The sequence below is a fragment of the Candidatus Allofournierella merdavium genome, from assembly GCF_944382735.1.
Lineage (GTDB): Bacteria > Bacillota > Clostridia > Oscillospirales > Ruminococcaceae > Allofournierella_A > Allofournierella_A merdavium.
The window spans coordinates 168396-209179 of record NZ_CALWND010000007.1 but is presented as its reverse complement, the minus strand read 5'-3'; the positions used below and the strand labels follow the sequence as shown (position 1 = coordinate 209179).

Below are 40784 nucleotides of genomic sequence, written 5' to 3'. Positions count from 1 at the left end.
GCGGATGGGCAGATGAGTCAGGAGATCCAATGGGTCTGCCGGTATGAGGACGCTTTGATCCAGCCGCCCCGGGCGGTCCTGGATATCAACATGGGGGAATACGCCTCCGGCAATCGCTAATCATCTTCCCGGGCGATGTGCGGCCGTGTCACCGGCCGTGGTGGTCATTGGTTTACGCTGTAATAACAAATCACATGAAAGGTATTGTAAATGGATGTCAGAGGTCTGTCTTCAACGTATCAGGTCAGGAGGCTGACGGCACAGGATGCGGATTCCGTTTACGAACTTTCCATCGGAAATCCTCTGTTTTATGAATACTGCCCTCCGCATGCAACCAGGGAGGGCATCATGGAAGACATGCGTGCGCTGCCGCCCGGCAAAAGCGCCTGCGACAAGTTTTATGTGGGCTATTTTTGCGAAAACGAGCTGATTGCCATTATGGATCTGATCTTTTCTTATCCGGCTAAAAACACCGCATGGATAGGGCTGTTTATGATGAATCAAGGCCATCAGCACAGGGGGATCGGATCTGAAATCATCCGGGAATGCGCAATGTGTTTGAAGGATCTGGGGGTCGAATTTATCCAGTTGGCCATTGCCAAGGGTAACCCTCAGAGCGAACACTTTTGGCGGAAAAATAAATTTCATAAAACAGGAAGAGAGGTCCGGAAAGAGGGATACACGGCTGTTGTCATGCAGCGAGCGCTGTAAGCCGTTTCAACGCCGTAAAATGTCAGGCTGACATTTTACGCGGGTCATGATCCCATGAATATGGACCAGGAGATTATAAAGAAAAGAGGGATACTGATGGAAAAGGAGAATACCGTCTGCCCCTTCTGCGGCCCGCTGGCGGTGCAGACGAAAGAGTCTCTCAACGGTTCCTACCGCCAATATGACCAAATTCTTCGCAAACTCATGGAACTGGAGCGGCAAGGCCGCATGGAACTGTTCGCCGGTGACTGCCCGCTGGAGAATACCGATGCGGTGCTGGATGCCGAGCAGCATTATACCGTTTGCCACTATGTGCGCTGCCGCAGATGCGGCGCCCTCTATTTTTTGGGCGCCTGCATTCGGGGCGCGCCCGTGTTTCGGCGGGTCCCAGACATCCGGAAGGAAAACCTGGGCACCCGGCTGTGGGGCCGGTGCGGGACCTGCTTTTTGCAGGGAAAAAGCTGAAGCAGGCGTCAACGCGGACGTCACAAAACTTTCCAGGAAAGTCCCCCTGGTTTGCCATGCGTTCGTGAAAGAGACTTGGAGAATCAGCTTTTTACTAACGCACGAGGCCACGGCAAAACCCGCGGCCTTTCATTGCTTTGGGATATAGAAAAGATATTTTATTCTCTATGCTCTTGGTTTCTGATCTTGGTTTTCCGGGGATGGTCGTTGCAAGCTTTTTCAGCAATCAGGAAGGACTGAACATGTGTTGCGACTCAAACATACACAGCGCCATGGTATTTGACGACTGTTCTCCCTCCCTGCCATTCCTGGTATTGATAGAATAGAATTTCTCGGCGCAGCTGCGTTTTACCCAATCAGCGATGAAGATGGTGATCGCCTCACCAAAAAAGACATTCAACGAAGGTGAGCCCGGGTCTGTGCATTTTGATTTACAGGAGAAAACAGCTATGACAATCCAACAAATCATCGACGACAAATCCATTAAGCGCTTGGAAAAGAGGAATGCCATCGTTGAAGGCATCCTCAACAGGAGTTTCGATTTTTCCGCAGTTTCTGCGGCCTGTTCATTTTTGCCCGAAAAAAAGATTGCCCTTTTGCTGGAAGCCATTGAAGAAGTTAGCCGTTCCAAAGAATTTTCCTTGGAAGAAGATTATCTGAATCTGTCAGAAAGATATATTTTGTCTTCTGATCCTTCCTGCAAAAGGGAAGCTTCCAGAATCGTTGGAAATCTTGCGGCTGCTTTTCCGGCGAAGCTTGATCACGCCATAGCCGCTTTGTTGCAAAACGCGAATGATGACGGAACGGTGACCCGATGGGCAAGCGCTTATGCTTTATCCCGCATCGTGATACTCCCGCAATACGCAAAGGGACCTCTGTTTGAACAAATCTGCGATTTGTGCGAAAAAGAAACGGAAAGCGGCGTAAGGAACCAATATGGGAAAGCGTTAAAAAAAGCGGAAAGAATCAGATAGATTCACGGCCTGCCCCGCCCATGCGCTGCAGAGATTCACACCGCTTTCCGCCATCTGCTGTATAAATAAACATCCACCGGCCAAGCCGGTGGTTTTTCACATGCGGGCATAGCCCTATGTTCTTCGCCACGCGTAGAACGCGTAATACGGTCTGCCAGCTGCGTGGGATTGTTACTTGCCGCCCGTGAACGGGCCGACCTGACTCATCGTGAGTTGTTCGCCCAGCTCATCCTGTTTCAGTTGGTTCTTTATGTACTCCGCAATTCGGCTCTCGTTCTTTCCCACCGTATCCACATAGTACCCTTTGCACCAGAATTCCCGGTTTCGATATTTGTACTTCAGTTCGCCGAATTGCTCATACAGCATTGTGCTGCTCTTCCCTTTCAGGTAGCCCATGAAACTTGACACTGAAATCTTTGGCGGTATCTCTACCAGCATATGAATGTGATCCGGGCACACTTCCGCCTCCACTATCTTTACGCCTTTCCATTCACACAGCTGCCGCAATATTTTTCCTATTGCCGCCCTCTTTTCTTTATAGAACATCTTCCGACGGTACTTTGCCGCAAAGACTATATGGTATTTGCAAATCCACTTCGTATGCGATAAACTGTTTATGTCGTTCATGCTCATTTGAATGACCTCCTTGTGGTTCTTTTGATGCAGTTGGCAGACCGCATCTCTATCCTACCACAAGGAGTTTTTTTATGCCCTTTTTCTGTTCAACTATTTAATTCTTACCGAACCACACGTCTAACGTGTGGTTTTGGGATACAAAAAACTGACAGATCCCATTCGGGATCTGTCAGCTTATCATGGCAAGCCTTAACAAAAAAGATATTTTAGGAAAATTATGCTTGTTTTATCGAACTCTGAAAAACCTTCTCTTGACGTCCACAATATCTTGACGCAAAAGATTATACTTCTTTACAAAACAGAACAGTCACAAAATCTTGTCACTAAGAATATCTCACCGGTATCACAAATGTAAATGATTTTTAAAATCTTTTGCAGACATTACTTCAATATCATCATAAAAGTATGCGTTCCCATTTACATCGGAGCAATTTTTTACACGCTGCAATGATTGTCTAATTGATGAAAAGGGATTATTAGAGACGTTAGAAACACCCGCCAAATCTGCAAGCGTATCTTCCATGCTATCAATACCATTATCATCTATCACTACTATAAGCTTTAACCGCTTATGTGCGTCAGAAGGGTTACAACGGGGAAATATATGTTTTTCCAGCGTAATATAGCTTTCGACTGCTTTATCTCGAATTGATGCGATAAGCGCATTAATATTACTTTTCTGGTTTTTAAAGAACAAATCCCAATAATCTTGGCAGACTTCTTTTGAATGTGGACACTTCGCTTTTTCCTCATCAAAATTTTGCTTTGTGATTCGTTGCTTAAATCCGGATTTGAATTCAATCATTTCTACATTCTTTTTAGAGAACATCACCCCATCCACAGATGTTGGTTTCCGTTTTTCTTCAAAAAGATTGCTACAAATATCATCAAAGCAATACATTGTTGTATCGTCATCAATCAAGGGGTGCCCCGCATTATAGGATTGCGATATCGCTGAAACTGATTTTTCATACCCGCTCCAATTAGCCTGGGCATATGCTTGCAAATCAACTCCTATCATAATTATTCCTCGTTATTTGTGAGATACTTGTTTCGCAACATCTTGACCTCAGATAAATATTGCAAAAAATCTTCATAGATTTTGCCCATGTCGTTATTTACACAATGATACTGCACAAATCCATTTTCAAGCATATCGGTTTGATAGAAATTAGTTATTTCCGAAATATCATACTTTCGCATGAACGCATCTATTGCCAACATGAAGTTAGGGCTATGCGTTGTCAGTAGAATATTCACATTAAGTTCTTTAACTAACAACACGATAATTTCTGCAAACGCATTCTGCCACTTAGGATGAAGATGAGCTTCTGGCTCATCTAAGATGAGCATAGTTGTATTATCGATTTCTCCTTTGTTGAGAAGCATTTTAATAATAGAAAACGTTTTTGAGCCGGTTGCCAAATTAGATATTCTCAGTTTAAGTCCATCTTGAATATAGTACTCACCCTCTGATGAAAACTCAAAAGTTCCAGGAATTATACTATCAATTTTTGTTTTGGTCTCTTTAAGCATTTCACTCAAAACGGTTTGTTCAAACACCGTTAAAGACTTACTGCTTCTGAGAACAAACCTTAATTTATCCTTATGAGTGCCTATCCTTACTGGATTTAAAAAAGTCTCATGTCTCTCAGTAGTGCGCGCCCTGAAATATCCTGGCATAATTCCGTCGTCCAGAATGAATGGATCATCCACAAGATAAACTTTTTTGTATGGAGAGATAGTGAATACGGGTGAACCGTCATTCACTACCGAATTATCTTCCATTGATAAATGAAAGTAAACCTTATCTCTATCCGAAAGTTCTATCTCTGATATTCTCCCTTGCCTTTTGACAGGTTGTATCTGATTAGAAAACTCAATTCCTAGTGTTTGGTTAATACTCTCGCGAGTATAGTTTATTAGATCCGGATCGTTGTTGATTTCAGAAATCAATCTTTCCAATCCGGAAATGGCTTCCTCTTTTTGTTTGTCTAATGAATCTTTTAAAGCTTCTTTTGAAACACCTTCCGCTTTTACTCTAAAAAACCTCGAAATTCTACTACTTTCAATTTGCTCGACAAAAAAAGAAGTATCTAAATCATGCAATTCGTCGATTAATTTGTGCACCAATTCCTCCATTGTTTCTGGAGAAATTTCTTGACGATATTCGCCCGTAACCAATGATCTTAAAATGGGATACGATTCAAAAACATCTAATTCATCCTTGCGAATTGAATTTCTCGAATAGCGCAAGAATTCCAATGTATCATCTAGATTTCTTAGGTGTTTTATCACATAAACACACTTGTCATTTTCTGCCTTGCGCTGAATATTAGCAACTGCATCTAACAATGAATATAAGGTTTTTCCAACCGTCGTTTTTCCAGAATTGTTTTTTCCAGTAATGACAGTCAGCCCACTCAATGTGATTGTCGAATCCTCGACTATTCCAATGTTTTTTAATCTAATTTGCATAAGGCACCCCCTTCTGAAGGCAACGGTTTGCTTTCATCATATCAAAAAGGCGTTACGGTTTCAATTAGAACGGCTTTAATCATTTTATATTTCATACCATCTTTAAGATTATTATAATTTCATCTAAGATTATACTTATCTGGGGCGTTGTTTGTTGAGGTTTGCTTTTTAACAGTATTTCATAGATGATTGCAGGGTGTACATACCGGTACAATAAAATAAAGATAAGCAAGAAGCTACTTACAGTATAGTATAAATAACTCCATCCCACAAGGTAATCGAAGGTGTTTCACCATATGTGTTCATCCAAATGTCACCGCAAGGTTAGGTTGATTTTTTCTTTATATAATGGTATTCTAAAATTAGAAAAGGAGCATAAGATTCCCTGATTTAAGGGGGGATTCGAATGAAACCAAAAGCAGTCCGGCTTATTCCTTTGCCACCAACCAATATCAATATACTATGTCGTATGAACCGTCTTGATTTTTTCAAGGCGGTTTTTTGTTGCCATGTTTCAGAAAGGAGGATTCGTATGAAAAAAGCAAAGGCTTCGTCTGTCGATAGGCAGAACACCAATCGCTCGTCCCTTTCCATTAATCAGCATAAGGAGGAAACACTTATGAAGACAAATGAACATCCCATTGAACTGGTCCAGAAGTGCTGCGCCGAGTATTATGACGGCAAGCCTGTAACAGAAATCAGCAAAGAAAATCAAGTGGCCCGCTGCACCATTTACCGGTGGCTGAAGCAATACAAAAATCTGGCGCCGGACTTGATTCCCACTCAAAGAGCCCTCAACAGCCTGCAACAAAAACAACAGCGAACGGAGCAGATCTGCCAGATCCTGAAAGCGGTCAATTGTACGGCTTCCGATCCAGTTTCGGTAAAGCTCTTTGAGTTGGAAAAACTTGTAGAGCAGTATCCTATCCGGGTCCTCTGCGATGCATTGGAAGTAAACCGGGGAACGTTCTACAATCACATGAAAAGCAAACAGAAACCGTCCCTTCGTGCTCAGCGAAGGAAGGAGCTCTCTGTAGCTGTCAAAGAGGTCTTTGAGGAAAACCATGGGTTGTTTGGCTCCGATAAAATTCTTGCTGTACTGCAAAGTCGGGGATACAAAACCAGCAAAAAGACCGTCCTCGGCATCATGCATGAACTGGGGCTTTATAGTTTCCGAACCACGGCTAAGGCGGATTACAAAAAGTGGGTGAAGCTCCAGGGGACCCCCAATGTCCTGAACCGCCAGTTCAATGTCAGTGCGCCCAACACGGCATGGGTAGGAGACTGCACCCAGTTTGCGGTGTGCGGCAAGAAATACCACATCTGCGCCATCCTGGATCTGTATGCCAGAAAGGTGATCGCCTACAAAATCTCTCCTCGGGCAAGCACCCAGTTGGTGACCGCCACCTTCAAGCGGGCATTTGAGGAAAGGAATCCCGGCGAAGATCTGATCTTCCACTCTGACCGGGGATGTCAGTATACATCCCAGGCCTTCCGAACTCTTCTGCGCGATTGCCATGTGACGCAATCCTTCTCCAAAGGGGGCACGCCCTACGACAACGGTGTGATGGAGTCCTTCTTCTCCTCTCTGAAGCAGGAAGAACTGTACCGGAGCTCCTACCGGTCTGAAAACGAATTCAAGAAAAGGGTTTCCGAATATATGAAGTTCTACAACAAAAGGCGCCCTCATCGCGCCAACCAGTACAAAACACCAGATGAAGCGGAGAACGCCTTTTATGAAAAGAATGCCGGCTGAATCCGTTGCGGCAGCCGGTTCAAATAAGGGGGCTTAAAGCTGTTTGGGATCAAAAATGAGAAAGTTTGAATATTTGTGTCGCAGGAGGCCAAATGCCGGAAAACCTTGATATGACAATAAAAAATGGGAGTCAAGCTTCATTCGATCTCACCGGATCGTTCAGAACTTGACTCCCATTCATGTGGTTGCGGGAGGCGGATTTGAACCACCGACCTTCGGGTTATGAGCCCGACGAGCTACCAGGCTGCTCCATCCCGCGATATCCAGCGTCCTCTCTTGAGGGCGCTTTATTAATATATCACGCCGCACGCTGCTTGTCAAGACTTTTTTGTGCGGTGTGCGCCGTCTCCCAGCGGCAGTGTTATCCCAGATACTTTTTCAGATAAGCGCCGGCGCCGGTTCCATCGCTCGCCGTCAGCCGCCAGCCGCCCCGGGCGGCCTCGTCACGGGTGAGCACCGCCACCCGGCAGTTATCCAGATTCACCGCCCAAAACTGATCCAGCGGATTGCCCAGCGCCGCGGTGAGCATCGCGTGAAGCGCCGCGCCGTGCCCCGCTACCAGCAAGGTCTGCCCCGGGTGATTTTTCGCGGCAAAGGCGAGAAAATCCCCGGTGCGCTCCAGCGCGCTTTCCAAACTCTCCGCGCCCTCCGGCGGGCGGTAGGCGGGCGGGTCGGTGAAGAACGCGGCAAACCCCGGGCCCAGGGCGTGAGGGTCCTTACCCTCATACGGCCCGAAGGCGATCTCGATGAGACGCCGGTCCGGGCTTATCCTCTCCTTCGGCCAGCCGGTCACCAGACTGGCGGTGTCCATTGCCCGCTGCAAGGGGCTGGAATACACCACGTCAAAGTGCACCCCGGCCAGCCGCTGCCGGGCCTCCATCGCCTGCTGCCGGCCGGTATCGTTCAGCGGAATATCGGTGCGTCCCTGCAGCATCGCCCGCACGTTCCAATCAGTCTGGCCGTGCCGGATCAGGTACAGCTGTGTTTCTGCCATGGGAAAAGGCCCTCTTTCGTTTTGAAGACCGGATTATCGGCCTTTTGTTTTGATATGCTGTTGTTGCGGCCGAAAATCACCACTTGGCCTTGGTCTCCACCACCTTGCCGGCGATGAACAGCTTGTCCAGTTCCTCGCCCCGCAGCACCTTGGGTTCATAGGCAGGGTTGAAGGGCTGCAGGATCACGGCGTTGCCCCGCAGCACATACTTCTTTAAGGTGCCCTCGCCCTCGTCGCCGTAGACCATCACACCCAGATCGCCATTTTCCAGCGTGGGCTGCCGGTGTACCAGCGCAAGATCGCCGTCACTGATGCGGGGTTCCATGCTGTCGCCCTTGACGACCAGGTAGAAATAACTGCCGGGATCCTTTACCCGGGCATACTCCACGCCATAGTCTTCCTCAAAGGCAAGCGCGCCATAGCCCGCCCGCACCGTGCCCACCACCGGGATGGGGCTCTCCTCATAGCCGCCGAAAAACCGCCGGGACGCCGCGGAATCCACCGCGGCCAGGCCCAGAAGATCGTCGGTAGAGGTGTTCAGCAGCGCCGCCAGCTGCACCAGGGTCTCCGGGTCCGGCGAGGAACGGCCGGTCTCCCACTTGCCCACCGCCTGCTGGCTTACCCCCAGCCGGGCCGACAGGCTTTTCTGGCTGAAGCCGCTGCGCTTTCTCAGTTCCTTTAAACGCTGTGGAAACATGGCCGTTTCGCTCCTTTCCTGTTGGTCTTATTATACAACCGTAAGCTGTTTTTGTAAAGAAAATCATAAAAAAAGTTGTTAAATTGTCTTGACAACAACCATTAGTTGTTATAGAATGAGGGCACAGAGACGATCCTTCGCGCTGTGCGGCAAGATGGAGGGAATCAATATGAAAGATTTGTTGTGCATGATGCTGGCGATTTTTGCGGGGCTGGGCGTTGTGATGCTGGCCGGCGCGCTGATCGAAGGGGGCCTGTCCGCGCCGCTTCTGCTGGGGCTTGCGGCGTGCATGCTGGCGACACGGGGATTCTATCGGCTGAGCAGCCGCCCTGCCGGCAAACCAAGGCGCCGGGCTCCCTGCGCGGCGCGGGCTGCCCGCAAGGCAATCGGCCTGCGGGCCGCCTGAGCCCCCGGCACAATACACTATATAGAATATAAGGCGGGCGGAGGCATTCTCCGCCCGCCTTCCCCATGGTTTTTGCAGCGGTGAGCCTTAAAATCCCTTGACAGCCGTGCCAAAGTATGTTAGTATATGTAACGCGCTATCAAAACGCGCACGGCGGCCACTGGGGAGAGGTGTCCGAGTGGTTTAAGGAGCCGGTCTTGAAAACCGGTGACCCGCAAGGGCCGTGGGTTCGAATCCCACCCTCTCCGCCATTTACAACCGAATCAACATCACACACTTTGCTCTGGAGAAGTACTCAAGAGGTCGAAGAGGCGCCCCTGCTAAGGGCGTAGGTCGGGAAACCGGCGCGAGGGTTCAAATCCCTCCTTCTCCGCCAGGAAAGGCCCGCACGAATGTGCGGGCCTTTTGTTTTACCATCTTGCGCCCGGCCCGCCCTTCGGACACGGGCCATGGGGCGTTTACCGCCGCGGGACCGGCCTTTGCTCCCGGCGGGGACCAATGCCCCGGCGAGCCGGGCCGCAGGAGCGCCGCGCCCTGCCCTCACGGCTCTGCGGCCGGGTTTTGCCGCAGGAAGGTGCGTGCGGCGGCGCGAATGTCTTCCACCAGCTGCCGCACCACCGGATAACGGTCGTATGCCTGCCGGGAGTAACACAGCATGAACTGTCCCCTCGCGCACTCATCCGCAATGGGCACGCACACCAGCCGCCCCTCCTGCACGCCTTTGTAGCGTTTGGCGGCGGGCCAGAAGGAGAGCGCGTAACTCTCGTCGTCCTTTTCCACCAGCGGGATCACGTTGGCCACCGTTTCCACCCCAACCTTTTTCTGCTCGGGGCTTTGGCACAACAGGCCGTCCAAAAAGCCTTCCGGCATCTCCGATGCGCGCTCCTCCTCCTTCATATCCGGCAGGATGAGATAAAAATTTTTCAGTTCCTCCAGCGTGACGCTGGAATGGCTTGCCAGGGCATGCCGCGCATTCACCAGACAGCGATACTCTCCGCTCATCAACAGGACCGGCGGGTTGCCCTGGATTTGGGTCAAGCGTGCCAGCTGTTCGTTCTGATGGCACATCACCAGAGACAACACCGGCTTGTTGGCGCTGCGGGAGATGAAAGCCTCTGGTTTTTCGCTCACGTTGAAGCCGATGGACAATTCCGGGTATTTTTTCCGGTAGCGCAGCACAATGTCCGGCAGCAGAAAGTCGGGAAACGATATATATGTATACAACTCGATCTGGCGCAGATCGTCCTTGCGGCCCATCTCTTTCCAGCCGTCGTAAAACTCCAGGATCTGCCGGGCCTCCGCAAACACCCTGCTCCCCTTTTCGGTGAGCCGCACCCCGCTGGCGGATCGCTCTACCAGGGTGAACCCCAGTTCTTCCTCCATCAGCTTCAGAGATTTGGTCAGGCTTGGCTGTGCCACATAAAGCTGTTGTGCCGCACGGGTGATCGACCCAGTCTCCGCCAGCGTTACAAAATACTGCAAAGACTGTATCTTCATCTTGCTCCCTCCTCCCCAACGGGGGCATGCCTTTTTTTCATGCCCCCTTCTTTTTTCTGTATTACCCATAATGTTTTCAACATGATAAGCTAATTATAGCAGAACGACCAAACCAGTCAAGTTTCCGCATGGTTTCGGTCACAAGACTATTATAACTCAAATAAAGGAGTGTGCATCATGACTAAGCGCGAACGTTTCGAAAAATTCCTGGCGAACGAACCGGTGGACCGGGTACCTGTGGCCTTCTTCCACCACTTCACCACCGAGCAGGAATGGCTCACCGGCCTGACCAATGAGGCCGCCTTTGAGAAAAACATCGAGGGCCACCGCATCGCCCGTGAGAAGTTTGACCCGGACGTGATCAAGATCATGAACGACACCCTTATGATCATGCCGGTGGATACCTCCTTTGTCAAGACCGCCGCGGACCTGCGCAAGATCGAGCCTCCCATGCCCGGTTCCCCCTTCTTTGAAAAGAGCAAGGAGCTGACCAAGCGGGTGGTGGACATCTACAAGGACTCCGACGCCCCCATTTACGTCACCGCGTTCAGCCCCAGCATCACCCTGCGCAACAGCATCAGCGGCATGGACATCGGCACCGAAGTGGCCCACTCCAAGCTGTACAGCTTCCTGGAGGAGGATCCCGAATCCGTGATGGCCGCGCTGGACAAGATCGCCGACAGCATCATCGCCCTGAACAAGATCCTGCTCACCGAGTGCGGCGCCGAGGCGGTGTATCTGAGCGTGAACAACCAGGCCCACTATGTGCCCGACGAGTTCTACACCAAGTACATCACCCCCTCCGACAAGAAGGTGCTGGCCGGACTGAACCAGCTGAGCCGGTTCAACATGCTGCACATCTGCGGCTACCACGGCAAGAGCAACAATCTGGAGCTGTTCAAGGATTACGATGTGCCCGTGTTCAACTGGGCGGTGCACGCCGAGGGCGTGGGCCTGGCCGAGGGCAAGAAGCTGTTCGGCGGCAAGCCGGTGTGCGGCGGCTTTGCCCAGGCCGAGACCATCTACACCGGCACCCGTGAGGAGATCACCGCGGAGGTGGCCAAGTATCTGGACGAGGCCGGCCAGGTGGGCGTGATGCTGGGCGCGGACTGCACCGTTCCCACCGACATCGACGACGAGCGCCTGGAGTGGGTGCGGCAGGCCGCCATCCAGTACGCCGCCAATCCCCGCGTGAAGCTGTAAGCCGAAAGCACATTCACCTTTGGTCGTAAGGAGGGAAATCGTTTTGGAAAAGCAAACTCGCAGCGGTTGGGACACCTTTAAAGCCTGGTTCGGCATCGGCGCGCTGATGTTCGGTACATACTGCGGCGCCAACATGGCCTCCGGCGTGTACGCCTCGGCCTACATCGTCACCCTGGGCGGCGGCTGGGCCTTCCTGTGGCTGGCCATCTTCTGCTTCGCCATGTCCTTCTTCTGCGCCATCGGCCTGGACTTCATCCGCGCTTACAAAACCAGCAACTACAACGCCTACTATCTGGCGCTGTACGGCGTTGACAAGCCCAATTCCAATCCGGTTCTGAAGGGCATCGTCACCATCTTCTTCGACATCTACACCATCCTGATGGGCGTGGTAACGGTGGCCGCCACCGTGGCGCTTTTTGCCGAGTTGTTCAACTCGCTGCTGGGCGTGCCGGTGTTCCTGGGCAGCGTGATCGCCGTGCTGCTGTTCACGGTGCTCACCATCTACGGCGCTTCCTTCCTGCGCAAGTTCAACACCGTGATGACCATCTCGCTGATCCTGTCGCTGGTGGCCATTCTGATCGCGGTGATCGTTGTGAGGGGCGACGTGCTGGCCGAGCGCATCGGCAACTTCAGCATCGGGCCGGACTGGGGCCTCACCACGGTGAGCGCGCACATGTCCATGTTTATCTCCTACTGCTTCACCACCTCCAACTGGGGCTCCTCGCTGAGCAACTACGCCGACCAGATCCACACCAAGAAGGACGCCATCGGCTCCGGTATCACCATCGGCGTGCTGGTCACCCTGCTCTTTGTCATGACCGGCGCCATCGTGCTGCCCTTCATGCCGGAAGTTTACGAAGGCACCCCCATCCTGATGATCTGCCAGCAGTACCTCAGCCCCGTGCTGACCATCGTCTACTGGATCGTGGTCATTTTCTCGGTGGTGTCCACCGCCCCCACCTTCACCTTCAATGTGGCGAACCGCTGGTCTATCGTCTGGAAGAGCGAAAAGGTTCCGCAGAGGGTCAAGTTCTTTGTCATCGCCCTGGCCTTCCTGCTGGCCTGCTGGTTCATCTCCGGCGTGGGCCTGATGGCCATCGTCCAGAAGGGCTATGTGCTGCTGGGCAACCTGGCGCTGTTCGCCATCGCCATCCCGCTGCTCATTTCCATCGTGCGGGTCGCCAAACTGGATAAGGCAAACAAGAAGCAGGCCGCCAACAACGGGTAACACCGCTTCACGCCCCGGTGGGGCGTTCGGGCTTTGCTGCTGACCCGATGCCCGGCGATACAGGCTTGTATTGTCGGGCATCGTTTTGTGTGTGTGTGGTTCATCGGGCCCGAGCGGCCCTCTGAAAGGAGAAACGTCATGGATTCCAAATGCTACCAGAACTATCTGAAGATCCTGCACAAGGAGCTGATCCCCGCCATGGGCTGTACCGAGCCCATTGCCATCGCCTTTGCCGCGGCAAAGGCGCGGCAGGTGCTGGGTGCCATGCCCGAGGAGATGGTGGCCCTGTGCAGCGGCAACATCATCAAGAACGTGAAGGGCGTGAACGTGCCCAACGCCGGCGGGCAGAAGGGCATCGAGGTGGCCGCCGTGCTGGGCGCTCTGGCCGGCGACGCCGACCTGGAACTGGAGGTCATCAGCCGGGTGCCCCCCGAGGCCGCCGACCAGGTGCGCCGGCTGGTGGCGCAGGGCGTGTGCCGCTGCGAACTGGCGGAGGGCGTGGAAAACCTGTACATCCGCATTGAGGCCAAAGCCGGCGCCGACACCGCCGTGGTGGAGGTAAAGACCAAGCACAACCACATCGCCCGCATCGAGAAAAACGGCCAGGTGCTGCTGGAGGCGGACGACATCCCCACCGAGGACGCCGGCGACAAGAGCCAGCTGAACCTGAAGGACATCCTGGAATTTGCCGACACAGTGGAGATCGGGGATGTGAAGGAACTGCTGGATCAGCAGATCAACTGCAACAGCGCCATCGCCCGGGAGGGCCTGGGGGGCAACTGGGGCGCCGGCGTGGGCCGCACCCTGCTGGAGGTGAACGGCGACGGGGTGCGCACCCGTGCCATGGCCAACGCCGCCGCCGGTTCCGACGCCCGGATGAACGGCTGCGCCTTGCCGGTGGTGATCAACGCGGGCAGCGGCAACCAGGGCATCACCTGCACCATGCCGGTGGTGACCTACGCCCGGGAGATGGGCGTCAGCGACGAAAAGCTCTACCGCGCCCTGACCCTGACCAACCTCATCGCCCTGCACCAGAAGCGGTACATCGGCAACCTGTCCGCCTACTGCGGCGCGGTGTCCGCCGGCACCGCCGCGGCCTGCGGCGTTGCCTACCTCCACGGCGAGGGCTACGATGTGATCGGTCGCACCATCATCAATTCCCTGGGCAACGTGGGCGGCATCGTGTGCGACGGCGCCAAAGCCTCCTGCGCGGCCAAGATCGCCAGCGCGGTGAACAGCGGTCTGCTGGGCTATGAGATGGCAAAGCGCGGCCGGGTGTTCCCCTTCGGCGAGGGCCTGGTGGAAGAGGACTACGAGCACACCATCCGCAACTTCGGCCGCCTGGGCAAGGACGGCATGAAGGCCACCGATGTGGAGATCCTGAACATGATGATCGGCAAATAACGCCGCTGCCGCCAGCCGGCGCGGCGGGCATTGCCTGTCCTCTCTCCCGGCGCTGCCCCCCCTGCCGGGAGGACAGGAGCGGGGCCGTCTTCGGACGGCCCCGCCTTTTTTCATTTCGGCGGGTCTTACCGTTGAACCGGCTGCCCCGATGGAGTAAAATAAAGGGAGCATCTGCTACTCACAAACGAAAGGTCGCAAGCGATATGAACTACGATTTCACCTCCATTCTGGACCGCCGCGGCAGGGACGCCGTGGCCGTGGACGGCCTGGGCGCGGGGCCCTTTGCCCCCGCGGCCCCCAAAGAGGGGTTTGACGCCATCCCCATGTGGATCGCGGACATGAATTTCCCCACCGTGCCCACGGTGCCCGCGGCGCTGGCGGAGCGGGCGCGGCACCCCGCCTATGGCTACTTCTCCCCCACCGACGAATATTTCAACGGGATCAGGGGATGGCAGGAAACCCGCAACGGCGTGACCGGCCTGACCCGGGAGTGCATCGGCTACGAGAACGGCGTGCTGGGCGGTGTGATCAGCGCGCTGAACGTGGTGTGCTCCCGGGGAGGCAAGGTGCTGCTTCACTCCCCCACCTATGTGGGTTTCACCTCGGCGCTCTCCAACAACGGCTACGACATGGTGCTCAGCCCCATGACCCGGGACGAAAAGGGCGTTTGGCGGATGGACTTTGCGGACATGGAGGAGAAGCTGCGCACCCAGAACATCCACGCCGCCGTCTTCTGCTCGCCCCACAACCCCTGCGGCCGGGTGTGGGAACGGTGGGAACTGGAACAGGCCATGGCCCTGTTTGAAAAATACGATGTGACCGTGATCTCCGACGAGATCTGGAGCGACCTGATCCTGCCCGGGCACAAGCACATCCCCACCCAGATGGTGAGCGAGTGGGCCCGGCAGAACACGGTGGCGATGTACGCCCCCAGCAAGACCTTCAACCTGGCGGGGCTGGTGGGCAGCTACCACATCATCTACAACAAGCGCCTGCGGGACCGGGTGCTGAAGGAATCCAGCCTGTGCCACTACAACGAGATGAACGTGCTGAGCATGCACGCGCTGATCGCCGCCTACAAGCCGGAGGGCCGCGCGTGGCTGGAGGAACTGCTGGAAGTGCTGGGCGGCAATGTGGACTACGCCTGCGACTACATCCGGCAGCACTTCAAGGGTGTGGAGACCTTCCATCCCCAGGGCACCTACATGCTGTTCGTGGACTGCACCGAATGGTGCGCCGCCCACGGCAGGACCATCGACCAGCTGGAGAAGGCCTGCTGGGACGTGGGGGTGGCGGTGCAGGACGGCCGGGCCTTCCACGGCCCCTGCCATCTGCGGATGAACCTGGCGCTGCCCCTTTCCCGGGTGCGGGAGGCATTCCGCCGGCTGGACAGATACGTCTTCAACGCCTGACGCGGGGCCCGGCCATCCTGTTTATTTGCAGCAAAGCGCCCCCGGGGCGGCACAACGGCCGCCCCGGGGGCGCTGTTTGTGTGGGATTCAGTCGATGACGGTGCGGGTGCGCCCGATGCCCACCACGCTGGCGGTGAGCTTTTTCCAGGTGTTGCAGCCGCAGACGCCGTCCGCCGACAGGCCCACCGCCCGCTGGTAGGCCCGCAGGGCGCTCTCGGTGTTGGCGCCGAACTTGCCGTCCAGGGTGCGGGTGGAGTAGCCCAGGGCGTTCAGCGCGTCCTGCAGGATGAGCACATAGGTGTTCACACAGCCCCGGCGCAGGGTGGGGTAGCCGGAGGTGGTGCCGGAGCAGGCGGGGGTGCCGTAGCGCCGGTCGAAGTGCACCCAGGTGGGGGTCATGCTCTGGGGCTCCACATAGCCCCAGGCGCCGGTGTTCTTGGCCGCCCGCCAGATGGCGTTGCGGGCGGTGGAACCCTGGCCCTGGCCCACGTCAAAGGCCACCCCGGCGTAGTGCTGGCTGGCGGTGCCGTGGCCGCCCTCCCAGATGCGCTTGAAGGCGTAGCCCACATGGATGCCGCTGCCGTAGCTGCGGCGGGTGAGGTTCCAGGCCTCCATGGCGGCGGTGGTGGTCCAGAGGGTAGGGCTGGAGGAGCTGCCCCGGAACTCCCGCACCCGCAGGGTGGTGCCGGTGGAGTAGGGCATGGGGTCGCTCTCGTTGAGGTTGTAGGTCATCATTCGGTTGGTGTAGGAATCGTAGACGAACACTTTTGCCATAAGACATTCTCTCCTTTCAGTTCTGGCCGCAGGGGCAACTGCCGGGTACGGGATCGTTCAGCAGCTGGTAGATGCGCTGCCAGGTCTGGCGGTCCACCACGCCGGTGACCGGCAGGCCCAGCCCCTCCTGGAACAGCCGCACCGCCTGCTCGGTGGCTGTGCCGTAGACGCCGTCCACCGGCACGAACTCCGCCGCGCAGTAGAGCGCCGCCACCTGGTTCATCAGCAGCTGCAGCTGCATCACCGCGTTGCCCGCGCTGCCCAGGGCCATCACATAACCGGGGTACTCCGGCCCCGCCGCGGCGGCGGCCTCCTCGCTGCCCGACGCCGCCAGGCTGATGAAGGTGGCGGACAGGGCGTTCCAGACCGTCTCATCGGCCACGCCGGTGACCGGCAGGCCGAACTCCTGCTGGAAGGACTCCAGCGAGGCCCTGGTCAGCGGGCCGAACTCGCCGTCGATGCCGCCGGGAGACTGGACCTCGTCGTAAAAGTAGCCGATGTACTCCAGCAAAAACTGCAGCCAGGCCACATTGTCCCCTTGGGCGCCCTCGACCAGATCGAACCCCGGCCAGGGCTGGAGGTTGTAGGCCAGCAGCAGGCCGTCCTGGCCGCGGAGCACCTGGCTCTGCTGGTAGAGCTTTGCCCAGGTGGCGGGGCCGATGACCCCGTCCTGGGTGAGGCCGAACAGCTTCTGGAAGGCCTTCACCGCCGTTTGGGTGGCGGTGCCGAACTCGCCGTCGATGGCGATGCGGGGGATGGAGGAGTAGTAGGCGCTCATCAGCACCAGATAATACTGGGCCTCCCGCACGGCGCGGCCGCTGCTGCCCAGCCGCAGGGGGCTGCCGGGGTAGGTGCCGGGGCGCTGGTCAGGGGCCAGCAGCTGGTTGGTGACGTCGGCGTAGACCTGGTAGAGTTTGCGCCAGGTGGCGGGGCCCACCACGCCGTCCGCCGTGAGGCCGAACTCCCGCTGGAAGGCTTTCACCGCCGCCTCGGTGCCGGAACCGAAGATGCCGTCCACCGCCGGGGCGGGGATGGAGGAATAGTTGCTGGCGGCGATGCGCAGCCAGAACTGCACCTTGCGCACGTCGTCGCCCCGGCTGCCCACCCGCAGCGCGGTGCCGGGATAGCCGTCGTCCGAGGAGTTGATGTCGTTTTCCAGGCTCTGATACTCGGCCCAGATGGCGTCCCAGGTCATGCGGCCCACCACGCCGTCCACCGTGAGGCCGTACTTTTGCTGGAAGGCTTTCACCGCCGCCTCGGTGCCGGCGCCGAAGATGCCGTCCACCGCGAGGTCCGGCAGGCCGGTCTCGAACTCCGACAGCTGCTGCAGCCAGAACTGCACCTGCTCCACGCTGTTGCCGGTGTCGCCCCGGCGCAGGGCGGTGCCGGGGTAGCCGCTGCCGGTGATGGTGTCCTGGCTGCCGGTGGGTTTTTCGCCCTCGCTGGTCAGTTCCGCCAGCTTCTTCACGCTGACGTAGATGTAGCTGATCTTGTACCAGGTGGAGCGGCCCACCACCCCGTCGGCGGTGAGGTTGAACTGCTTCTGGAAGGCCTTCACCGACGCCTCGGTGGCCGCGCCGAACACCCCGTCGGTGCCGGGATCGCCGAAGGCGGGGTAGTTCTTGGCGATGCGGGTGAGCTGGCGCTGGATGGTGCGCACCGCCTCGCCGGAATCGCCCCGGCGCAGCGCCGTGCCGGGGTAGCTCTGGGGGATGCCCTGGATGTTGTTTGTGCGCACGATCTCGATGTTGTTGCCGTAGTAGTAGCGCAGGATCTGCAGGGCGTTCAGCCCCTCGCCCGCCCGGTCCACCGTGCCCCACTGCTTCATGCCCGGGCAGGTGACGGATTTGCCGTCGCAGTACTCGGTGTAGTAGGGCTCGATGGTGCCGGTGCGGCGCACGTAGGTGTTGAAGATGTCGTCGGTGATGCGCTCCATCGGCTCGAAGATGTCCCGTCCGTGGACGTAGTACTGGTCGTAGCTGGTGGAGTTGGTGATGTTGAAGTTGTAGCCCTTGCTGGGGTACCACTCGGTGAAGATGCGGTTGAGGGCCAGGCTGATCTGGGCGTGGATGTTGGCCCGCAGGGCCTGCTCCGGCCAGGCGGGGCGCACCCATGCCCGCGGCCCCGCGCACAGAAAGCCCCCGGGGCCGAACGTGAACGGCCCCGGGGGCTTTGGCTCCTCTTTTGTTCTTCGCGCCTCAGCCCAGGCGCTCCAGCAGGCGGCGGCGGGCGGCCAGCAGCACTTCGCCGCTGGCCGTGTAGCGGGTGGAGGAGGCGCAGACCTCCTGTGCCAGGGCGTCGGCCGCCGCCGCGTCGCTCCTTTGCAGCTGATACAGCAGCTCGCAGTCCTCCGCGCCGCCCCGCTGGGCCTCGTACCGGGCGCTGCGCAGGGGGCCGTCGGGGCCGGGGTAGACGATGTGGGCGTCGCCGGCGGGCAGCAGCGCCCCCTTGTGGGGGCAGCAGGCGCTGTGCCAGATGTCCCCGCCGATGTAGTAGTTGAAACCCCAGTGCAGGTAGCCGGAAAACCGCTCGCCGGCGGCCAGCCAGAGCAGCCCCCGGCTGACGGTGAGGGGCAGATCCATGCTGCGGTTGGCCGCCCGCCCGGCGGGGAAGGCGCAGGTGTAGAACCACACCTCCTCCCCCGCCGCCTGCAAACGGCGGAAGGCCTGTTTGTTCTTTTCCCAGGTGTCCAGCTTGGGCGCCCACACGTCCACCCCGCCGCCCAGATTGGTGGCCTCCACCGCGTCCACGATGGGCGCCCCCGGCAGGAATTTGCGGCAGACGGCCGCCAGGATGCGGTAGGCGGCGGTGTTGTGCACCTGGGGCTCGTCCGCCAGGGCCTGCGCCACCCGCCCCTGCCAGCCGTTTTTCCGGACGACCTCGGCCCACCGGGAAAAATACAGCCGCAGCTGGAAGTACCCCTCCTCGCCGGTGACGGGGAGGGTCTCGTCCCAGAAGGGGTAATACTCGGCGCCGGTCCACTCGCTCCAGTGGGCCACATGGCCGCCGCAGAGCCACCGCGCGCCCTCCTCCAGGGCGATGCGGCCCACCTCCTCGGCCAGGGAGAAGTCGAAGCCGGCGAGTTTTCCCTCCCGCCGCACCGGCCGGCCGGCGGGCAGCAGGATGTGGGTGCAGCGCATTTCCAGCTGGGCGCGGATGTAGCGGCGCATCAGCCGCCGCCACGCCTCTGTGCCCTCGGCGGCCCCGTGCTGGGCGGCGATGTTCTCGTAGCAGAAGAAGTTGAGCATCCCCAGCCTGCCCGCGCCGGCGGCGGGCACCTGCGCGGCGTACACCCGGCACTCCACCGGGCACACCGCCCGCTGGCCGCCCCGCTCCAGCGTCAGCGCGCCGCAATAGCGGCCGGGGGCCTGGTCGGGCGGGACCTCCACGCTGATCCAGAAGGCCCTTCCCTCCGCCGGCCGCCCCGGCTCGCAGGGGAGCAGGGCGTCGTACACCGCAAAGGGGGCCCGCCGGGTGACGTAGTCCCGGCAGGCGCCGTAGTCGGTGGTGGTCATCAGGGTGGGGGCGGTGTTCTCGTTCACCCCCACCTCCCGCAGGCGGTAAAGGCGCGCCGGCGGGCCGCCGGCTTCCCGCCAGGCGAAGGAGAGCCGGCACGCCCCCTCCCCCGCCGAAAGCAGCAGCTGAAAGGCGGCATGGCCGCCCCGGGGCGCGTCCAGCCGGGCCGCCCGCGCCCCGGCGAGGGGGCTGTCCGGGTACAGCCAGGTGCAGTCGTCGCGCACGCAGAAGTCCATGGCGTTCACCTCTCGTCGTCGGAGGGGGCCGTGTCCGCCGCCGGCACACGGATCGTCACCCGCGTGCCCCGGCCCGGCTCGCTCTCGCAGAAAAGGCCGTAGCCCGGCCCGTAGGCCAGGTGCAGCCGCTCGTTGATGTTGCGCACCCCGTAGCCGCCCTTGGTGTTGGCGCTGGAGGCGTCGGCGGAAAAGTTGGCCCGCAGGGTCTCGGCGTCCATGCCCACACCGTCGTCCTCCACCGTGATGACCAGGTCCGCCCCCTGCCGGAAGGCGGCGATGCGCAGGCGGCCGGTCTTGTCCGGCCTTTCGAAGATGCCGTGGATGATGGCGTTCTCGATGATGGGCTGGAGCACGATCTTGATGATGGGGCACGCTTCCACCCCCGGCTCCACCTCCCATTCCACCTGCACCCGGTCCTCAAAGCGCATATTCTGGATCTCCACATAGAGCCGGGCGTGCCGCAGCTCGTCCGCCAGGGGGATGACCTCCCGCCCCCGGCTGAGGGACAGCCGGTAGAACCGGGCCAGGGCGTTGACCATCCGGCTGATCTCGGGCACGTTGCGGGTGATGGCGGTGCAGTTGATGAGGTCCAGGGAGTTGTAGAGGAAGTGGGGGTTGATCTGGGCCTGAAGGGCTTTCAGCTCCAGGGCCTTGATCTGCTGGCCCTGCTCCAGCTTTTCGTCCATCAGGGTGTCGATGCGCCCCATCATGTTGCTGAAGCTGCGCATCAGCTGGCCGATCTCGTCCCGGCCCTGGGGCTCCACCCGGGCGGACACGTCCCCCCGCTCCACCGCGTGCATGGTGTCATTGAGCAGATAGAGCCGCCGGGTGATGGACTGGCTGAGCCGGTAGGCCAGAAAACAGGCCGCCGCCGCCAGCAGCGCCACCACCGCCAGCATCTCCAGCCGCAGCTCCCGGCTGGTGCGGAAGATGTCGTCCCGGGGCAGGGCGGCGGCCAGCGTCCAGCCGCAGTTTTCCAGCGCCACCGTCTGCGCCCGGCAGGGCCCCTGGGGGGTGTCCACCTCGGCCCAGCCCGGCGCGCCCGCCGCCGGCAGAGAACCGCTCAGCTGCGCCGCCCGGTCCGGGTCGGAGGCGGTGAGCACCCGGCCGCCGTCCAGCAGCAGCACGGTGCCGTTCCGGGTGGTGGTGCTGCGGCTCACCGCGGCGCTCACCCGGTCGGCGGCGATGTCCACCCGCAGGATGGCCAGCGGCTGCTGCACATGGCTGGGGTCGTAGAGCAGGCGCATCAAAGAATACCACTCCCGCTCGCCCTCCGGCTCATCGGCAAAGTCGGCGGGGCCGAACCAGCAGGCCACGCCCCCGTCCCGGAAGGCATCCATCCAGGCGCTGCCCTCCACCGAGGCGAGGGAGACGATGTCGGCGGAGTTGGTGTAGAGATAATCGTTGCTCACATACAGCCGGATGCGGTCCACCCCGGACATGGAGCGCAGATAGTCGAAGGTGGTGGAGATGCGGTCCCGGTCGTTGAGGCGCTGGATGTAGGTGGTGCTTTCCGGGTCGCTGGCCGCCAGGGTGTAGAGGGCGGGGTCCATGGTGAGGATATCCGTCACCTGGGGCAGGCGGGCCAGCAGGTCCTCCACGGCGGTGTGGGTGTCCTCAAAGGCCTTCTCGGCGGCGGAGAAGGTCTGCTCCTCGATGACGGTGTTGATGCGGTGGAAGGCGTAGAGGGTGAAGGCCCCCAGGGGCAGCACCAGCAACAGGAAAAAGATGCACAGCAGCTTGCCCCGCAGCCCCACGTCCAGCAGCAGGGTGCGCCCGGCGGCGCGCAGTTTATTCTTCATGGCAGCAAAGATTCTCCCGGTAGAGTTTGGGCGGGATGCCCACTTCCTTGGTGAACAGTTTTACAAAATACTTGCCGTCGGCGTAGCCCACCGCGTGAGCCACCTGGTAGAGTTTGAGGCCGGGGTCGGCCAGCAGGGCCTTGGCCCGCTCCATCCGCAGTTCGGTGAGTTTGCCGTTGATGGTGCGCCCGCTGTTCTTTTTGTAGGCGCTGCACAGATAGGTGTGCACAAAGCCCAGGTCCCCCGCCACCGCCTGCACCGTGAGGGTGCTGTCCGACAGGTGGGCCGCCAGATATGTATCCACCCGTGTGACCAGGTCCTGCGCGTTGCTCTCCACCGCCTGAAAATAGGTCTGCATGGCATCGGTGAGGGCCTGCCACAGCAGCCGCAGGGTGGGCTGCCTGGCCGCGGTGTAGAGCAGGTAATCCCCCTGCTGGGTGACGGCGCTGATGCCCCGGCTCTCCGCCGCCGCCAGCAGCGCGAAGACGATCTGGCAGTAGAGGTTGCGCACCACCTCCGGCGGGGTGCCCTCGCAGCGGCGGATGTCCCGGTAGAGGCGGGCGGTGAGTTCCATCGCCTCGGCTTTGCGCTTGTGGCGGATCAGGTTGCCCAGGGCGGTGAAGGTGGCCTTCTCGTAGGCGTACACCTGCCCGTTGTTCGGCGCCGTCAGCTCGCCCTCCTCCCCCCGGTAGAACACCAGATTCGGGTCGGGCCGGGCGCGCTGCTCCAGCTCCGCCGTGACCTGGCGCAGCACCGCGGCGATCTCCTCCAGGTCGATGGGCTTTTCCACATAGCTGGCGGCCCGCAGCTTGATGGCCCCCTTCAGGTACTCCTTGTCGGTGTAGCCGCTGAGAAAGATGAACTGGCAGTCGGGGTACATCTCCCGCACCGCCCCCGCCAGTTCCAGGCCGTTCATTCGGGGCATCTTCACGTCGCTGATGATGATGTCCGGCCGGTGGGCCCGGGCCATCTCCAGCGCCTGGGCCCCGTCCTCGGCGGCGTCCACCCGGTCCACCCGCAGTTCCTCCCAGGGCAGGCGGTCCCGCAGGATCTCCCGGGGCATCTTCTCATCGTCCGCCACAAGCACGGAAAAGCGCACGGCGGTCTCCCCCTCTCTCGGTCACTGGGTTTGTACATTCTACCTATAATATAGACTGAAATTTCCGACGCTTCAATGGATTTTCGTACAAAAAATAAATTTTCCCCAAAACAGCATAATCTTTCCCTCCTATCATAATCCGCTCCCGTTGTTTTGCGCCGGCGGGTCTGCTACGATGGTGGTGGACGAAAAAGACTTGCGAAGGAGGCCGGACCGATGAAACATGGCAAACATCCCTTCCTCCGGGATCTGAAAGAGAACCGGGTCAAGTGGCTGATGCTGCTGCCGGCGGCCATTGTGGTGATCCTGATGTGCTACATCCCCATGGGCGGCATCGTGCTGGCCTTCAAGGAGTACAACTATCACGACGGCATCTTCGGCAGCCCGTGGGTGGCCTTCAAGAACTTTGAATACTTCTTCCAGTCGGGCAAGGCCTTCAGCGTCACCCGCAACACCATCCTGTACAACATCGCCTTTCTGCTGGTGAACACCTTTTTGCAGATCACCTGCGCCATCCTTTTGTCGGAGCTGGCGGGCAAGTGGTTCAAGCGCATCACCCAGTCGGTGATGTTCTTCCCCTACTTCATCTCCTGGGTGGTGGTGGGGGCCTTCATCTACAACATGTTCAACTTCGAGTTCGGCGCGGTGAACACCTTTTTGCGCTCGGTGGGCCTGGACCCGGTGGACATCTACTCCAACAAGGTGGTCTGGCCCTTCATCCTCATCGGGGTGAGCGCCTTCAAGAACGTGGGCTACGGCACGGTGATGTACCTGGCCAGCATCATGAACATCGACGGCCAGCTGTACGAGGCCGCCGACCTGGACGGCGCGAACATGTGGCAGAAGATCCGCCACATCACCCTGCCGGGCATCCGGCCCACGGTGGTGATCCTGTTCCTTCTGGCCATCGGCACCATCATGAAGGGCGACTTCCAGATGTTCTGGCAGGTCACCGGCAACAACCCCATGGTGCTGGACGTGACCGACGTGATCGACACCTATGTGACCCGCTCGCTGCTGCAGCTGCAGGAGTTCGGCATGACCAGCGCGGCGGGGCTGTACCAGTCCGTCTTCTCCTTTTTGCTGGTGCTGCTGGCCAACAAGCTGGTGAAGAAGGTGGAACCCGACTACGCGCTGTTCTGAAAGGAGGCGGCCTCATGGCAAGCAAGACCAAAACCGGCAAAAAGCCCGTGGGGCGGGACCGGGTCATCTTTGACGCCGTCTCCGCGGTGGTGCTGACGCTGCTCTCGGCGTTCTGCCTGCTGCCCTTCCTGCTGGTGCTCAGCGGCTCCTTTTCCGACCAGACCTCCATTTTGACCCACGGCTACCAGCTCATCCCCGAGACCTTCTCGCTGGACGCCTACAAGACCCTGTTCAAGATCCCCGGCGATCTGCTGCGGGCCTACGGCGTGACCATCTTCGTCACCGTCACCGGCACCTTCCTGGGGCTTTTCTTCACCAGCATGGCGGCCTATGTGCTGGCCAGCCACACCTTCCGCTACCGGTACCAGGTGTCCTTCTTCTTCTACTTCACCTCCATCTTCGGCGGCGGCCTGGTGCCCTGGTACATCTTCAACACCAAATACCTGCACTTCCACAACAGCATCATCGCGCTGATCCTGCCCATCCTCATCAACGTGACCTACCTGCTCATCCTGAAAAGCTACATGGCGGGCATCCCCGAGGCGCTGTATGAATCCGCCCGGCTGGACGGCGCCGGCGACTTCACCATCTACCTGCGGGTGGCCATGCCCCTGTGCAAGGCGGGCCTTGCCACGGTGGGCCTGTTCATCGCCCTGAACTACTGGAACGACTGGTACGACGCCATGCTGTTTCTGGACGAGGGGCGCAGCGATCTGTACCCACTGCAATACTTTTTGAACAACATCCTCACCAAGGCCCAGGCCATCGCCCAGGCGGCCGCCCGCAGCGGCCTGCCCATGAGCGAGGTGCCCAGCGAACCCATGAAGCTGGCCATGACGGTGGTGGCCACCGGCCCCATCATCCTGCTCTATCCCTTCCTGCAGAAGTATTTCGTCAAGGGCGTCACCATCGGCGCCGTGAAAGGCTAACGGTAAGAAGCCGCGCACCGAGGTGCACGGCAGTGTATAATTCACTTATAAGGAGGAAAAACCATGAAAAAATCAGCGAAACTGCTGGCGCTCGTTCTGGCCCTGGTGCTGGTGCTGACCGCCTTCGCCGGCTGCGGAAGCTCACCCAGTTCCGCGGCCACCCCGTCCGGCACGTCCGGCGCGTCCGGCTCCACCGCGGCCGCCGGCCCGGACATCTCCGAGGAAGTCACCCTCACCATGTACCTGATCGGCGACCGCCCGGTGGACAACGACCTGGTGTTCGAGAAGATCAACGAGCGGCTGAAAGAGGCCATCAACGCCACCATCGACGTGAAGTTCATGAGCTGGAGCGAGTATGAACAGAAATACCCGCTGATCTTCGCCTCCGGCGAGGACTGGGACATCATCTTCACCGCCGACTGGTGCTTCTACAACGCCCAAGCCACCAAGCAGGGCTTCTGGGAGATCACCCCCGAGGCGCTGGAGACCTACGCCCCCATGACCGCCGAGACCATGTACCCCGAGGCCTGGGAGCAGGCCAAGGTGGACGGCAAGGTCTATATGCTGCCCATGAACTACCAGGAACTCACCGCCTACGTCTGGATGGCCCGGGGCGATCTGATGGACAAATACAACATCGAATCGCTGGACACCTTTGACGGTGCCGAGCAGTATATGCAGGCCATCGTGGACAACGAGCCCTCCATGATCCCGCTGGACGTGGGCTCCGACTACGACCGCCAGTTCGTGTTCGATCTGATCTGGAACGTGGAATCCAACGCCAAGGGCGACGACCGCTACGCCGTGCTGCCCCCCACCAACCTCATCACCTGCGTGGGCGAGAACGACCCCGAAGCCAACGTGATGAGCACCCTGGACGCGGACATCTTCATGAACACCCTGAACAAGGTGAAGGACTGGCGTGACCGGGGCTTCTGGAGCCGCAACGCCGTGGTCAACGCCCAGAACAACACCGAGAGCTTCCAGGCGGGCAAGTCCGCCCTGGCCGTGATGAACATCAACACCGCCAAGAGCCTCTACGCCACCCTGCAGGCCGAGCACCCCGAGTGGGACGTGCGGGTGTTCGACGCCATGAACGGCGCGCCGGCCACCATCCAGTCCTATCTTGCCAACGGCATGAGCATCTTCTCCAAGTCCAAGAATCCCGAGCGGGCGCTGATGGCCCTGGACTACCTGCGCAACGACGAGACCTGCCACAACCTGTTCTGCTACGGCATCGAGGGCGTGCACTGGGAGGCCGTGGGCGACACCGGCCTGAAGTCCCTGCCCGAGAGCACCAACTACGCCTATGACAGCAACTGCAACTGGGGCGTTCGCAACGACAAGTTCTGGCGCACGGTTGAGGGCGGCATCCCCAACGCCGAGGAGCTGACCGAGAACTGGAAGGCCACCGCCCGCAGCGGCCGGTACCTGACCTTCGTCTTCGACGACTCCGCCGTGAAGAACGAGGTGGCCGCCGTGAGCGAGATCTACAACTCCGACTACAAGCTGCTGCAGCTGGGCTTCACCGATGACCCCGAGGGCGACGTGGCCAAGCTGAAGACCAAGCTGGAAGCCGCGGGCTCCGCAACGCTGCAGGACGCCTTCCACACCCAGGCCCTCGCGTTTCTGGAGACCCATCCCGTAGAATGACCACACCCATCGCGGGGGAGGCGGGCGCGTCCCGCCTCCCCCGCTGCCTTTCCTCCCCTGATGCGCAGCGGGGCGGGCCCGTCCTCCCGGCCCGCCCCGCCGCGCGTTCGGGGGCCCGCCATCCGACCCAACGGGGGATCTTTTTATGACGAACTATGAATTTCTTTTGACCGACAGCCTGGAAAAGGTGCTGCCCGACCGGCGGCCCGCCGCCGCCGACCCGGGGCCGGTGCGGCTTTTGCGCAACCAGCGGTGGGCCTTCCAGCTGGCCTGCACCTGCCGCAACGACGACTTCGGCGAGACCTCCACCCTTTTTTCTCTGAAGTGCGGCGGCACGGCGAAAAAGGCGGCGGAGCTGTTCCGGGTGGAGCTGGTGCCCTGCGACTATCCCTGCCATGGCACCTGGGACGAAAACTACCTCACCACCCGCCCCGGCCTGCTGCCGGACCTGCTGCGCCCCGCCGGGTGGGAGGAGGCCTTCAAGGCGGTGCCCGCCCAGTGGCGCAGCCTGCGTTTTGTGCTGGACGCGGCGAAACTTGAACCCGGCCCCTTTGACCTGACGCTGGAGGTCATCGGCCCGGAGGGCGAGCCGCTGGCGGCCTTTGCCCTGGAGGGAGAGGTGCTGGACGAGGCGCTGCCGCCCCAGACCCTGCTGCAGACCCAGTGGTTCCACGCCGACTGCCTGGCGGACTACTACCATCTGCCGGTGTTCAGCGAGGAGCACTGGCGCGTCCTGGACAACTTCATGGCCAGCGCCGCCGCCCACGGCGTGAACATGCTGCTGACCCCGGTGTTCACCCCGCCGCTGGACACGGCGAAGGGCGGCGAGCGCACCACGGTGCAGCTGGTGGACGTGGCCCTGGAGCAGGGGGAATGGCGCTTCGGCTTTGACAAGCTGCGCCGCTGGGTGGCCATGGCCCGCCGCCACGGCATCACCGAGATCGAGGTGGCCCACCTGTTCACCCAGTGGGGGGCGGAATTTGCCCCCAAAGTCATGGTGCACACTCCCCGGGGCCCCGAAAAATACTTCGGCTGGCACACCCCGGCGGTGGGCGGCGAGTACACCGCCTTTCTGCGGGCTTTCCTGCCCGCGCTGAAGGCCGAACTGGACGGCCTGGTGGGGCTTGACCATGTGTGGTTCCACATCTCCGACGAGCCCCACGACCACGAAAAGGAGACCTACGCCGCCGCCAAGGCCACGGTGGCCGACCTGCTGGCGGGCTGCCACGTCATCGACGCCCTCAGCAGCTACGACATCTACCGCCAGGGCATCGTGGAAAAGCCGGTGGTCTGCTGCGACCAGATCCAGCCCTTTGTGGACCACGGGGTGAAAGGGCTGTGGACCTACTACTGCGAGGTGCAGGCCCTGGCGGTGCCCAACCGGTTCATGGCCATGCCCAGCGCCCGCTGCCGCGTGATGGGGGCGCTGCTCTATCAATACGACCTGGAAGGGTTTTTGCACTGGGGCTTCAACTTCTACAACGCCCAGCGCTCGGTGCGGCCCATCGACCCCTTCCGGGTGACCGACGCCGGGGAGGCCTTCCCCTCGGGGGACGCCTTCCTGGTCTACCCCGCCCCGGACGGCACCGCCTGGGGTTCGCTGCGGGGGGAGGCGCACCGGGAGGCCCTGCAGGACCTGCGGCTGCTGCGGCTGTGCGAGGCGCGGGCCGGACGGCAGCGCACCCTGGCCCTGCTGGAGGAGGCCGCCGGCGTGCCGGGCCCCCTCACCTTCACCCGCTACCCCACCGACAAGGCCTTCTTTGATCGCCTGTGGGCGGGGGCGCTGGCCCTGCTGGAGGCCCCGTCCCGGTGAGACCGGGCCGGGGGAAAGAATCCCCGCCCCATGGCGCTGCCCCCCGGCGCCATAGGCCCCGTGCCCCTGCCTGCCCTTTGCCGCCGCCCCTTTGCCGGGGCGGCGGTTTTTCCGTTTGCGGGGGGCATGGCCCGGGTCTCTATTTCATACCATTGCAGAAAGGGGCGAAACGCCCCGCTGCGATGAGAGGGGGGCGCGCCATGGCCGCCGATGTGCGCTACGAGGTGCGGGAGGTCTTTCGGTCGGACGACCCGCAGGCGCGGGCCGCCGCGCTGGAACGGCTGGCCGGGGAGTACCGCCGGCTGCTGCTGGCCCGGTGGCGGGAGACGGGCCCCGCCCGGGAAGAGGAGGACGAAGGGGGGCGCGCGCCATGAGAGCGGCGATCTACTGCCGGCTGAGCAAGGAGGACGAGGGGGCGGAGGGCGCCGAGTCCGAGAGCATCCAGAACCAGCGGTCCATGCTGCTGCAATACGCTGCCGCCCACGGCTATGAGGTGCAGGGGGTCTATGTGGACGAGGACTACTCCGGCGCGGACCGGGAGCGCCCGGCCTTCAACCGGATGCTGGCGGCGGCGGAACAGAGGGCCTTTGAGGTCATCCTGGCCAAGACCCAGTCCCGCTTCACCCGGGACATGGAACTGGTGGAAAAATACCTCCACGGGGCGTTCCCCCGGTGGGGGGTGCGGTTCATCGCCGTGGTGGACCAGGTGGACACGGCGGACGCGGCGGGCAAAAAGAGCCGCCAGATCAACGGGCTGGTGAACGAGTGGTATCTGGAGGACCTGTCCAACAACGTGCGCTCGGTGCTGACCCACAAGCGCCGGGCCGGGCGCTACATCGCCGCCTTCGCCCTGTTCGGCTACCAAAAGGACCCGGCGGACAGCGGCCATCTGGTGATCGACCCCGCGGCCGCGGCGGTGGTGCGGCGGGTGTTCGCCCTCTATCTGGCGGGCAGCGGGGCGGCGCGGATCGCCCGCCTGCTGAACCAGGAGGGGGTGCCCGCGCCGTCGGAATACCGGCGGCGGCAGGCCGCCGGGCCGGCGGGCGATTCCCGGCCCGGCGGGGCGGTGTGGGGCAAGGCCGCCGTCTACCGGATGCTCACCAACCGTACCTACGCGGGCGACCTGGAGCAGGGCCGCCACCAGCGGGTGAGCTACAAATCCAAGCAGACGGTGTGGCTGCCCCGGGACCAGTGGATCGTGGTCCCCCACACCCACGAGCCCATCATCGACCCGGAGCAGTTCGCCCAGGTGCAGCGGCTGCTGGCCCGGCGCGCCCGCAGCGGCGGCGGCGGGCAGGTGAATCCGCTGGCGGGCCGGGTGGTCTGCGGGCTGTGCGGCGGCGGCATGGAGCAGACCTGCTCCGGCTCTGCGCCCCGGGGCGGCCAGGGCCCCCGCCGGTATTTCCGGTGCCGGATGTCCCAGCGGGACCCGCGGCGCTGCCCCGGCCAGCCCTACATCCCGGCGGAGGACCTGCAGCGGCTGGTGCTGGAGCGGGTGCGGGCGCGGATGGCCGCGCCGCTGCAAGCGGCGCTGGCGGGCGGGGACGCGCCGGACGCCGCCGACGGGCGGGAGCAGGCGGCGCGCCGGGAACAGCAGCGGCTGGACCGGGAGATCGCCCGCCGCCGCCGCGCCCTGGAGGAGCTCTATCTGGACAAGTGCGCCGGCGCGGTGAGCGCCGAGCGGTACGCCGCGCTGGACCGGGCCTTTTCCGAACAGCTGGAGGGGCTGACGGCCCGGCGGGCGGCGCTGGAGGGGCAATGCGCCCCCGCCGGGGCGGGGCAGGCGCTGGCGCGGTGGCTGGAGCGGGCGGCGGCGCTGGAGGCGCCGGACCGGGCGCTGGTGAGCCTGCTGGTGGAGCGGGTGGTGGTGTACCCGCCCGACTCCGCCGGGGCGCGGACGGTGGAGATCCACTGGACGTTTTAGCCCTTTGCGGGTTTGGTCGCGTCCGCCCAGGTGGGATATACCTCGCTGGAGGCCACGTTGGCGATGTACTTGCGGAAGCTCACCGTCACGTTCTGGGCGCTGGCCGCGGGCCGGCCCAGATGCACCGTGATGGTCTCGGGGATGATGGGCGCGGTGAGCACCGCCGGCGCCGGCTCGCACAGCTGCACCGGCGCGGTGCTGGGCACCCCTTCGGGGCGGTAGAGGGCATGGGGCGGCACCTCGAAGGTGTCCGGCAGGGGGGCGGGCGCGCCCAGCCGCTGCATGGGCCGCATCTCCAGCTGGGCCAGCGACACCTGCCCCGCGAACACCTGCAGGCCGTCCAGCGTCACCGTCTGGTAGCCCTCCTTGTCCGCCGTCAGGTTCCACACGCTGTAGGGCCGCTGCACCGCGTCCTCGTCCAGCGAGAGGGCCGCCGGCGGGGCGGACAGTTCAATGTCCCGGGCGTTGCCCTCGTCGTCGGTGTACACTTCCACGACCTGTGCCGACGTATCGTCGGCGTTCTGTATCCGGATGCGGACGTTCGGCACCGGCGCGCTCTGGCGCGCCGCGTAGGTCTGCACCCGCAGGATCCCGTTGCTCATAGGCTGATGCTCCTTTTCTGTCAGGATGATAAAGGCGGCTGACCCACCTTATTCACCGGCGGGGCGGGTGGTTCCTCTTGGATTTTGGGGCAAACTGTATTATACTGAGAAAAGTGAAAACGCCACTGTGAAAGGGGACGAAAACAATGCGATATACTGTGGAAAATGAATTTTTGCGCGTGGAGGTGGACAGCCTGGGCGCCGAACTGGCCAGCGTGGTGGACAAGACCTCCGGCGCCGAGATGCTCTGGCAGGGGGATCCGGCGGTGTGGCCCCGGCGGGCGCCCGTCCTGTTTCCCTACTGCGGCAAGCTGGTGAACGGCGGCTACACCGCGAAGGGCCGGCGATACGACGGCGGGCAGCACGGCTTCGCCCGGGACATGGAGCACGAGTTCCTGGGCTGCGAGGGCGCATCCCTGCGCTTTCGCCTGGCCAGCAGCGACAAGACCCGGGCGCTGTTCCCCTTCGACTTTGTGCTGGAAAGCACCTACACCCTGGACGGCCGCACCCTGCATCACACCCTGGCGGTGACCAATCCCGGCGAGGAGGTGCTGCGCTTCGGCATCGGCTACCATCCCGGCTTCAACCTGCCCTTTGACGAAAAGCACACCACCGCCGACTACGAACTGCGCTTCGATACCCCCCAGACTCCCGTGGTGCAGGAGACCGAGGGCGGCTATCTCAACGGGCATACCCATCCGATGATGGAGAACAGCGCCGTCATTCCCATGAACGACCGGATGTTCGACAACGACTCCATCTGCATGGGGAACCTCTCCGCCAAGACCCTGTGCCTGGTGGAGAAGGACACCGGCCGGCGCATCAGCTTTGGCATCGAGGGCTATCCCTACACCCTGATCTGGAGCGCGGTGGGCGACCCCACCCTCCGCTTCCTCTGCGTGGAGCCCTGGTGCAGCCTGCAGGATCGGGCGGACGCCTCCGGCAACTGGGAGGAGAAGCCCTGCGCCGCGGCCCTGGCCCCCGGCGAGCACTGGAGCACCGACCTGGCCATCACCTTCCAGCGCTGAGCGAAACAAACGGCGCCGCGGGCGGCAGCACCGCCCGCGGCGTTTTGATGTCACACAAAAAGGAGGACCTGACATGTCCACTGCTTTTGAGAGCCGCACCGCCATGCTGCTGGGGGAGGACGGGGTGGAAAAGCTGCGCCGCGCCCATGTGATCCTGTTCGGCGTGGGGGGCGTGGGCGGCTATGTGGCCGAGGCGCTGGCCCGGGCCGGGGTGGGCGCGCTGACCCTGGTGGACGACGACCGGGTGGCCGAGAGCAACCTGAACCGCCAGATCATCGCCCTCACCACCACCCTGGGCCGCCCCAAGACCGCCGTGGCCGCCGAGCGGGTGCGGGCCATCAACCCCGCCTGCCGGGTGGTGGAAAAGCAGCTGTTCTACACCCCCGAGACGGCGGATCAGGTGCCGCTGGACGGGGCGGACTATGTGGTGGACGCGGTGGACACCGTGACCGCCAAGCTGGAGATCATCGCCCGGGCCCGGGCGGCGGGGGTGCCGGTGATCAGCTGCATGGGCACCGGCAACAAGCTGCACCCGGAGCTGCTGCGCCTGGCGGTGCTGGAAAAGACCGCCGGCTGCCCCCTGGCCCGGGTGATGCGGCGGGAGTGCCGGGCCCGGGGCCTGAAAAACGTGCCGGTGGTCTATTCCCCCGAGCCGCCCCGCGCCCCGGTGCAGCCGGCGGCCCAGGAGGGTCCCGGCCCCGACCGGGGCGGCGCGCCCCGCCGCCAGACCCCCGGCAGCGTGAGTTTTGTGCCGGGGGCCGCCGGGCTCATCCTGGCGGGCAAGGTGGTGCGGGACATCACCGGCGCGGAGTGACGCAAAAAACGGCCCGGGGCCTGCGTTTTCGCAGGCCCCGGGCCTTGTTGTGTGTTCGGGCACGGCCGCCGTCAGGCCGCCGCCGAGGTGTCCTCGTCGTCCAGCGCGTCCGCCTGGGCCAGCCCGGCGATGGTCAGCCCGCCGCTGAGGTAGTGGCTGCCGCCGTCGTAGGCCAGGCCGATCTTGTAGCGGGCGCCCGCCTCCAGCCCGGTGAAGGTGCCGGTGCGGTACTCGCCGTCGGCGGTGAAGTACATGGTGCCGCCGTCCACATATTCCCGGCCGCCGTAGGTCTCCTTCCACAGGGTCACCCGGTAGGAAAAGCGCGCCTCGCTGGTGGTGGTGGCGCTGCTGGTGATGGTGATGGTGTCGCCCGCGGGCACAAAGTAGCCGCTGGTGCGAGCCTGCACCCCGTTGAACACCATGTAGAGGGTATCCCCCACAATGGTGGTGGCCAGGGTGGCGGAGGTATCCAGCCCCTCCTCCGGCCAGGTGATGCTGCCGCCCGGCTGGGCCTCGTTCTTGTTGGTGACCTCCGGCTCCTCCTCGCTGGAGCCGCAGCCCACCAGCAGGCTCAGCGCCAGCATCAGCGCCAGCGCCAGCGCCCACAAACGGTTGTTGCGTGTCATAATTTCCCTCCGTACAGCGGCCGGCTTTGACAAACCCGCCCGCTGTGCTACAATAAAGTCAAGCGGAACACCCGCCCCGGCAGGCCGCCGGGCCATGGGTGGATACCTTTTTATTATAATCCAAAACGGCCCGGCTTACAAGGCCAACCGTTCCCGAAAGGAGTTTTTACAATGGATGCCCTTGATTTTGTGGATCTGGTCCGGCACGGCATGGTGCGCTTTCGCCTGCCCGACGGGCCGGTGGTCTATGTGGACCCCTTCCAGCTGGAGAAGGCGCACCACGACGCCGACCTGATCGTGGTGACCCACAGCCATTCCGACCATTTTTCCCCGGAGGACCTGCGCCGGGCCGCCGGGCCGGACACCTGCTTCGCGGTGACCGCGCCGGTGGCCGACTGGCTGAGCCGCGAGATGGGGGTGGCCACCCCCTACATCAGCCTGCTGAGCCCCGCCGCGCCGGAACTGGTGTTCGAGTGCGGCGCGACGCTGACGCCGCTGCCCGCCCAGAACAAGAATCATCCCCTGGGCTTCGGCTTCGGCGCGCTGCTGACCATGGGCGGCTTCACCTACTATGTGGCGGGAGACACCGACGTGCTCAGCGATGTGGCCTGCGACGTGCTGTTCGTGCCCTGCGACGGGCTGTACAACATGCTGAACTTCATGGAACAGGTGCCCGCCCAGCTGGCGGCCATGAGCCGCAAGCCCGGCGTGGTGGTGCCCTACCACTATTCCGGCTATATGGAGGGCACCGACAAAAACGGCCCCCGGCTGGCGGAAAAGCTGGAGGGCCTGGGCTACAACGTGCGGCTGCTCTGCCGGCCCTGAGCGCAAAAACCATCACAGGCGAACCGGGCGGCGGCCCCCCGCAAAAAGGGGGGCCGCCGCCCGGCTTTTTGTTCACTCGGTAAGCGGGATGGAACTGGCCAGGGTGGGGTCGAAGCCGGAGGCCGCGGCGCCCAGCGACCGGCGGTACAGGGCGTAGTCCGCCGGAAGCCGGGTGGGTGCAAAACCCGTGATTTCCTTGAACACCCGGTTGAAGTTGCGCAGGGTGTTGAAGCCGCACCGTGACATCACATCCGTCATGGTAAGCTGCTCCTGCCCGGTGAGCAGCTCCACCGCCTTTTCCACCCGCAGCACGTTCAGATACTGGGAAAAGGTGAGCCCGGACATCCGCTTGAAATACCTTGAGAAGTAGGCCGGCGCCATGTGCATGAACTCTGTGGCCTGGGAAAAATCGAATTCCTCCTCCGCCCGGTCCAGCACCACCAAAAGCTGCTTGTAGCGCATCAGGGCGGGGTGGACCGAGGGCAGTTCGGTGCGCAGTTCCCTGTCGCGGAAGATCGCGGTCATCAGCATCGTGATCATCGCGTTCATCTTTTCTGTGTAGAACAGCTGCTTGTCCGCGCACTCCGCGGCCATCTCGTCCAGTATATCCCCCGCGTGATACCGGTCGGGAAAGATCGGCTCCTTCAGATAGCACATCTGGGGAAACAGCTCCCCGAACTGCGCCACCGTGACGCGGCTGCCCTCCGCCCCGGAGATGCTGTGCACGCTCTCGCTGCAAAAAAACGCGCACTCCCCCGCCCGCATCGGCCAGCTGCGGCCGTCCAGCATGACCCGGGCGGTGCCCTCCCGGCACACGGCCAGTTCGCTTTCAAAATGCCAGTGGGCCACATTGTGCAGGTTTCTGTACCGCTGCACCCAGACCTTGCAGCCCTTTTCAAACACCCGACGCTCCTGTTTTGCCAAACAATCGCCCCCTGTTCATTATCCCACAACCGCGAAAAAAGTCAATAAATGTCCAAATCCGGGCAACATGTTTCTTTCAAATGTTCGTCATTGGATATATATTTATCTTAAAAAGTGGTTTTATTTTATTCGTTTTGTCAAAATAAAAGCCTTCCGAGCCGCTTTGGGAGGCCTGTAAAAAAGGAGGAGAATCATGGAGAAACGGTTCACTTTGTCCACAAAGGCAGGCGCCGTCCGTCTGCTGACACTGTTTGTCGCGCTCATTGTTCTGTGCGGGTTCGGCGCGCGGGTGCTCTCTTCGGCCGGCGGCGCCGTCAAGATCTCCCGCGTGACGCTGGACGCCCGGGGCGCCACCATCGACGCGGACCTGTACTACCCGGCGGGGACCTCGGATGAGAACAAGCTGCCCGCCGTACTGGTGGCCCACGGCGCGGGCGTGGGCAACGGCATCATAAAAGGGTACGCGGAGGAACTGGCCCGCCGCGGCTTTGTGGTTTTGAACGTGAACGCCTACGGAATGGGGCTCAGCGAGAGCCCGGATTCGGACGAGAGCGGCATCGGTGCCGAGGTCTACCAGCGCCTGGGCACCCCCCACGGCATGCTGGACGCTCTGGAATTCATCCGCTCGCTGAATTTTGTGGACCAGACCCGCGTCGGCATGGTGGGGCACTCCCTGGGTTCCATCCGGATCGCCTACGCCGCCATGGACGACTGCGGCTACTACACCCTGAACGACCGGCTGATCAACATCCTGCACGACACCTTCGGGCAGACCTTTACGCCGGCCGAGATCGACCAGGACGCGGACGCCCTGGCCGCCGAGCGGCTGAACGCGGATCAGCTGGCCTACTACGAAGAGCTGCGGGAGGCCTGCCGCCAGGAGTACGACACCCGCATCCGGTCGCTGTGCCTGGTGGGGTACAGCCCCAACACCAACGATCAGCTTCAGCTGCAGACCGTGACCGTGGGCGGCCATGAGGTCACCCGCAACTGCCAGGTGAACGTGGGCATGATCGCCGGCGCCTACGACGAGACCCACCGCCACTTCTACACCGACGACGCCACCAAGAGCAACTGGTACACCGGTTCGGAGGACGCCCAGCTGGAGATGTGGTATACCCTCGACGACGTCGCCCAGGCCAGCACGGTGGTGGGCCCCTTCGTGGGCACCTCCGTGGCGGACAACGCCGCGCTGAGCGACGCCGTGGCGGACCGCACGGCGCGGGTGTGCATGCTCAACCCCGAGACCCACTCGAAAAACCTCTTCTCCCGCGACACCGCCTCCGACATGGTGCGCTATTTTGAGCAGACGCTCAGCTACAACCGGGGCGATCTGGCCGACCCGGACACCGTTCCCCTGGATGCCTCCAACATCCTGTTCCAGTGGCGGGAACTGCTGAACTGCGCCGGGATGATCTTCATGGCCTGCGCCGTGATCGCGGCCGCGGCGGTCCTGGTGAAAGGCCGCTTCTTTGCCGCCTGCGTGGCGCCCGACCGGTCCGGCACCGTGCACATCAAGCACCTGGAATACTGGCTCTTCGGCGCGCTGAGCGTCGCCATCGGCTTTTTCGCCATCTGGAAGGTGAACGGCCTCTTTGTGCCCAGCCTGCCCTACGTCCGCTTCCTGCCCTTCCAGACCTGGTGGCTCACGGTGATCTTCATCGCGCTGCTGGCTTTGGGCTCCGCGATCCTGCTGGCGGTTTTCTGGTGGCGGTGCAAAAAGGCCGGCAATTTCGACAGCCTCAAGGCCCTCAACGCCGGGATGAAGGTATCCGCCATCCTGAAAACCATCCTGCTGGCCGTGGTGCTGCTGGCCTTCGCCTACTTCACGCTGATGCTCAGCGAATACCTGTTCAACCAGGATTACCGGCTGTGGATGGCCGCCTTCACCGAGATGAAGGTGGAGTACTGGCAGTACATCTGGCGCTACACCATCATCATGCTGCCCTGCTTCCTGCTGATCGGCGCTACCACCAACTATGTCATCCGCAAGGACATCCCCGCCTGGGCGGACACGCTGATCGCCGTGCTCATGAACTCGGCCGGCATCTGGCTGTGCTGCCTGGTGAACTACGAGATCATGGTGCGCACCGGCAACCCCTGGAATTCCTTCATCTCCACCTATCAGGTGCTGCTGATCGCCCCCATCACCGTTTACATCACCCGCAAATTGTACCGGCTGACCAACAGCATCTGGCTGGGCGCCGCGGTCAACGCGCTGCTCATCAGCTGGTCGCTGTGCTCCGCCAACGGGTTTGACATCAACGCGTTCATTCCCCAATCCGCCATGAGCGTCTTCTTTAACGTATGATAAGCGCAGGAGGGACAAAATGAAAAAGTACTTTACACTGTCCACAAAGGAGGGCAGCGCCCGTCTGCTGGCATTGTTCCTGGCTTTGATCCTTGTGTGCAGCTTTGCGGCCCGCATGGTCTCCACCGACGGCGGAAACGTCAAGATCTCCCGGGTGGTGTTCGACTCCCGGGGCGCCACCATCGACGCGCAGCTGTACTATCCCGCCGGCACCTCCGACGCCGACAGCCTGCCCGCGGTGCTGGTGGCCCACGGCGCGGGCGTGGGCGAGGGCAACCTGCGGGGCATCTCGGAGGAACTGGCCCGCCGCGGCTTTGTGGTGCTGAACTCCAACGCCTACAACATGGGCCTGAGCGAACAGCCCATCAACGATGAGTTTGACTTCGGTGTGGATCAGTTCAACCGCGGCGGCACGCCCCACGGCCTTCTGGACGCGGTGGAGTTCCTGCGCACGCTGAAATTTGTGGACCAGACCCGCATCGGCATCGTGGGGCACTCGCTGGGCGCCCGGCGGGGTGGATACGCGGTGGCGGCCGACTGCGGCTACCTCACCTTCAACGACATCATGGTGAATGTGCTGCACGACACCTTCGGCCAGACCTTCACCGCCCAGGAGATCACCCGCCCCGCGGACGAGCTGGCCGCGGAGCGCCTGAACGCCGACCAACTGGCGCGGTACGAGGCGCTGAAGGCGGAGAACCGCGACCACTACGACACCCGTATCCTGGCCCTGTGCCTGCTGGGATACAGCGCCAACGACGTTCCCCAGCTTCAGATCCAGACGGTGAGTGTGGGCGGCCACGAGGTCACCCGCAATTGCCAGGTGAACCTGGGCCTTATCTCCGGCGTGTACGATTTCGGGCACCGGGAATATTACAACAACGACGCCACCAAGGCCAACTGGTATACCAACGGGGAAAACGTTCAGCTGGACGAGTGGTACGCGGTGGATGACCTCACCCAGAGCAGCCGTCAGCTGGGCAGCATCCTGGAGACCTCCGTTGTGGAGAACACCGATCTCGCCGCGGCCATCCAGGCCCGCACCTCGCGCATTTTCGGCATGACCCCCGAGTCCCACGCGAAGAACAACTTCTCCACCTACACGGCCAGCGATGTGGTCAAGTATTTCGAGCAGATCTTCGCCTACAACGGCGGTGAACTCACCGACGCCTCCACCGTTTCGGTGGACGCCTCCGGCACCGTGTTCCTGTGGCGGGAATCCCTCAACTTCCTGGCGATGATCTTCATGATCTGCGCGGTGATCGCCGCGGCCGGCCTGCTGCTGAAGACCGAGTTCTTTGCCGGCTGCGTGGCGGCGGCGGAGACCGGCGCCGGCGGGTTCAGCAAGGCCTGGTACTGGATCTTCTCCGCGCTGGGCATCGCCCTGGGCTTCTTCGCGATCTGGAAGGCGAACAGCATCTTCGGCTTCCTGCTCCCCTATTTCTCCTTCCTGCCCTTCTTTGAGAGCTGGTGGTACGCCTATCTCTTCATTGCCATCGTCGCGATCGGGTCGCTGGTCCTGCTGGTCCTGGCCTGGCTGCGGGAGCGCAACACCGCCGGCGGGGCTAACCTGCGGTCGCTGCATCTGAAGATGCCCGTCCGCTCGGTGCTCAAGACCCTTCTGCTGGCCGCTGTTTTGCTGGCCTTCGCCTATCTCACCCTGATGGTGATCGTTTATCTGTTCGACCAGGATTACCGGCTGTGGATGGCCGTGTTCACCGAGATGAAGGTGGAGTACTGGAGATACATCTGGCGGCTGTTCCTGGTGTTCATGCCCTGCTGCCTGGCCATCGGCGCGCTGACCAACTATGTGATCCGCAAGGACCTGCCCGGCTGGGCGGACACCGCGCTCACCGTGGTCATCAACTCCGCCGGCGTGTGGCTGTGCTGCATCGTGGAATGCATCACGATGGTGGTGGCGGACCGCTCCTTCAGTTCCTTCGTGTCCACCTATCAGATGATCATCCTCATCCCCATCACCGTTTACATCACCCGCAAGATGTTCAAGCTGACCAACAGCATCTGGCTGGGCGCGGCGATGAACTCGCTGCTGATCGCCTGGTCGATCTGCTCCTCCACCGGCCTGAATCTGGACCGCTACCTGCCCCAGACCTGGATGAGCGTGTTCTTCAACATCTGATCGCCGCGGCGCGTTCCCGTCCGGCCGGACTCAAAAAGCCCGAATCAAAAGAGAAAGAGATCTGCCATGAACGATGAAAACCGAGAGACTCCCGTACTGGGAATAGAACTGGGCTCCACCCGCATCAAGGCGGTGCTCACCGACGCCAGCGGCCGGGTGCTGGCCAGCGGCTCCTGCGACTGGGAGAACCGCCTGGAAGACGGATCCTGGACCTATCACCTGGAGGATGTGTGGGCCGGGGTACAGGCCGCCTGGTCCGCCCTGGCGGAAACCTGGCGCGCCCGCACCGGCACGCCCCTGGCCCGCGTCGGCGCCCTGGGCGTCTCCGCCATGATGCACGGCTACCTGCCCTTTGACAAAGAGGGCCGGCAGCTGGCCCCCTTCCGCACCTGGCGCAACACCAACACCGGCGAGGCCGCCGCGGCCCTCACCGCCCGCTTTGGCTTCAACATCCCCCAGCGGTGGAGCGTCGCCCATCTGTATCAGGCGATGCTGAACGGGGAGGGGCATGTGAAGGACGTGGCCTTCCTCACCACCCTGGCGGGCTATGTCCACTGGCAGCTCACCGGCGAAAAGGTTCTGGGGGTGGGGGACGCTTCCGGCATGTTCCCCATCGACAGCGACACCTGCGACTACGACGAAGGGATGCTGGCCTCTTTCGACCAGCTTCTGGCCGAGGCGGGCCTGCCCTTTACCCTGCGGGGCATCCTGCCCCGGGTGCTGCCCGCCGGGGCGGACGCGGGCCGGCTGACCGAGGCCGGCGC

General features: G+C 61.5%; 35 protein-coding genes and 3 tRNA genes (1 of these 38 only partly in view). 23 read left to right on the top strand and 15 right to left on the bottom strand.

Annotated elements, in window-relative coordinates; translation table 11 throughout:
- The first annotated feature begins 348 nt into the window (after positions 1-348).
- From ACH2A7_RS07810 to ACH2A7_RS07800, 3 genes are all read left to right on the top strand, one after another.
- Positions 349-711 (top strand): GNAT family N-acetyltransferase, encoded by a 363-nt coding sequence (locus tag ACH2A7_RS07810; RefSeq protein ID WP_394961195.1) that lies wholly within the window; start codon positions 349-351, stop codon positions 709-711.
- 96 nt (positions 712-807) lie between these two features.
- Entirely contained in the window at positions 808-1176 is a 369-nt protein-coding gene (locus ACH2A7_RS07805; RefSeq protein WP_394961194.1) for a hypothetical protein, read from the top strand.
- A gap of 449 nt (positions 1177-1625) precedes the next feature.
- Positions 1626-2150: a HEAT repeat domain-containing protein gene (locus tag ACH2A7_RS07800; protein WP_394961192.1), complete on the top strand. Its 525-nt coding sequence runs from the start codon at positions 1626-1628 to the stop codon at positions 2148-2150.
- A gap of 171 nt (positions 2151-2321) precedes the next feature.
- Here the strand turns inward: ACH2A7_RS07800 and tnpA are convergent, their stop codons facing one another.
- The 3 genes from tnpA to ACH2A7_RS07785 all read right to left on the bottom strand — a co-directional run bounded on the left by tnpA (position 2322) and on the right by ACH2A7_RS07785 (position 5264).
- Positions 2322-2777 carry an IS200/IS605 family transposase gene (tnpA, locus tag ACH2A7_RS07795; RefSeq protein WP_394961196.1) on the bottom strand — a complete coding sequence of 152 codons (456 nt, stop codon included), beginning with the start codon at positions 2775-2777 and terminating at the stop codon, positions 2322-2324.
- Positions 2778-3129: 352 nt separating this feature from the next.
- On the bottom strand, positions 3130-3807 hold the full coding sequence (locus ACH2A7_RS07790) for a hypothetical protein (protein ID WP_394961190.1): 678 nt from the start codon (positions 3805-3807) through the stop codon (positions 3130-3132).
- A 2-nt stretch (positions 3808-3809) separates the two neighbouring features.
- Positions 3810-5264, bottom strand: coding sequence for an AAA family ATPase (locus ACH2A7_RS07785; RefSeq protein WP_394961189.1), 1455 nt, complete (start codon positions 5262-5264; stop codon positions 3810-3812).
- Between the two features lie 532 nt (positions 5265-5796).
- On the opposite strand from ACH2A7_RS07785, the gene ACH2A7_RS07780 reads away from it, so the two are divergent.
- Positions 5797-7020, top strand: a complete 1224-nt coding sequence (locus ACH2A7_RS07780; RefSeq protein ID WP_394961188.1) for an IS3 family transposase — start codon at positions 5797-5799, stop codon at positions 7018-7020.
- 182 nt (positions 7021-7202) lie between these two features.
- Here the strand turns inward: ACH2A7_RS07780 and ACH2A7_RS07775 are convergent.
- The 3 genes from ACH2A7_RS07775 to ACH2A7_RS07765 all read right to left on the bottom strand — a co-directional run bounded on the left by ACH2A7_RS07775 (position 7203) and on the right by ACH2A7_RS07765 (position 8711).
- Positions 7203-7279, bottom strand: a tRNA-Met gene (locus ACH2A7_RS07775).
- Positions 7280-7381: 102 nt separating this feature from the next.
- Complete coding sequence (locus ACH2A7_RS07770; RefSeq protein WP_394961186.1) at positions 7382-8014, bottom strand: histidine phosphatase family protein; 633 nt, start codon at positions 8012-8014, stop codon at positions 7382-7384.
- Between the two features lie 76 nt (positions 8015-8090).
- Positions 8091-8711 (bottom strand): LexA family protein, encoded by a 621-nt coding sequence (locus ACH2A7_RS07765; protein ID WP_394961184.1) that lies wholly within the window; start codon positions 8709-8711, stop codon positions 8091-8093.
- A 169-nt stretch (positions 8712-8880) separates the two neighbouring features.
- Between ACH2A7_RS07765 and ACH2A7_RS07760 the strand changes: the two genes are divergently transcribed.
- From ACH2A7_RS07760 to ACH2A7_RS07750, 3 genes are all read left to right on the top strand, one after another.
- Positions 8881-9117, top strand: coding sequence for a hypothetical protein (locus ACH2A7_RS07760; protein ID WP_394961182.1), 237 nt, complete (start codon positions 8881-8883; stop codon positions 9115-9117).
- 164 nt (positions 9118-9281) lie between these two features.
- Positions 9282-9368, top strand: a tRNA-Ser gene (locus ACH2A7_RS07755).
- A 34-nt stretch (positions 9369-9402) separates the two neighbouring features.
- Positions 9403-9493: transfer RNA gene (locus ACH2A7_RS07750), tRNA-Ser, on the top strand.
- Between the two features lie 164 nt (positions 9494-9657).
- Here ACH2A7_RS07750 and ACH2A7_RS07745 read toward each other — a convergent pair.
- Positions 9658-10614 carry a LysR family transcriptional regulator gene (locus ACH2A7_RS07745; RefSeq protein ID WP_394961181.1) on the bottom strand — a complete coding sequence of 319 codons (957 nt, stop codon included), beginning with the start codon at positions 10612-10614 and terminating at the stop codon, positions 9658-9660.
- A 177-nt stretch (positions 10615-10791) separates the two neighbouring features.
- On the opposite strand from ACH2A7_RS07745, the gene ACH2A7_RS07740 reads away from it, so the two are divergent.
- From ACH2A7_RS07740 to ACH2A7_RS07725, 4 genes are all read left to right on the top strand, one after another.
- Positions 10792-11817: a uroporphyrinogen decarboxylase family protein gene (locus ACH2A7_RS07740; RefSeq protein WP_394961180.1), complete on the top strand. Its 1026-nt coding sequence runs from the start codon at positions 10792-10794 to the stop codon at positions 11815-11817.
- 43 nt (positions 11818-11860) lie between these two features.
- On the top strand, positions 11861-13045 hold the full coding sequence (locus tag ACH2A7_RS07735) for a hypothetical protein (protein WP_394961178.1): 1185 nt from the start codon (positions 11861-11863) through the stop codon (positions 13043-13045).
- Between the two features lie 138 nt (positions 13046-13183).
- The gene (locus tag ACH2A7_RS07730; RefSeq protein ID WP_394961177.1) at positions 13184-14449 is read left to right on the top strand and encodes a serine dehydratase subunit alpha family protein; all 1266 of its coding nucleotides are present in this window, start codon (positions 13184-13186) and stop codon (positions 14447-14449) included.
- Between the two features lie 203 nt (positions 14450-14652).
- Positions 14653-15861 carry a MalY/PatB family protein gene (locus tag ACH2A7_RS07725; protein WP_394961175.1) on the top strand — a complete coding sequence of 403 codons (1209 nt, stop codon included), beginning with the start codon at positions 14653-14655 and terminating at the stop codon, positions 15859-15861.
- An 87-nt stretch (positions 15862-15948) separates the two neighbouring features.
- On the opposite strand, the gene ACH2A7_RS07720 is transcribed toward ACH2A7_RS07725, so the two are convergent.
- From ACH2A7_RS07720 to ACH2A7_RS07700, 5 genes are all read right to left on the bottom strand, one after another.
- Positions 15949-16635 carry a peptidoglycan-binding protein gene (locus ACH2A7_RS07720; protein WP_394961173.1) on the bottom strand — a complete coding sequence of 229 codons (687 nt, stop codon included), beginning with the start codon at positions 16633-16635 and terminating at the stop codon, positions 15949-15951.
- Positions 16636-16651: 16 nt separating this feature from the next.
- Positions 16652-18745, bottom strand: a complete 2094-nt coding sequence (locus ACH2A7_RS07715) for a peptidoglycan-binding protein (RefSeq protein ID WP_394961171.1) — start codon at positions 18743-18745, stop codon at positions 16652-16654.
- Positions 18746-18833: 88 nt separating this feature from the next.
- Positions 18834-20387: a DUF4091 domain-containing protein gene (locus ACH2A7_RS07710; protein WP_394961169.1), complete on the bottom strand. Its 1554-nt coding sequence runs from the start codon at positions 20385-20387 to the stop codon at positions 18834-18836.
- A gap of 5 nt (positions 20388-20392) precedes the next feature.
- A complete protein-coding gene (locus tag ACH2A7_RS07705) occupies positions 20393-22189 on the bottom strand; it encodes a sensor histidine kinase (RefSeq protein ID WP_394961168.1) in 1797 nt (598 codons plus the stop codon).
- A complete protein-coding gene (locus ACH2A7_RS07700) occupies positions 22179-23288 on the bottom strand; it encodes a response regulator (RefSeq protein ID WP_394961166.1) in 1110 nt (369 codons plus the stop codon). The genes ACH2A7_RS07705 and ACH2A7_RS07700 overlap by 11 nt, the downstream gene beginning before the upstream one ends.
- Before the next feature lie 216 nt (positions 23289-23504).
- Here ACH2A7_RS07700 and ACH2A7_RS07695 point away from each other — a divergent pair, with 216 nt between their 5' ends.
- The 6 genes from ACH2A7_RS07695 (at position 23505) to ACH2A7_RS07670 (ending at position 30750) form a co-directional block, all read left to right on the top strand.
- Positions 23505-24431: an ABC transporter permease gene (locus ACH2A7_RS07695; protein WP_394961165.1), complete on the top strand. Its 927-nt coding sequence runs from the start codon at positions 23505-23507 to the stop codon at positions 24429-24431.
- A gap of 14 nt (positions 24432-24445) precedes the next feature.
- Complete coding sequence (locus tag ACH2A7_RS07690; RefSeq protein ID WP_394961163.1) at positions 24446-25360, top strand: carbohydrate ABC transporter permease; 915 nt, start codon at positions 24446-24448, stop codon at positions 25358-25360.
- A gap of 63 nt (positions 25361-25423) precedes the next feature.
- Complete coding sequence (locus ACH2A7_RS07685; protein ID WP_394961161.1) at positions 25424-27013, top strand: ABC transporter substrate-binding protein; 1590 nt, start codon at positions 25424-25426, stop codon at positions 27011-27013.
- A gap of 145 nt (positions 27014-27158) precedes the next feature.
- Positions 27159-28826: a DUF4091 domain-containing protein gene (locus ACH2A7_RS07680; protein WP_394961160.1), complete on the top strand. Its 1668-nt coding sequence runs from the start codon at positions 27159-27161 to the stop codon at positions 28824-28826.
- Between the two features lie 200 nt (positions 28827-29026).
- Positions 29027-29200, top strand: a complete 174-nt coding sequence (locus ACH2A7_RS07675) for a hypothetical protein (protein ID WP_394961158.1) — start codon at positions 29027-29029, stop codon at positions 29198-29200.
- Positions 29197-30750 (top strand): recombinase family protein, encoded by a 1554-nt coding sequence (locus ACH2A7_RS07670; RefSeq protein ID WP_394961156.1) that lies wholly within the window; start codon positions 29197-29199, stop codon positions 30748-30750. Before ACH2A7_RS07675 ends, ACH2A7_RS07670 begins: the two co-directional genes overlap by 4 nt.
- Here the strand turns inward: ACH2A7_RS07670 and ACH2A7_RS07665 are convergent.
- Entirely contained in the window at positions 30747-31352 is a 606-nt protein-coding gene (locus tag ACH2A7_RS07665; RefSeq protein ID WP_394961155.1) for a carboxypeptidase-like regulatory domain-containing protein, read from the bottom strand. The genes ACH2A7_RS07670 and ACH2A7_RS07665 overlap by 4 nt on opposite strands.
- A gap of 146 nt (positions 31353-31498) precedes the next feature.
- Here ACH2A7_RS07665 and ACH2A7_RS07660 point away from each other — a divergent pair, with 146 nt between their 5' ends.
- Together ACH2A7_RS07660 and ACH2A7_RS07655 are read left to right on the top strand one after the other, a co-directional pair.
- Positions 31499-32380: an aldose 1-epimerase family protein gene (locus tag ACH2A7_RS07660; protein WP_394961153.1), complete on the top strand. Its 882-nt coding sequence runs from the start codon at positions 31499-31501 to the stop codon at positions 32378-32380.
- A gap of 73 nt (positions 32381-32453) precedes the next feature.
- Positions 32454-33194 carry a ThiF family adenylyltransferase gene (locus ACH2A7_RS07655; RefSeq protein WP_394961152.1) on the top strand — a complete coding sequence of 247 codons (741 nt, stop codon included), beginning with the start codon at positions 32454-32456 and terminating at the stop codon, positions 33192-33194.
- Positions 33195-33265: 71 nt separating this feature from the next.
- On the opposite strand, the gene ACH2A7_RS07650 is transcribed toward ACH2A7_RS07655, so the two are convergent.
- A complete protein-coding gene (locus ACH2A7_RS07650) occupies positions 33266-33820 on the bottom strand; it encodes a hypothetical protein (protein ID WP_394961151.1) in 555 nt (184 codons plus the stop codon).
- 171 nt (positions 33821-33991) lie between these two features.
- Here ACH2A7_RS07650 and ACH2A7_RS07645 point away from each other — a divergent pair, with 171 nt between their 5' ends.
- Entirely contained in the window at positions 33992-34645 is a 654-nt protein-coding gene (locus tag ACH2A7_RS07645; RefSeq protein ID WP_394961149.1) for an MBL fold metallo-hydrolase, read from the top strand.
- Positions 34646-34717: 72 nt separating this feature from the next.
- On the opposite strand, the gene ACH2A7_RS07640 is transcribed toward ACH2A7_RS07645, so the two are convergent.
- Positions 34718-35569, bottom strand: coding sequence for a helix-turn-helix domain-containing protein (locus tag ACH2A7_RS07640; RefSeq protein ID WP_394961148.1), 852 nt, complete (start codon positions 35567-35569; stop codon positions 34718-34720).
- A 193-nt stretch (positions 35570-35762) separates the two neighbouring features.
- On the opposite strand from ACH2A7_RS07640, the gene ACH2A7_RS07635 reads away from it, so the two are divergent.
- The 3 genes from ACH2A7_RS07635 to ACH2A7_RS07625 form a co-directional block, all read left to right on the top strand.
- Positions 35763-37880, top strand: a complete 2118-nt coding sequence (locus ACH2A7_RS07635; protein WP_394961147.1) for an alpha/beta hydrolase — start codon at positions 35763-35765, stop codon at positions 37878-37880.
- A 19-nt stretch (positions 37881-37899) separates the two neighbouring features.
- The gene (locus tag ACH2A7_RS07630) at positions 37900-40020 is read left to right on the top strand and encodes a dienelactone hydrolase family protein (RefSeq protein ID WP_394961145.1); all 2121 of its coding nucleotides are present in this window, start codon (positions 37900-37902) and stop codon (positions 40018-40020) included.
- Between the two features lie 66 nt (positions 40021-40086).
- Positions 40087-40784 carry the start of a xylulokinase gene (locus tag ACH2A7_RS07625; protein ID WP_394961144.1) on the top strand. It continues 892 nt past the right edge of the window, so only the first 698 of its 1590 coding nucleotides appear in the window; it begins with the start codon at positions 40087-40089; its stop codon lies beyond the right edge, outside the window.

Bases quoted from the DNA above. Each gene is read 5' to 3' on its own strand.
- ACH2A7_RS07630 (WP_394961145.1), top strand. From the start codon at position 37,900: ATGAAAAAGTACTTTACACTGTCCACAAAGGAGGGCAGCGCCCGTCTG.
- ACH2A7_RS07695 (WP_394961165.1), top strand. From the start codon at position 23,505: ATGAAACATGGCAAACATCCCTTCCTCCGGGATCTGAAAGAGAACCGG.
- ACH2A7_RS07765 (WP_394961184.1), bottom strand. From the start codon at position 8,711: ATGTTTCCACAGCGTTTAAAGGAACTGAGAAAGCGCAGCGGCTTCAGC.
- ACH2A7_RS07690 (WP_394961163.1), top strand. From the start codon at position 24,446: ATGGCAAGCAAGACCAAAACCGGCAAAAAGCCCGTGGGGCGGGACCGG.
- ACH2A7_RS07780 (WP_394961188.1), top strand. From the start codon at position 5,797: ATGAAAAAAGCAAAGGCTTCGTCTGTCGATAGGCAGAACACCAATCGC.
- ACH2A7_RS07665 (WP_394961155.1), bottom strand. From the start codon at position 31,352: ATGAGCAACGGGATCCTGCGGGTGCAGACCTACGCGGCGCGCCAGAGC.
- ACH2A7_RS07730 (WP_394961177.1), top strand. From the start codon at position 13,184: ATGGATTCCAAATGCTACCAGAACTATCTGAAGATCCTGCACAAGGAG.
- ACH2A7_RS07660 (WP_394961153.1), top strand. From the start codon at position 31,499: ATGCGATATACTGTGGAAAATGAATTTTTGCGCGTGGAGGTGGACAGC.
- ACH2A7_RS07790 (WP_394961190.1), bottom strand. From the start codon at position 3,807: ATGATAGGAGTTGATTTGCAAGCATATGCCCAGGCTAATTGGAGCGGG.
- ACH2A7_RS07635 (WP_394961147.1), top strand. From the start codon at position 35,763: ATGGAGAAACGGTTCACTTTGTCCACAAAGGCAGGCGCCGTCCGTCTG.
- ACH2A7_RS07800 (WP_394961192.1), top strand. From the start codon at position 1,626: ATGACAATCCAACAAATCATCGACGACAAATCCATTAAGCGCTTGGAA.
- tnpA (WP_394961196.1), bottom strand. From the start codon at position 2,777: ATGAACGACATAAACAGTTTATCGCATACGAAGTGGATTTGCAAATAC.
- ACH2A7_RS07720 (WP_394961173.1), bottom strand. From the start codon at position 16,635: ATGGCAAAAGTGTTCGTCTACGATTCCTACACCAACCGAATGATGACC.
- ACH2A7_RS07725 (WP_394961175.1), top strand. From the start codon at position 14,653: ATGAACTACGATTTCACCTCCATTCTGGACCGCCGCGGCAGGGACGCC.
- ACH2A7_RS07680 (WP_394961160.1), top strand. From the start codon at position 27,159: ATGACGAACTATGAATTTCTTTTGACCGACAGCCTGGAAAAGGTGCTG.
- ACH2A7_RS07655 (WP_394961152.1), top strand. From the start codon at position 32,454: ATGTCCACTGCTTTTGAGAGCCGCACCGCCATGCTGCTGGGGGAGGAC.
- ACH2A7_RS07685 (WP_394961161.1), top strand. From the start codon at position 25,424: ATGAAAAAATCAGCGAAACTGCTGGCGCTCGTTCTGGCCCTGGTGCTG.
- ACH2A7_RS07710 (WP_394961169.1), bottom strand. From the start codon at position 20,387: ATGGACTTCTGCGTGCGCGACGACTGCACCTGGCTGTACCCGGACAGC.
- ACH2A7_RS07705 (WP_394961168.1), bottom strand. From the start codon at position 22,189: ATGAAGAATAAACTGCGCGCCGCCGGGCGCACCCTGCTGCTGGACGTG.
- ACH2A7_RS07760 (WP_394961182.1), top strand. From the start codon at position 8,881: ATGAAAGATTTGTTGTGCATGATGCTGGCGATTTTTGCGGGGCTGGGC.
- ACH2A7_RS07785 (WP_394961189.1), bottom strand. From the start codon at position 5,264: ATGCAAATTAGATTAAAAAACATTGGAATAGTCGAGGATTCGACAATC.
- ACH2A7_RS07805 (WP_394961194.1), top strand. From the start codon at position 808: ATGGAAAAGGAGAATACCGTCTGCCCCTTCTGCGGCCCGCTGGCGGTG.
- ACH2A7_RS07670 (WP_394961156.1), top strand. From the start codon at position 29,197: ATGAGAGCGGCGATCTACTGCCGGCTGAGCAAGGAGGACGAGGGGGCG.
- ACH2A7_RS07645 (WP_394961149.1), top strand. From the start codon at position 33,992: ATGGATGCCCTTGATTTTGTGGATCTGGTCCGGCACGGCATGGTGCGC.
- ACH2A7_RS07650 (WP_394961151.1), bottom strand. From the start codon at position 33,820: ATGACACGCAACAACCGTTTGTGGGCGCTGGCGCTGGCGCTGATGCTG.
- ACH2A7_RS07810 (WP_394961195.1), top strand. From the start codon at position 349: ATGGAAGACATGCGTGCGCTGCCGCCCGGCAAAAGCGCCTGCGACAAG.
- ACH2A7_RS07745 (WP_394961181.1), bottom strand. From the start codon at position 10,614: ATGAAGATACAGTCTTTGCAGTATTTTGTAACGCTGGCGGAGACTGGG.
- ACH2A7_RS07740 (WP_394961180.1), top strand. From the start codon at position 10,792: ATGACTAAGCGCGAACGTTTCGAAAAATTCCTGGCGAACGAACCGGTG.
- ACH2A7_RS07770 (WP_394961186.1), bottom strand. From the start codon at position 8,014: ATGGCAGAAACACAGCTGTACCTGATCCGGCACGGCCAGACTGATTGG.
- ACH2A7_RS07675 (WP_394961158.1), top strand. From the start codon at position 29,027: ATGGCCGCCGATGTGCGCTACGAGGTGCGGGAGGTCTTTCGGTCGGAC.